This is a genomic window from Paenibacillus sp. FW126-R14 (genome assembly GCF_058789495.1).
The window spans coordinates 115,344-173,014 of sequence record NZ_JBYTBS010000002.1; the positions used below are offsets into that span (position 1 = coordinate 115,344).

Sequence of the window (57,671 nt, forward strand, 5' to 3'; positions counted from 1 at the left end):
TCCCGTTTTTGCCATGCATAGCCGAGGTCGTTCTTGAGCGCCTTTCCGGGTCAATCTGCTTCTCGGATTCAAAGAACGGCGTAAACTTTCGCTCCAATTCGCGCCGGTCAATCCCATACCCGTTATCCGCAATCACGATGCGATCGATACCGCCAAGAACATTCTGGTGAAGCTTCATCTCTACCAACGAGGCGCCTGCATCGAAACCGTTCCAAATATATTCGGAAATCGCCTGCAAATAATCGAATTTACGAAGCGTTTTTTCGATCCCTTTTGAGGATATTTGTATTTTGCCCACAACGATCAGCCCCTTCAACGAGTTTACGCCGACTTCCTCTCTATCATATTCCAAATCTCTCATTTCGTTTGTCGATTTCTGCAATCCCCTCCTTATTGATTTTCGACAAAAAAAGAACACGCTGAACACCCCGCCGGAATGTTGACCGAAACCGCCTTCTCTGTATTAAAAAAGAATTAACATACGGTTAACGTTCCTCGAATAATCGCATGCTAAGCTAAATATATCCAGGAACTACAGGAGGGATTCTTATGCGCCTCGCGTTGTTTACCGATACCTACGTTCCTCAAATGAATGGCGTTGCGCTCACGCTCGGACGGCTCACCGATTACTTGAACCGCCGTGGCGTCGAGCATCTTGTGTTTGCCCCGAAATGTACGGATGAACTGGCTTACTCCGAACTGATCCGTCCGATCCCCTCCATCCCTTTCTTTCTCTATCCCGAATGCCGGATTGCCCTGCCGAACCTGATTTCTCTCCGCGCTGAACTTGACCGCTTCCGTCCTCATTTGCTCCATATGGCAACTCCGTTCAACATCGGCTTGTGCGGCCTTCACTACGCCCGCAAGCGCCGGATCTCACATGTAGCCTCGTACCATACCCATTTCGATCGTTATCTGACCTACTACCGGATGAAAAAAGCCGCTCCTCTCTACTGGACGTATATGAAATGGTTTCACCAATCCTGTGACGCTACCTTCGTCCCCTCCATGGATACGATGCAGCACCTGCATACTCAAGGCTTCGACCGGATGCTCCTGTGGTCAAGAGGCGTCGATTGCAGACTCTACACCCCTGAAAAGTCCAACAGCTCTGTTCGTGAGAGGTATGGCATCACAGCTCCCTTCCTTCTCCTTTATGTAGGACGCATCGCCCCCGAGAAAGACATCGACACGTTGTCCGCCATCATGCGCACTTTGCCGGATACACTCAAAGAACGTGTCCACTGGCTCGTCGTCGGAGACGGCCCGCAGCTCGGAGAACTGCGGGAGCAAGCTCCGGACAATGTCACGTTTGCCGGCTACAAGCAGGGCGAAGAGCTGGCGGAAATTTATGCCTCTTCGGATCTTTTCGTTTTCCCTTCCAGTACCGAAACGTTCGGCAATGTCGTCCAAGAAGCGATGGCATCCGGGCTTCCCGTCATAGCCGCAAATAGCGGAGGAGTTCGAGATATGATCATGCAAGGCCAGACCGGAACGTTATGTGCGCCACGACAGCACGAATCGTTCGTCAGGGCCATTGAAGCTTGGGTAAACGCTCCTGACGAGTGGGCCGGCTTCCGGGAAGCAGCGCGGAAGTTCGCGCTTGGACGGTCGTGGGATGCTATATTCGATAGATTGCTGGATGATTACGAACAAATTATTGATGCGCGAAGAGTTGGACACAAACTGGGATTCTATTCCGCTTAAAGGGGGAACATCCATGCGATTAACATTAGTCGGGACGGGATACGTCGGATTAGTAGCCGCAGTGTGCTTCGCAAAGCTTGGTCATGACGTGATTGCCGTTGACCGCGAGCCTGTCATCCGCGGGCTGCTGGAAAATAAATCAAAGGTATGGGAACCTCATCTGGAGCCGGAGCTGGCTGATGTCATGGCCAAGGGCAGACTGCGCTTCGAGACAAATATTGCCAAAGCCGCTGCGGATGCCGACGCCCTGATGCTCGCCGTGGGCACGCCTACGCGTCCGGACGGAAAGACGGAACTGGGCCCTATTCATGAAGTGCTGGCACAATTGATGCAATCCGGCGCTTGCCCGCCGCTCGTGATCATAAAAAGCACCGTCCCTGTCGGCACCTGCGACGAGCTCGAAGCGAGCCTGCTGGCAGCCGGTCTTCATACGGAAGTGGCGTTTAATCCCGAGTTTTTGCGCCAGGGCAGCGCTTTGCACGACTTTACGGAGCCCGACCGCATCGTACTCGGCTGCAAAACGTCCCAGGCGGAAACGACGCTTCGCGAGCTGTATGAAGGGATCGAGGCTCCCGTTCATGTCTGTGACCGGCGCAGCGCCGAGCTTATTAAATATGCGTCCAATGCCTTCCTGGCGATGAAAATATCATTCGCCAATATGATGTCAGACGTGTGCGAAGGCTATGGCGCCGATATTCGCCATGTGATGAACGGGGTCGGCGCTGACCGGCGCATCGGCCCTGAATTCCTGTCGGCTGGCGTTGGCTACGGAGGCTCGTGCTTCTCCAAGGATTTGCAAGCCCTCTTGACAACCGGGAAGCTGATCGGCAGCAAGCTGCCGCTCCTGGAGGCGACCGCCAAGGTCAATGATCAGCGCATTCCAAGGATGATCGCCAAGCTTATCTCCCTATGGGGCAACCCCTTAGGCAAGCGTCTCTGCGTCTTGGGCATCGCGTTCAAGCCCAACACGAATGACGTTCGCGACGCGCCATTCTTAACGTTACTCTCGCAATGCGAGCGTCATGGCATCGAGGTGCAAGCTTTCGATCCGGTCGTCACGCACGTAGAGGCAAAAGCCGTTAAGGTGATGGACTCCCCTTATACCGCTGCGGCCAAAGCCGATGCCGTCCTGATTATGACGGATTGGCCGCAGTTCGCCGAGCTGGATTGGCCGTACCTGCTTCACCTCATGCGCCAGCCGCTGGTGCTTGACGGCCGCAACCTGCTGCCCGGCAGCATGATTTCACAGATTGTGGCTGTGGATGAGGCGGTCTACGTGCCGGTTGGTAGACCGATGGAGTGCAGCACATCCGTAAGGGAAGAACGTCCGTGATGACACGGGCTTACACGGAGAGGTTGACCCCAAAGTGAAAACAACAAAACAGAAGGCTATCCCCGTCATTTCAATGACTTGTGGGATAGCCTTCTGTGCCGTTATGCTTCTGCGGTCTAACTAAGGGAAAACTACCCTCTAATGGGCCGGCAGAAGCTTGTCGGATTTGGAGTTACGCCGTTCATCTGCTTTCAATCTCTACAAAAGTAACATGCTCAACGGATTTCAGCGAAGCGTAGATGTCCGTTGCCAGCACTTTTTCATAAGTTAACAGCTTCAGCTCCAACTGGTTCGAGCTTCCTTCCACATCTTTCACTTTAACGCGTTCCACATGCATGTTTAAGTCTTTCAACTTTTTGAAAATGCGATTGGGATCCTGACTTTCATGAAAAACGATCCTCACTTCCAAATATCTTTGCTTGAGGGAACGGGGACCGATCAGCTTAATGATGACAGGAAACAAATTGACGGACAAAATGATAAAAATGACGGCTACGAATGCCTGAAAATAGTACCCTGCGCCTGTTGCTATGCCAAGTGCGGAGGCCGACCATACCATCGATGCTGTTGTCAGCCCGGAAATTTCATCATTGTTCCTTCTTAAAATGACGCCTGCGCCTAAGAAACCAACGCCGCTTACGATTTGCGCAGCGAGCCGCATCGGGTCCATGTTGGTATGGCCCGGAACGGAGAACTTGCTTACGGATTCGATGGAGACCATCGTAATTAAGCAGCTTGCAACGGAGATGACCATGTTCGTCTTCATGCCGACAGGCTTATGCTTTAATTGGCGGTCGATGCCGATTAACATACCAAGAAATAGAGCAATACCTAATTTGAGAACAAAGGGAGATATCAACACTGTGTTTCTCCTCTCATCTTGCATCTGTCTTGCACGCGAGGTGTGTTAGACGGAAACGGATAAATCGCTTAATACGGTATCAATCTCAACATAAGGATACCCATGCGCTTCAGCAACAGCTTTATAGGTGACTTTGCCTTCGATCGTGTTGAATCCTTTGGCTAAATCTTTGTGAAGCAGCCCAGCGTCGCGATAGCCTTTGTTCGCAATGTGCAAAGCATAGCCTACTGTGACGTTCGTTAAAGCGACTGTAGACGTCCGTGCGACCGCTCCCGGCATATTGGCAACCGCATAATGGACGACACCGTGTTTTACATAAGTCGGGTCGCTGTGCGTTGTAATCCGGTCGATCGTCTCGATCGAGCCGCCTTGATCAATGGCGACATCCACAATGACGGAACCCGGCTTCATCGTTTTGACGACGGCTTCTGTCACGAGTCGCGGGGCACGGCTGCCCGGAATGAGGACGGCGCCGATCAACAGGTCCGCTTTCTGAACGGCCTCCGCAATATTGCTGCCATGGGACATTAGCGTGCGCAGACGCCCCTGAAATTGATCGTCTAATTGGCGGAGCCGGTCCGGATTCACATCCAGCAGCGTCACGCTTGCGCCCAGACCGACGGCCATTTTGGCCGCTTGCGTCCCCACGACGCCACCGCCGATAATAACGACTTCCGCCGGAGCCACGCCTGGAACGCCGCCAAGAAGAACCCCTTTTCCACCCTTGGATTTCTCCAGAAACTGAGCGCCGATTTGAATGGACATTCGGCCCGCTACTTCACTCATCGGTGTCAGAAGCGGCAAAGATCCGTTGCTCAGTTGAATGGTTTCATAGGCGATGGCGACAACTTTCTTATCCGTTAACGCACGGGTCAGCTCGGGTTCTGCAGCAAGATGCAAGTAAGTGAACAGAATTAACCCTTCCCGAAAATACCCGTACTCCCCGGCAAGCGGCTCTTTCACTTTCAGAACCATTTCAGCCGACCAAGCATCCGCTGCGGCAGGTACGATTTTCGCGCCTGCTGCCAAATAATCCTCATCTGCGAAGCCGCTTCCCGCACCCGCTCCCGCTTCGACCCACACCTCATGCCCGTGATGTTTAAAAGAAGCCACGCCCGCAGGCGTAATGCCAACCCGGTTTTCATTGTTTTTAATTTCTTTCGGTACTCCGATAATCATATGCATTCATCTCCTTTGGCTACGTCCAAAACTTTTCTTGCTGTATCGCATCCACAAGACGAATCATATCGATCGTCTGCACTTCCCCGATATTACCGATCCGGAACGTATTTGCGTTCGTAATTTTGCCCGGATAAATAACGAAGCCTCTGCGCTTCAATTTCTCATACAACGTTTGGAACTGGAAAGCTTCGCATGCCGGATACAAGAACGATGTAATGATCGGCGATTGCAGCTGCTCAGGCAGCAGCGTCTCGAAACCGAGCACTTTCATCCCTTTCACAAGTGTCCGCTGGTTCGTTTTGTAACGATTGTATCTGGCGATCACGCCGCCTTCATCGGCCAATTCTTTCAGCGCTTCATAGAAAGCACGGACAACATGGGTCGGAGATGTAAACCGCCATTTGCCGTTGTAGTTTTCCATTTTGTCCCATTGGTCGAACAAATCGAGGGAATGGGAACGGGCCCATCCGGCGCACTTGGTCATTTCGTCGATCTTCGCGATAATAAAACCGAAACCCGGAACACCCTGGATGCATTTGTTCGCGCTGGAGATCAGAAAATCAATTTGCAGCTCCGCAATATCCATCGGAATTCCGCCAAAGGAGCTCATGGCATCCACAATATAAATTTTGTTATATTTTTTGGCGATGCGGCCAACCGCTTCTATCGGGTTCAGCATGCCTGTCGTCGTTTCGCAATGCACAACGGCTACATGCGTAATGTCCTTATCTTTTTGCAGCATATATTCCAATTCTTCCAAGTCCGGAGGAAGAACTTCTCCGTTATCCAAGAGGAGAAGAGGAATGTTCAGCATGCTTGCCATTTGAGCCATCCGCTTGCCATAAGCGCCGTTGGCCATAACGAGAATTTTGCCATCCTTCGGGATCACGCTTCCGATCACCGATTCTACGCAAAATGACCCGCTGCCTTGCATAAGAACGGAGGTGTAAAGCGAAGTCTCCTTGGTTGCTAATTGGACAAGCCGAGCGCGTATATCCTGGACGATTCGATTATAATCATCATCCCATGTACACCAGTCTTTCAACATGGCCGCTTTCACCCTTTTGCTCGTGGAAAGCGGTCCGGGAGTTAAAAGCAAATAGGGGTTATCTTCGATCAGGTCAATATTCATCGTCGTACTCTCCTTCGTTCTGTTCATCTGCTGCTCACTTCCAACATGCGGGCGTTAATATCGTCAATGACATGGACAAGATCGCCTATCGTCGGGATCACGTAATGAGCTCCCGCTTCAAAGAAACGTTTCTCCACGACAGCCATTCTCGCTTCCAACTCTTCAACAGGCAGCGTATTCACTTCCTCTTGCGTAAGTCCAAGCTCGCTTCCGCCCTTCACGACGCCAACGCTCCATGCGCCTGCATTGACGCCCTCTTGTATATCGCTGACCGTATCGCCGACTTTGACGATCGATTTAAACGGATATACGCCCAAGTTCATCGCATTGACGTAGCACATCCATGGATACGGCCGCCCTGCTTTTACTTCGGAAGGGGTAACCAAGGAGTCCGGCTCATATCCTTTTAATTTGGCTCCCCGGCTTACAATGTCCATCATTTCCGCCGTATAGCCGGTCGTTGAGCCAATTTTCAACCCTCTTTCCCGCAGTTCCTTCACTAAGTCCAGAGCGCCAGGGATCGGGTCCGTATACCCCGGTAAAATTTCAAACAGCATCGGTTCGAAGTCCGCATACAAATCATCCACATCTGCATCCGTCGGCAGAGCGCCGAATTTATCTTTCCATAATTGCGCAATCCGCGGTATGCCGCATAACGTTTTGATATGATCCCATTTCAAGAGCCCCATCGGGCCGCGGGCCTCTTCAGCCGTAATGGCAATGCCGCGCTTCTCAAAAATCCGGAGGAACACGTCCAGTGGCGCGAAGCATCCGTAATCAACCATCGTACCTGCCCAATCGAAAATAACAGCTTTAATTTGACCTTCATAATTTGTCGACACCATAACCAATCCTCTCCCAGTCCGCAAAAATATCGTTATTCAGATACGATCCACTCTACGCGAATTTGCGCTAAGTCATCTTCCCAATCTTCGGGTGCGGGAACGCCGCTGACGATGACATCGATTTCGTGCAAATTCGCCATTTTATAAAATTGCACCATGCCAATTTTGGAATGATCGGTGACCACAATGTTCATTCTGGCATGTTCCATCATCTTCTTGGCCAACTGGCCGCGCTTTTCATCAAACGATGTGATGCCTTTGTCAATCATGATCCCGTCGATGGAAATAAACGCTTTGTCCGCATAAAATTGCTCCACCATTTGCTCGGCCAAAGTGCCGGCAACCCTGGATTGCAGCGAGCTTACTTTGCCGCCGATAAAAAATATTTCCCCGCTGTAAAGCTCTCTGTTCTTATAGTCAATCAGCGCATCCAGCGCGGGAATGGAATTGGTCAAGATCGTGAGATTTTGCTTGTCAAGCAGGTGTTCGATCAGTTGCAGCGTCGTCGAGCCGTCGTCGATGAAAATGACTTCATTATCCCCGGCGAGCGCCGCAGCCGTCTTGCCGATTTTTCGCTTTTCGTCTGCATGCAGCACTTCCCTATTCAAGTGCGAGGGCTCTTCCCGGGAACGATTGATTTTCACCGCTCCACCATAAACCCGCTTCAGCTTGTTAGCCTCTTCAAGTTCCTCCAGATACCTTCGAACGGTCTCCGATGAAACTTGGAGCACTTCCACAAGCTCATTCGTAATGACTTTGCCTTCCGAATGGATTTGATTCAGAATATACTCTTTACGCTCTTCGCCGATGAGTGACAAGAACGGTTACCTCCTTGCGCAATTGCCTCATTGTTGGTTCGTGACGACTACTTACGGATTTGCCAGGCCTCCGTTTTCTTTCTTACTTTGCCGGAAAGCAGCGAGTACAGCAGTCTTACGATAATATTCGTGATGACGATGAGCACCGCCATCGCTGCGGCTGCCGCAACGTCGCCTGCATCCTCCATATTCACGAGTGCAACGGCAGCCAAGTTCAAATCCGCAGACCGCAGAAACACAACGGCAGAAACGGTAACCATCGAGTTGACAAAAAGGTACATGGCGATCTCTATGATTGCCGGCAGGCACATCGGAACCGTTACTTTCAGCAGCGTTTTGTAAAACGGCACGCGCATCGACTCCGAAACGAGCTCGAATTCTTTGTCCAGCTTCTTCAGCGCCGTCGTCGCCGTAATGAAAGGCACGCCATAGAAATGGGTGACATTGGCCAGCACAAGAATAATCATCGTTCCGTAAATCCAGTTAAACGGATTGTTCGGATTATTGAAGAAGAAGATGTAGGCCAAACCAATTACCATACCTGGCAGCGCAAGCGGCAGTACGGACAGAAAATAGCCAATCTGCCTAAGTCCGCTCAAATGACGCGATTTCTCGATCAGATAAGCGAATAGAAACGTAATGAACGTTCCGGCAATCGCTGTGAACAGCGACACCTGCAAGCTAGTCCAGAACGGGTCGAGTCCGGAGCCTGCTACATGGGAAAAATCGTAATGCTTGAAACTGAAGCTTAAATTATAAGGCCAAACTTTAATCAATGATGCACACGCAATCGTAATCAATGGAATGAGAATTGCGGTAGAAATGATGATGCCAAATAGTTGATATAGCCTGTCGCGCGTCTTTCCGGCAGCAATCCGGTAAGGCGTCGATTTGGAGGAAAGCATGGAACGCTGCTTGCGTTCGACCATTCGGTCAACAGCAAAGGCGATAATGGCGGGAATCGTTAACAAAATGCCTACTGTAGCTCCCATCGACATATTTTGCTGTCCGATGACTTGCTTATAAATATCCGTCGCCAAGACGTTGAATTTGCCGCCGATCGCCTGCGGCGCCCCGAAATCCGTAAAACAGGCCGTAAAACAAACGAAGATTGCACTGATGAGTCCATACTTGACCGATGGCAGTGTAACGGTCAGAAACGTTCTGGCCTTGCTTGCTCCCAATGTTTCTGCAGCTTCATACAAGCGCTGATCCGTGATGGATAGGGCGGTAATGAATATGAGAAACGCTTGCGGGAATAAATAGATGACTTCGGAAATGACGATGCCCACAGGGCCGTAGATCTGGATATTGATACCGCTTGGGAGCAGTCCGAACAACCCCGATGTCAGAATCCCTTGGTTCCCAAACAGATACGTTAAGGCAATACCGTGCATCATGGTCGGCTCAAAAAGCGGCAGCATGGCGACATAATGCAAATAGGCTTTGCCTCGAATGGCTGTCCGGCTAATCCCATACGCATACAGGAAGGCCAGCGTGACGGCAATCCCGGTAGAAAGCAGCGAAACCCATACCGTATTCCATAACGATTGCGCCAAGGAAGGCGTCGTAAAATATTTGATGAAGTTCTGAATGCCGATGAATTCCGCTTTGGCATTGAAGAAAGCTTTACTGAATAATAAGCAGAGGGGCACTAACGTCGTTAATGACAACGTAATGACTAGGGCGACGATAAGGAAATTTTGCAAATTGAGGAGTTCTCCCCAGTTGCGGCGTACTGGCGTTGTCCAAACAGGCTGCTTCTCCATCACGCGGTCACCACGGCATCCGGCGTAAACGTAATGAGATTCTCCCCCGGAAACTCAACGGAAACTTCGGCAAACTTCATCAAGTTCAGTTTGTGGGCATGCCCGGAGGATACGTCCACCGAAAGCAGCTGATTGCCGAGCAATTCTTTCAGCTCGCGAATCGGCTGCAAAAGCAATCTATAAAACGGACCTCTAAACTCCATATGCTTGATGACAGCCTGGAAGCCTGAACCCGGAGAAGAAATACGAATATGTTCGGGCCTGACAGCAAAATTGGAAAGCGGCAAGCTGCTTTTGTGTGGCCCGTAGGCCAAGAAATTAATTGATCCTATAAAATCAGCTACAAAAGGCGATTCCGGTTGATCATATACTTGCTGCGGAGTTCCGACTTGCATAATTTCAGCATTATTCATAACGACAATCCGATCGGCCATAGTCAAGGCCTCTTCCTGATCATGGGTGACCATAATCGTTGTGATGCCAAGCTTCTCTTGCAGATTGCAAATTTCCTCTCGCAGTTTGTTCCGAACTTTGGCGTCTAAAGCCGATAACGGTTCATCCAGGAGGAGAAAATCAGGCGACAGGACGAAAGCTCTGGCGAGTGCAATACGCTGCTGCTGACCTCCCGAAAGCTGGGCGGGATAACGGTCTTTCAAGTGCAGCAAATCTACCAGCGACAGCGCCTCTCTTACTTTGTCAACGATTTCCTTCTGCGAAAGTTTTCTGCTTTGCAAGCCGTAAGCCACATTCTGACCGGCCGTTAAATTCGGAAATAAAGCGTAGGATTGAAAGACCATGCCGAAGTTCCGTTTGGATGGCGGCAGGGATGTAATGTCCTTGCCGCCGACCTTGATTCGCCCGCGAGTCGGCTTCTCAAGACCGGCGATAATGCGCAGCAATGTGGTCTTGCCACAGCCGCTTGGACCGAGCAAGCAAATGAATTCACTCTTTTTAATATCGATGTTGATTTCCCTAAGCGCTGTAAAGGAGTCAAATGTTTTGTTCACGCCTTGAATGGATAAATATGCTTCTGGCATAAGATGCCTCCTTCTACGTAGATTGTGAACGGAGCGGCTGCTCGCTGCAACGGGTCCAAATAGCAGCCGCTCCTACTCGCTTCACTTTTTCGGTTCGCTCTTCGTGTTGTAACGTTTGTCCCATTCAGCCAAAATGCTTTCACGATTTTTCGCAGCTTCATTCAAATCGTTCTTGATTAATTGCTTGATCGGGTCCACTTTGTAACCTTCAGGAAGTTTGGAAGCATCTGTTTTGATGGCCAAGATCGCATAGTTTTTGTTGTACTCTTGCATAGCTTCGTCCGTAATGGCCCAATCCAGGAACTGCTTGGATACTTGCTTAATCGTATTCTTCTTGACGAGCGCATTCGCTTCTACGTCCCACCCGGAGCCCTCTTTCGGGAACACGACTTCGACCGGAGATCCGTTCTTCTTCTCTTGCAGCCCGCGGTATCCGAATGAAATACCGATGGGGTATTCGCCCGTGCCGGCCAATTTAGCGGGCTTCGATCCGGAATGAACGTACATGGCGATATTGTCGTGCAGCTTGTTCATATAGTCCCAAGCTTTGTCTTTGCCTTCCAATTGGACCAATCCGGATACGGTCAGGAAGCCGGTTCCCGAGGAAGACGGGTTCGGCATCGTAATGAGGCCTTTGTATTCCGGTTTAATTAAGTCAGCATACGATTCAGGAATCGGAAGTTTACGCTTTTCCATCTCCGTTCTGTTGACGATAAACGCCGTTTCCCAAGCATCGATGCCAACCCAATGCGCCGGTACATTTTTATCTTTAAATTCAGGAAGCACGCGTTCGATCCCCTGCGGTGCGTATGGCTCCAATTGTTTGTTCTGATCAAGCACGAGCAAGCTTGTTGCCGCTAAACCCCAAACAACGTCTGCTTGCGGATTGTCTTTCTCGGCCAGCAGCTTGGCCGTAATCACCCCTGTTGAATCTCGGACAATGTTAATTTTGATCTCCGGGTATTTCTTTTTGTAACTAGCCAGATAGTTCTTGATCGCATCATCTTCCAGTGCGGTATATACCGTCAATTCCTTGCTGGTTGAATCCGTTCCCGTGGAACCAGCCGCAGCTCCTGGCGATGACTCCGTGGTAGTTGCCGATTTGCCACATGCGGCTAATACAAATACCAAAGTACCCATGACGACTAAACTTCTCGTTAATTTTCTCATTGTTCCGATTCCTCTCCTGGTTAGATTGGGTTCCTTCCGATACTACACACGCTTCTCTCTACTTTAATTTTGTCGTGTCTGGGTGCAAATGTTGTTTTCGCCGATCGACCTGCGATCAAAAACCCCCTTCACATCGCTTTTCATTCAATAATAAACATAAAAACAACCTTATTAAATTGATTTTAATTGCTTTTAGTTGTTTTTATAATGTGATTATATGCTTTCCCTCTCTTGCGTGTCAACCGTTTTATGTCATTTTAGGTGACATCAACATGTTTTTTTTATTGAATAGCTCTATAAATATATAAAAAAAGAAATAAACTGATTTATATGTCATGAAACATAACATGGTAATGGCTCAAAATCCAAAAAAAAGACAACCTCCCGCATGAGCAGGAAATTGTCTTTCTCCGGGCATGATTATTGCAGCAGAATCTCCCTCGCTACTTGGGACAGATCCTCGATGTCTACTTTGCCATCACCGTTGATATCCGCAATTTTGTACAGATCCCAATCCGGGCTGGAAGATGTTTGACCGTAAGCCGCTGCAACAATAGCCAAATCTCCGATGCTGACCTTGCCATCCCCGTTGGTATCGCCCGGAGCACGGGAGATTACGGAGGCATTAAAGGCTTGAATAGCCGCATTCAATCCGCTTACAGCTTGATCGACATCCGCCTGCGTTGCTGCTGTGTTCGTGAACACGCTGTTCGCCTTATCGATAGCTGCCTGGAAGATCGCTTTGGAACCCGCTTGGTATTGGCCAGGCTTGCTTCCCTCGACGGCAGCGTCATGCGTGCCTTGCGCACTGGCAATTAAAGCGCCCAGCGCCGCTTTATCGATGACGCCTATTTGTACGCTATGCGAAGCGCCATTTAGGCTCGTTTCAACCCCGTGTTCATCTGCAACGAGCACATTCGAAAGTTGAATCGTAGTGCTGCCCGGCGAATTCGCTAACGCTTTAAAGGTCAATTTCAGCCAATCGTTTTGGGCGGCATGATCTTTTCCCAAATTAGCCGTAATCAGACGAACTTGTCCGCTTGCCGCCACTTTATCGACAATGACAAAACCGTCTCGAAGGGAACTGGCCCCAACGAATTCAACTTGTGCCGGGTCATATTTCACCGTAATATCTTGCGCATACACGTTCTGGTCCACATGCTCGATTCCATAGGTTAAGTCAAAATTTCCTCCGGCTGTCACCTTATTCGCACCCCGCAGAACCGTTGTCGTCTCCTCAACAACGGATACTTTGGCCGTTACATTGCCATAAGCCGTTTTGCCTGTGACGGTAAACCCGCCGACACCCAAATAATCGTTCGGGTTCACCGCGTTCCAAGTCACAGGAACAGGCACAATACTGCCATCGCTCATCGTCAGCATGTTCACCTTGGCGGGCAGGACAGGCGCTTTGGTCTTATTGGTGGTCGCATAGACATTTCCTTCGAGCACGTTCTTCGCAAAGGTCTTATTATAGACATCAATGGAAGCATACGGCTCGTAATAGTTGCTCATGCCGGACACAGCCGCAAACATCGGCCGGTAATTCTGAGGCTCCCATACCAACACGCCCCTCGACTTGTTGTTAATGACATCGTTGGAGGCTGTAATAACCGCTTTCATAAAATCGGCTTGCCCTTGAACCGTACAAGGAATAGTAGAGTCCCCCAAGCCGTTCGGGCAGCCCGAAGTCGGATAAGCCGTCTCCGAAATGTTCACATCATATTGCGGATACGTCGTCGTATACGTGTGAAGGTCTTCCTCCAAATTCGCGATCGTACCATGCCAGTCGGAATAATAAGACATAGCCAATGTATTCACATCGGCGCCTTTGGCCTTAATGCGCGTGAGCAATTGATCCCAGAATTCCATCGTCTTAGGCAGCATATTCATCGGATCCGGATCTTTGTTCACCGTCGTGTGCAGCTCCACCTTAATCGCCGGTGAAACTTCACGCACCGCTTTGACACCGGCCGCAACCAACGAGCTGAGTCGATCCCATGAGTCATTGTACTTTTGCTGCTCAACAGGGTCTGTGGATCTCCAGTATTTCCACAGAATACCGCCTCCTGGCTGGGACCAATAGGTCAGCTTGCCTGTAGCGCTGGCCGCATAGGCAGGCGTCGTCGGCACAGGAGTCATCTCCGCCTGCTCGCTGCCCCACAGAAAGCCGTTAATAATTTCGTTGCCAATCGCCACGACATCAGGAGTCGTGCCTTGATCCACTAGCTGCTTGGTGTAGGTATAGGTAAAATCATGAACGGCTGTTACCAATTCATTGAAAGGCAACGTGGCCCATGCTTTTGGCTTCGGCTGATGCTGAGGATCCGCCCACGAATCGGCATAATGAAAGTCAATTCCGAGCTCAAGATTGCGAGATTTGATTTGCTTGGCAACGGCCGCAGAACGGGTGGGGCTTATATAGTCCGGGCTGGACAAATTGCCGGTGCTCTCACTTCTCGGTTCATTCCAAATGCGCAGGCGAACGAATTTCATGCCACGATCCTTGACCAGATCGAAGACATTCGGACCAGGGCCTTTGTCAGCATCCTTAGGATTCAAATAATAATTCCTGCTGCTGTATTGATCCGCATAGGACATATCTGCACCTAGGATGGTGTCGTCGCGCAGATAGTTAAACGCTTTCATTTCTTTGATGCCCATACGAGCGCCATTGCTTGCCCCCGTCAGGGTAATGCGCAGATAGCGTGTGCCTTTTTGATTAAACAGATCGGTAAAGCCTTCAGATATGGTGCTATTGTTAGTCCGATCCGCAAGGACGTACCAGTTCGATCCATCGGCCGATCCTTCAATTTTATACTGATATACCGCATTATTGTCGGCAAAGACCACTTCTGTCTTGCGCACATTATCATAAGCGCCGCCAAGGTCCAACTTCAGCCAATGACCCGCTTCATTGTCGTCTGCCACCCATGCCGTATTCATATTCTCATCGGTAGCGAGTTTAGATGTAGCATTGCCGCTGTCGGACGATGGCGTCACCCAGAATTTTTTAGCGATATTGCTTTCAATTGGTGTAATCTCAGCTGTCCCGTTCATCGCAGAGGCTCCCGCCGGCAGCATCCCCGCAATCGTACTTAGAATCATTCCCGCACACAGTAATTTACGCATCTTTTTCACTTGCTTACCTCCCACGAATACTATTGAAATTAACGTATCATCTCGGGGTGTGATTGCAATGATTGCGATTCTCATCTGTAGATTCTTCGGGGTTTCAGGGATGGGAGCCGATTGAACGTTTGCCTTGCGGATTCACCTCTTTCTGACGGGATATTCAATGCCGCTTCCAACATCTCCCTTGTTCATTATCGTAACAATAGAGTTAAATAACAATTGAATATCCTCATCAATTCTATGAATTTTCACTAGTCTTTCTGCCCCACTAGGGACGCTTATCCAATATTGGAAAAAGCAGCTTTTGATTTGTTTTCGTATAGATGTTCGTTTTCCAAATTACTTCCGAGCCGGTGTCGATCCTTCCCTCGACCTTCTGGCCATTGCTCAATTGAACGGCCGTCTTTAAGGACATATAGCCCATATTAAAAGGCTTCTGAACGACAATTGCCTGCATGATCTCTTCTTCCAGGAATCCGATTTCCTCCATAGAACTGTCGAAGCCAATAAGCTTAATTTCGCCTGGCTTTTTCAAGTCGCGCACCGCCCTTGCTGCGCCGAGAGCCGAGGGCTCATTTAATCCGACAATGCCTTTCAAATCCGGATGATCCGCCAGGAGCTGCTTCGTAATGTCATACGCTCTATCCGGAGAACCTTCGCTATAGTAAGTGTCCAGCAGGCGGAAGCCGTTATCCTTTTGCAGCGCTTCGCGCAGGCCGTTTTCTCTTTCAATCGATGTGGAGGATCCTTTAATAAAGTTAATAATGGCCACTAGGCCTTTATCCGGCAGCGACTGGATCAGCGCTTCTCCCGCTTTCTTCCCCGCTCCCACATTATCCGTGGCGATAAAGGACTTGGAAATGCCTCCTTTAAGACCGGAGTCCACCGTAATTAACGGGATTCCCGCTTTTACAATTTCGTTCGCAATTGGCACGGTGCGCTCATAATCCAACGCCGCCAGCACAATCGCCTTCGGCTTGCGCGCGATCACTTCACGCAAGAGCCGGATTTGGCCATCGACATCTTTTTCCGTATCCGTGCCGACGACTTTGACCTCCGCCCCCATTTCAGCGGCAGCGGCATTAACCCCTTGCTCGACGACCTGCCAAAACTCGATCCGCTTATCCGTCGTCTTGGGGACAAACACGATGGACGGGTCATTTTTACCCGAAACTTTCAAGTCATAGATACAAACAAAAATTAACAGGATGACAATAACGGCAAAAAATAACCAGCGCTTCATTCCTCCTCCACCTCCAAAACCGAGCTTGGAATCCGCAATGTTACCGTCGTTCCTTCTTCCGGTTCGCTTTCGAAAGATAAGCCGTACGCTGCGCCATAGAACAATTGAATGCGGTGATGCACATTCCAGACGCCAAGCCCATGATCCTTGGAAGGCCCCAACAGCGCTTGCACCTTGTCCCTTGTCATCCCAAGACCGTTATCGCTCACCGTAATTTCAATGACTCCGTCAACCATCCGACCGCGAATGCGGATATGACCGTGTTCCTCCATTCGTCTTATCCCATGGTAAATCGCATTCTCGACCAGCGGCTGCAAAACGATTCTTAGAATCCGGCAGCCATGCAGTTCCGGCTCAACCTCGATCTCATACGAAAATTTATTCGTATAGCGCATTGACTGAACCGTGAGATAGTTGGATAAATGCTCCATTTCCATGGATATGGGAACTTCTTGTTCCCCTTTTCCGATGCTGTAGCGCAGCATTTTGGAAAGCGCCATCGTCATATTGACGACTTCTCTCATTTTGTTCGTTTCCGCCATCCAAATAATGGATTCCAGCGTGTTGTACAAAAAATGAGGATTGATTTGCGATTGCAGCGCTTTGATTTCACTCGTCCGAAGCAGCACCTCTTCCTGCACGATTTGCTTCATCAAATCTTTTATTTTCACAATCATGACATTAAAAGTTCGTGCTAATTTGCCGATTTCATCGGCTTGCGTAATATCGGCACGGATGTCAAAATCGCCTTGCTCCACCTGCTTCATATGCGCTTCCAGCTTTTTTATCGGCCTGCTGAGCGTAAAAGACAGCACAATGGAAATGCCCAGCGCGATAATCAAACAAATGCTGCCCCATAAAACCGTCGACAGCTGTATTTTCTTCTTGTTGCCGACGAGCTCTTCCGGATAGGTGACACCGACAATTTTCCAACCGAAATTCGTCGTTCGGATCGATAAGATTTTCTTATGTTGATTTTCCTCCAAAGAGAGCTGTCCGTCTTCCGAGGCTAAAATGGCTTCGATGGGTTCACTTTTCAAATTCGTGTGTATGATCTGCTGCTGAGGGTGGTAGACGAGGTCTCCTTCGGAATTGACAATGAACACATAGCCTCTCTTGCCCAATTGAATATGGCTGCAGAGATCATTAATGATGTTGTAGTTGAGATCGACGAGCAATACGCCGGTCTTGTCCCAACGATCATTGCTCCGAAATTGTTGACTCATGGATATGACCCATGGATATTCGTTGCGATACACATGTTCAACTTCAGATGAGGAGATATGGATGGAGCCGTTCTTCGCTTTCGAATACCAATCTTGAGCAATTAACTCATAGTAGCTTTTCACCGCGGTTTGCTCCCTGTCGGAGATTACGGCACCGTTGGAGCCTACGAAGAGAATGGCGCTGATGTCATTTCTGGACTGAACGATGACGCGCAAGGAGCTTTCAATCGCTTCAACCAGCTTTTGGCCCACGGGAGAATGAGGGTCCGACATTGTCAAATACTGCTCAATTTGTCCGTTGTTATAGAGTAGGGAGGAAATGCTTTTCATATTGTCGATATACGTCTCGATGGTCGTGCCAACCTGATTGATAAGTTCATTCGTGTACTGCACGGAGTTTTCCGTGACAGAATCCGACGACTGCCGGTACGTGTTATAACTCAAAATTAGCGTAGTGCCGATGATCAAGCAGGAAAATGCGACGGCGATGCTCGTATGAATGCTTTTAAATCTGAAAAAACGTCCTTTAATCAAGAGAGATCCCCTCTCTGCTTAAGGCTCTGTATTCTTTGGGCGTCATCCCGTGATGGCGCTTGAAAATAACGCTGAAATATTGCGGATCGCCGTATCCCACTTTCGCGGCAATTTCGTAAGCTTTCAAATTCGTCTCCGACAGCAGCTCCTTCGCTTTCGCAAGCCGGATCCGGGTGACAAACTCGATAAAGGACTGGCCTTTCTTCTGTTTGAACAGTCCGCTGAAATAATTCATACTCATATAGACATGCTGGGCAACGTCGCCAAGCGATAAGTTTTCATTGGCATAGTTTTCTAAAATGTACACTTCGGACCGTGTCAACAAGGAGTCTACATCCTGCTCCATTTTCTGAATCACCTGTTCAAACAGCTGCAGACACAACGATTCCAACCACACCTTCACTTCATCCAGTGTTGTATAGGCACGAACCTCACCCAAAATATCCGCCGCTTCCATGGCATCATGACCCGAATCCTCGAATAGTTGAATGATCGAAACGAGGAACCTTTGCACATAAATATAGCAGCGATCCACAGACGATTGCGAAGCGCGCAGCTCATTGATCCAGTCGCCGAGCAGTTTGGCGAAAAGCTCTTTGTTCCCCGTTTTCAGCGAGGCGATCAGCTTGCGTTCCCATTCTGCATGATGCACCTGCAGCTGGCCTTTGCCATGTACGATATCCTCGATGGAGATAATCTTATTTTTGCCGACCAAAAACCGGTAGTCGAGCGCGGACACCGCCTCGGAATACGACTTCGTCAACTCCCCCACCGTCGGGTAGGGCCTGCCAATGCCAATCGACACGCGTACCTTCACATACTTTTCTATGCATTGAGCGGCTTGCTCCGCATATTTCTGGACGGCTAACGAAAGTGATGACAGCTCTCCGGCAAAAATAATGCCGATCTTCTCGTCTCTTGTGCGAAAAACAATGCCACCTTGCTCAAGCTCAAAAATTTCATGAACGATATTATAAACGGCAAACCGCAGCAATTCGGTTTCCGAGCTGATTTTCGCTTCGAAATGATACAAAAACTCTTCCACATCCAGCGTTAACGCCACATAATACGGTCCGGCGAGCGATAAATGAAACAGAGCGAATTTATTCCGGATCTCCTCTTTCTTCACTTCACTTGAAACCAGCCGTTCCAAAAATTGCTCCCGCAGCAAAGGCAAGCTCATATTCAATTGGCTCTGCAAGCGGGATACGTCTTCATTTCTTAAACGCTTTTCATCCAATTCTTTTTTCAAATGATGCAAAATGCCTGTAAATTCTTGATGGCTAACCGGTTTCATCACATAATCGTAAACCTTGAGCTTGACGGCCTGCTTGGCGTACTCGAACTCACCGAACCCGGTCATAATGATGACCGTAATGTCCCGGTAATGATCGGCAACGGCGGCGGCAAGCGCAAGCCCATCCATATGGGGCATCGAAATATCCGTAATAATGACATCAGGCAGCCTAGTCTCGAGGGAATCCCACGCTTCCCGGCCATCGCCGTAAGAGCCGATCAGCTCAAAACCGTGGCTCTCCCAATTCATTTTATTGCGAATGCTTTCGCGTACCGCTTCTTCGTCGTCAACAATGATAAGGGTATACATCCTACCACCTCTGAATCAACAAATTCATTTTGAACATCACACTGTTATTCGAGAATAACGCTTACATTTCCTGTACGTCCCCCTTAACTACTTTTCGACAAAAAGGGCTGCCCGCAGGAGCAGCCTTTCCAATCCTCCAGGGCAGCCTCATCGCCTTAGTTATACAGCAGTGCCTTGATCTCAGCCGAATCGATATTATTTTTATCATACCAGTGGAAGCCGGTATCAATCGTTTTCTCTACTTTCTCGCCTTTGCTTGCCATGACTGCCGCTTTGACGGACCAGTAGCCGATGCCGATCGGATCCTGTGTAATGGCTCCGGCCATTTTACCGTTCTTAATCGCATCGATTTGCGCCTTGCCGGAGTCATAGCCGATGATGACCAATTTATCTTTTTTGAGCTCCGTTACCGCGTTGACAACACCGATTGCCGAGCCTTCGTTGGCCCCAAAAATACCTTTCAGGTTCGGATGCCCTTGAATAATCGCCTTAGCCAAATCGGTTGATTTCAACTGGTCGCCGCCGCCGTATTGAATGTCAACGATTTTGATGTTGGGATGCTTCGCTTTCATCTGTTCCACGAAGCCGTCTCTGCGGTCAACGCCTGTGCGGCTCGTTTGGTCGTGTACGACAAGGGCAACTTCGCCGGCATCGCCGATTTTTTCTGCCATTTTGTCAGCGGCGAGCGCTGCGGCTTTCTTATTATCCGTAGCTGCCGTGGTGACCGGAATGTCGCTGTCGACGCCGGAATCGAAGCCGATAACCGGAATATTCGACGACTTGGCTTTCTGCAGGAGCGAGACGGACGCTTTGCTGTCCAGCGCTGCGAAAGCGATGGCCGTAGGCTTTTTATCTAAAGCGGCTTGCAGCATTTCAATCTGTTTGTCGACTTGCGCTTCGGTTTCCGGCCCCTCGAACGTAATGGTGACGTCAAACTCTTTCGCCGCCTTTTCCGCTCCTTGCTTCACCGCTTGCCAGAACTGATGCTGGAAGCCTTTGGAGATCACAGGAATGTAAGGCTTGCCACTGTTTGAAGAAGCTGTTTTTGCCGTTGATGACGGCGTGCCGGATGTTGAACTTGAGCCGCAAGCAGCCAGTAGAGATGCAGAAAGCGTAAGCGCAGCGGTGACCATCACCAGTTTACCCATTTTGTTTTTCATTTTGTCGTCTCCCTTTTACATGAATTTGGTATATTAATTCTTATAAAGAATGAATACCGAATGCCATTATCCCGCTTTGCGCCGGCGCAAAATGTCTGCATACACCGCGAGTAAAACCACGATACCTACGATAACCGTTTGCCATTCTTGGGGAACGGACAAGATCCTTAACCCATTCGTCATCACACTCATAATCAGAGCCCCGATCACCGTTCCCAAAATAGACCCCTGTCCACCGCTTAACGATGTGCCTCCAATGACGACCGCCGCGATGGCTTCTAATTCATATCCCATGCCAAGTGCCGGCTGAGCCGAGTCTAATCTTGAAGCAATCATGACGCCCGCAATCCCGCTGAATAAGCCTGTCAACACATAAATGGCGATTTTCCAAAAATGAATATGAACACCGGATAACCGGGTTGCTTCTTCATTGCTGCCTAATGCGAAATTGTAGCGTCCAATGACCGTCTTGGTCAGCACCAAGCTCGAAATAATGGCCAGTCCGAAGAAAATGAGGATGGCATTCGGCACTGCGAATCCCGGAATCACCTTCTCCAGCACCGACCCCATCGCAATTTGGCGAAAAGCCGGCGTTTCATTGAAGTAAATCGGTTTGGCATGGGAAATGACAAGTGACAGCCCTTTGGTCATCATCATAACGGCAAGCGTCGCAATAAACGGCGGAATGCCCATTTTGGCAACTGCAAAACCGCTGAACAATCCGCAGAGCACACCTGTTAAAATCCCCGCCACAATGCCGATGGGAATCGGCAAATGCCACTCGGTGATGAATACGCCCGTCATTACAGCGGAGAAGGTCATCACCGTACCGACACTTAGATCGATGCCTCCTGCGATAATGACGAATGTCGAACCCAGTGCCAGTACGCCGATAACAGCCGTAGATAAGAGAATCCCGACGATATTGGTAAATTGCAGGAAATTGCTGGAGGATACGGAGAAAATGACAACTAAAAGCGCCAAACTCGCGAAAGCTAACAGTTTCTGTGTGGCGGCTGTCTTTCGCAGGGGTGGCCGCGAAATTTTCAAAGAGCTTAATTGCATAGATGACCTTCCTTTCTTAATTGCGGCTCGTCGCCAGTCTCATAATCTCTTCTTGATTGGCTAGTTCCCCCGGAAGCTCGCCGGTAATTCGGCCCTCGCACATCACCAGAACGCGGTGGCTTAAACGCAAAATTTCCGGCAGCTCCGAGGAAATCATGAGAATGGCCTTCCCTTGCTTGGCCAAATCCTCAAGCAGCGCGTAAATCTCCGATTTCGCCCCTACGTCGATACCTCTTGTCGGCTCATCGAAGATGAGCACCTGGCAATCCCGGTGCAGCCATTTTCCAATGACGACCTTTTGCTGATTGCCGCCTGACAGAAACTTGGCTTTCTGCTGCACGCTCGGCGTTTTTATTTTCAATGCTTCCACATATTGTCCCGATATCCGTTCGATCGAGCTATCTCTCATCCATCCGAGGCTGTTGCGGAATTTCTTGAGGGAAGGCAGCGCGATATTGGCTCCGAGCTCCATATCCACGACCAGCCCATAGCGCTTGCGGTCCTCCGATAAGTAACCAATTCCGTGTTTCACCGCATCGTGGGTGCCACGAATACTTACTTTCTTACCGTTCATGTAGACCTCGCCGGTGTCCATGCGATCTGCGCCGAAGATTGCTCTAGCCACCTCGGTTCGCCCCGCTCCCATCAAACCGGCAACCCCGACAATCTCACCGGCATGCACCTTAAAGCTAATCTCCTTAAAGGCATTCCCTCTGCCGAGGTTTCGGACTTCCAGGACATTTTGCTTCGATCCGGCTTGCAAGCGCGGGCTCTTCTCTACCTGGATTTCTCTGCCTACCATCATCGAGATGATCGTGTCCATGTTGGTTTCCTTCGTTGGGACAGTGGCAATATAACGGCCATCCCGCATGACCGTGATGCGGTCACTAATCTTTCTAAGCTCCTCCATGCGATGGGAAATGTAAACAATTCCCACACCGTTTCGGCGCAGCTTCTCAATCATCCGGAACAATTCGTTGATTTCCGTTTCCGTCAAAGCCGCCGTGGGCTCATCCATGATGAGCACCTCGGCATTGAACGACAATGCTTTGGCGATCTCGATCATCTGCTGCTTCGCGACGCTGAGCTCCGATATTTTCATGCGCGGATCCAAGTTCAAATTCAGCTGTTTCAGGAGCTCCGCCGTATCGTCGTTCATCTTCTTCTCATGCAGTAAAAATCGCAGTGATTTGCGCGGCTCCCGGCCAATGAACATATTTTGCGCAATCGTCAAATCGGGGATTAAATTAAGCTCTTGATGAATGATGGAGATGCCGAGCAATTGGGCCGATTTCGTATCCGGGATATGAACTTCTTGTCCTTTCAACAGGAGGCGTCCTCCGTCTTTCTGGTAAATGCCGGTTAAAATTTTCATCATCGTCGACTTGCCGGCCCCGTTTTCACCGACTAAGGCGTGGACTTCACCCGGATTCAGCTCAAATTGGCAGTTTGAGAGCGCTTGAACGCCGGGGAAATGTTTGTCGATCCCTTCCATTTGCACGAGTGGTTGTATCACTGCTTGTGTTCACCTCGATATCGTTTACTGTTATCATCTTAGCTGTAAACGGTTCATTTGAGAGTGGAGTATTTTCTTGAAAAAGTCGAATAATTTCCGATATAAGGTAAAAATGCCTGCAACTACCCCGTGTGCTTAGGCGGAGTGAATTTCGCCTTATTGAGGGGAACTGTAGGCCCTTATTTAGGCAAAAAGGCGTAAATTCGGGGATTGGGGGAACTACAAGGCCTTATGTCACCTCGATCCTCCAAAAATATATTGGGATTGACGAAATAACTGCCCCTAGTTCCCCCTTGCTCGCCCAAAGGGCTATTTTGGGCAAAATAACGCCCTGTGGTTCCCCTGCCAGCGGGCATCTGTAAGTTCCCATACCTGACAGCGGGTAGCGTTTGACAATAAGAAAAACCCAGCCTGCAGCGGCTAGGTCCTTGTCTAAACCCATGGAGTGGGGAGGAATTGGCTATTGGGATTTCGCTTTTTCACCTCTTATCTATTCCTTCCTCTTACCCGATTCGGTTGAAGGAGTCCTGTGTCTCTTCACGCTTCGGACACACCGGCCGTTATCTTCACGGAAAGCTTCGTGTCTCTCTGCGGACGGACACCGGAGCCCTTATTTTCCAATCTCAGGGTGGAATCAGCCCCCAAGTGAGCAAATAACAGCGCTGGTGTCCGTTTCATGTTCGAAAAGGCTTTTTTCCATCGAATAAGGGCCACTCAGTCCCTTAGCAAGGAATATATAAAAAAGAACCCGAGGAGCTCATCTCCTCAGGTTCTTATCCATTATCTTTTATTCCGCTTGAAGCCATGTAATATCTTTGTGTTCCAATTGCTCTTTCCATTCCTTCGGAGCACCCACATTGCTGACGATAATATCGATCTTGTTCAAATCCGCAATTTTGTAGAATTGAACTTGTCCGAATTTCGAGTGGTCCGTTACGACAATACTGATCTTCGATTGTTCAATCAGTTTTTTCGCAAATTGCCCCCGGTCTTCGTCGAATGCGGTTATCCCTTTATCCAACATAATCCCGTCTATCGAAATAAAAGCTTTATCCACATAAAAGTTCTCGATCATTTTTTCAGCCATTGAACCAACGACGCGCGATTGCAGAGGACTAACTTTACCCCCGATAAAGAAAATATCTCCCGTAAGCAGTTCCTTGTTTTTATAATCGATTAGCAGGTAAAGGGCCGGAACGGAATTCGTGAGCACGGTGATGTTCTTCTTATTCAGCAAATAATCAATAATATGCAGTGTCGTTGAACCGTCATCGATGAAAATGACCTCATTGTCTTCCACTAACGTAGCCGCTTTCCGGCCAATCATTTTCTTTTCATCGGCATGCAAAATTTCCCGCTTTAAATGGGACGGCTCCTCGCGCGAAATATTGATTTTCACAGCTCCGCCGTAAACCCGCTTCAATTTGTTCTCTTCTTCCAATTCCTCGAGATATCTGCGGACCGATTCTGACGAGACATTCAGACTTTCAACTAACTCTGTCGTCTTTACTTTGCCCTCAAGATTAAGAAGGTTTAATATGTAGTCTTTGCGCTCTTCTCCGATTAATGACATGCTACCTTCCTCCTGGTCAATTCACTAACTCATATGGTAGCAATATTAAGCAAGCGGTGTCAACATTTTCAATCGTTCCTACCGTTTTTCATGGCGGTCGATGGCCAGCTTCTGTATTTGCAGCGCCTGGTCTATTTTGGAAGATTTCATTTTGCTCACATAGCTGTCAAACGTATCCACGGATTCCACGCCAAGAATAATTTTTAAAGACATCTCGTCAACGAGTGTCGTGACATCGTTCATAATGGAGGACAACTCCGCGTTCTCGAGCTCCGTTCTCGGAATTTGCGGCATCGTGTGCTGATCCACATTCGTGTTCGACCACTCCAGAACCGCCTTCCGCTGCTGGGGCAACGTGTAATATTGCTCCATATACCGGACATCCTGGACGAAAGGGCCAAAATAGCTCGCCCGCGAATACATCGCAAGCGCTTGAGCCGGCGCCAGTTTCTCGCGGTTGCGCAAAATGAAATCGGTATACGTCGGATACCCGTCAACCATCGTATAGCTGGTTCCCTCGATGCCGAAGTTGAACAGCATGTGCCCTTCCTCGCTGTAGCCGAAATCGAGCAGCTTGGCGGCCGCTTCCGCATGTTTGCTTTTGCTCGAAATCGCTACGCCGCCCGTTCCCACATAGGCATAGCTGCGTTGGCCGAACTCCGGCTTGTCGCCTTTCTTCAGAACCGGATAAGGAGCCGCTGCGAACATGACGCCTTTGTCCTTCTCTTCCACGATGGGCTGCCATTTTCCGAGCCCTGCGCCGGCGTTCCAGATTGTGGCCCCGCTTCGTCCTGTTATCATGTTGGAATCCATCGTTTTGGTGTCTACGGTGGCGATATTTCTATCCAACAGCCCCTCGGCGTACCATTTATGAAAGGTCGCCAGAAATTGTTTATAGCCTTGCTCCATCGGACCGAATTTCACTTGTCCTTGATCCAGGTAGAACCCTTTTTTGATCCCGAAAGCGCCGACAAAAGCACCGCCTTCAATACCGAATAACGGATTTGGAACGCCCAGAAACGTTAAAGGAGCCTCGATGCCTTTCTTTTCCTTAAAAGCCTTTAGTACGGTGTACCACTCATCCATGGTCGTCGGTATTGGAAGCCCCAGCTCATCCAGCCAATCCTTCCGGATAATGGGACCTTGATACGTGCGCAGCAAATCGTCGCCCCGAATGAACGGAAAGACATAATAGCTGCCGTTGTCGGTTTTGACCTGTTTGTCTACGTCCGGATGCTCCGCTAAGTACTTCTTAAGATTAGGCGCGTAGTTATCGATAAGCTCGTTCAATCTCAAAATATACCCGTCGCCGATCGCCTTCTCCGGGCCTCCCGGATAACTGTCCCATTCATATTCCATCATATCCGGCAAATCCCCGGATGCGAGCAGCACATTCATCGCTTCTTTGGCTTGATTCGCCGGAGGCTGGATGAATTTGAGGCGGACCCCCGTTCTTTTTTGCCATTCTTGAAAAAAGGGCACATCCGGCGTATTCGGCTTTACACTTGCCGCATTGCCGTTAAGCTCCGCCCAATATGTCATCGTGTACTTGGCTGTATCCGGCTGCTCCAGTCCTTGTCCCGCTTCGTTGGGCAGGGCGGTTCCCGCCGGCGAGGCTGAGGGAGCGGCAGCGCTGCAAGCTGTTATCGCGAGGACGCCGGCTGCCAAGATAGGGAATATTAAAGGTTTGCGTAATATCATAGGGTGAACCTCCATAAGCTGGGATCTCGCAGCAAAAATCAGGGAAAAATCAGGTCGCATCAGGGCATTTCCTTGTATTTCCCGGGCGTAATCCCCTCATATTTTTTGAAAACGCGAATGAACGTAGCCGCTTCGTTATAGCCAACGGACTTGGCGATTTCCGAGATGGAGCCCTGCTTGTGAACGATCATCCGCTTGGCCTGCCCAATTCGGAACTTCGTAATATAGTCCAGCAATCCTTCGCCGGTACCATCCTTAAACAGCTTTGAAACATAGCTGCCCTTGAGCTCGAAGCGCTCACCGATCGTATTGACGTTGAGATTGGCATCCTGATAATGTTCCTCAATATAACGGATCACATTCGCGATAAGCTCGCGCAGCGTCTCGGCGCGTTCCTTCGTTACATTCGTTTCCATTTTGGCGGCTGCGTGCGCACAAACTTCTTTGAGCAAGCTCAGGAGCTCCTGCTGCATTTCGAGGATCGTATCGCATGCGATAATGGAATCCATCCATCGCGGATTGTCTCCCAGCAACCGGCTTTCCCCATCCCCAAGCTCATTAATCGCCTTCACCATCGTACCGACCAGATTAAAAATCAAACATCTGGCCAACGTCAGCGAGACCAGCGGCTTATTGAAATTTCGTTCCATAATCTCGTTCATACTGGCAGACGCCTGCTCATAATCGCCAATTTTAATCATATTAATAATTTGCTGCTCCACTTGAAGCGGATAATAGTAGCCAAGCGACAGCTTATCTGCGGAATCAATCCGAATTTCATCGTACGTAATAATTTCTCTTTTTCCCCGAACCATTTTATACTCCATCGCGTCCAAGGCCTCGCTATAGGCATTGGCCACGCCAAACAGCGAGGAGTGAATGCCGCCGATCGAGATCGTGAGATCCATGTGAAAACGCATCAGGAACCGCTGGGCTTCGGCTGCAATCCAGTTCAGATCTTCCTTTCGCTCGGCCGCTTCGTCTGCGGCAAAATTGACCAAACAAACCATCATGTCGTCAACTTCCGCAACGTAACCGGCATGATGGCGGTGTCCGACAAGCTCTTCCACCACATTGGTGATAATGAATTGAATCAGCTTCCGCCTTTCGTTCATATCCATGCCCGGCAAATTAGCGGAAAGGTTCTCATTATTTTCAACGGCAAATAAAATGACCGCAAACTCATTGGAAATGAGTTCCATATGAAACGATTTGAACGCCTCTTCATACGAAATGAGCGTATCGCTCTTGCCTTTCAGGAGCCGGTTCAGCATATTCGAACGCAGCACATATTGATGAGACTGCAATTGCAGCGCAATTTGATCCTTCTCGCTTCGGGTATCCGAGATCGCCCGCTGAATAAAACTCAGCTCGTTCCCGTCTGCCCGTTCCTCTGCCGAATGCTTGTCCGAAACCGACTGAACAAGCCGCTGAATCGGCGAATAGTTGCGGCGCATGAAAAACCATGTTAATACGCCTGCTCCAATGAGCGAGATGAGGATGCTGACATAAGTGAATTTACGGACATATTCCGCTTTCTCCCAATATATCCGGCTGGGGATGACCAGCACGTACTTCAAGTCCGACACGGCCGATTGCATATAAAAGAGTTCTGAATCCCCGTTTTTTGCCGGCGAATACGCCACACGATCCCGATCTAGCGCTTGCTCCAGATTGAGATTTGTATAGACCGACACAGGAAGATTGGAAAGCAGAACTTGATTGTCATGGTTAAGAATTAACAGCTGCCCGCCGCTAAATCCGGAAATTGTTTCCATCGCCTTCTGGAATCGCGCCAAGTCCGCCATCACGACGACAGTCCCCGTTTGTTTCCCATTCAAATCTTTGGGCAGATGCGCAATATACGCAATGGAAGTTTGGGGGCTGCCGGCATCTGAACGAGGCAGCAACAGAAACTGGTTATTATCCGCGTTGTTGATCGTGTCGAGCCACTGCTCATAACGAAGCGTGCCCGTGTTGTGAATCGTATCGAAAGCCGTTTTCATATCTCTGACATTGCCGGGCCGCAGAATCGAAGAGGATTGGTTCCAAGTTACGTAGAACTCGTCGATCGCCGCATACGAGGTTTGGTACATTCTAAACTCTTTGACCAGCTGATATGCAAGGAATTGATCGTCGCTCTGCCGGATGTTGGAGTACATCAAGGATTGCAGCTTCGTATTCCATGTGATTTCCATATTTAATCGTTTCATCAAATCGATTTGGGTGTCAATCGTGTACCGCACTTGCTTGAGCAAAGAATCGTTCGCCCGGTGAATCTCACTTTTTAACGCGTCGCTGGATTGTGAATAAATAATTAAGCTCATCATCATGGGGATGAACAAAACGGCGCTGTACGATAGTAACCAAGTAAAAATAATGCTTTTTCTTTTACGCCATAGAAATCCGATGTTCAATATGGATCTCCTCCCATTGGATGTTCAATATAGGTCTGAAGGGATTGTCTCCACTTCCCTCTATTATAACGCGATATGCAAGGGGAGGAATGTCCAAAATGACAAATTCGATTGACAAAAGCTCGATTCCGGCCGGATTCGGAGCCCTTTATCCTTTTAAAGAGCCGACCATGACTCCTTTGACAAAGAATCGTTGAACGAACGGATAAATGCAAAGCACCGGCAATGTGGCCACAACAATCGTGGCATATTTAATCGTTTCACCGATCTGAAAGCGGTCGCCCGCATCCGCCCCGACGGACATGCCATCCGTTGAATTGGCGATCAGAATTTCCCGGAGGACGAGCTGCAGCGGGAACAGATCCCTATTCTTGATAAACACGGAGGCATAGAACCAGCCATTCCATTTATCCACCGCATAATACAGAATCATTACGGCAATGACCGGCATGGAAAGCGGGATAATGATCCGGAACAGAATCGTGAAATGGTTGGCGCCGTCGATTTTGGCCGACTCCTCCAAGCTGTCCGGGATCGACATAAACGCGGTGCGCATAATGATCAGATTGAATGTGCCGATGGAGAAAGGGATGATCGTCGCCCAGAGAGAATCGAGCAGTCCGACATTTTTGACAACCAAATATAAAGGAATCAAGCCCCCGTGGAAAAACATCGTGAACACGATAATGAGCATGAACGCCTTGTTCCAGATGACATTTTTGCGGGAAAGCACATACGCGCCCAGCGCTGTCATCAGCAGATTCACCGCTACGCCGGCGATCACGATAAACAGCGTATTCCGGTAACCGATGAGAATGCCCGGATTTTTCATGACGCCTTTGTAAGCTTCCAAACTAAAGCCAAGCGGTTTCAGCAAAATCCCTTTGTGCCCAACTAATCGGCCCGCATCGCTTAACGAAGCAAAAAGCACATATAACAAGGGATATAACGTGACGATGACGAGTGCGATCAGGATCAAATAGATCGAGGCATCGAACCATTTTTCAAGTATGCCGGTATGTTTTTTCATAGAATTCACCTCACCATAGACTGCTTTCGTTAACTTTACGGCTTATATAGTTCGCTGTAATCAGGAGTATCAGGTTGATGACCGAGTTAAACAAGCCAACAGCCGAGCTGTAGCTCCATCCGAACTCCAACAGCCCTTTGCGGTAGACGAAGGACGAGATCACGTCTGCGGTTTCATAAGTAACAGGATTATACAGCAGAATAATTTTCTCAAAGCCCACATTCAGCAAATTCCCCATTCGCAAAATAAACATAATCGCAATCGTCGGCATGATCCCCGGCAAAGTAATGTAGACAATCTGCTTCCATCTGCTCGCCCCGTCCATGCGTGCCGCCTCATACTGCTCCTGATCGATGCCCATTAAAGCGGCGATATAGATGATGGACTCCCAGCCGATCCGCTGCCATATTTCGGAGAGGATGTAGATCGGACGAAACAATTCCGGCTTCTGCAGCATCGCTTGCCCGTCGTAGCCAAAGGCCATCACGATTTTATTAATGACGCCGTCCGCGTTCGTAAAATCAGTAATAATCCCGCAAATCACGACCATCGAAATAAAATAGGGCATGTAAGTGATCGTTTGCGCTACACGCTTAAACATCTTGCTACGTACTTCATTGATGAGGAGGGCCAAAATAATCGGTGCCGGGAACTCAAAAACCAAGGAATACAACGAGATGACAATCGTATTTTTCAAAATCCGCCAAAAGTAATAGCTGCCGAAAAAGTCCTGAAAATGCTTAAAACCGATCCAAGGACTGCCCAAAATCCCTTTCATTGGCGAATATTCTTTGAACGCGATCAAAGCGCCGTACATCGGTGCATAGTGAAAAATAAAATAATAAGCAAGTACGGGAACCATCATCAGGTACAAATATTTGTTTAAAATAAAATCGCGGACATAGCGGTTTGTATCCGCCTTTTTCGCAGCGAGCTGAGCTTTCTCAAGCGGTCTGACATTCTCCATCTTCATCCTCACCCCAATTCAAATTAGGAGAGAGGGCTTCGGGAGCCCTCTTCTGTATGTTCTTCCTAACGCTTGTTGTAGCGGTCAAGCGCCGCTTTTTGAATCGCGATGGCGCGATCCAGGTTGAGCGATTTCATTTTCGCTATATAGCTCTCAAATTGACTGACGGGCTCGTTGCCCAGAATGATTTTGAGCGTCATTTCATCGACCAGCGTATTGATGTCGTTCATAATTTTCGCATATTCGGAGCTCTCTTCCGGCGTTGGCGTAAGCGGCGGCAAACTGTATTTGTCCGTATCCGTTTTCTTCCAAATATTAACGGCGTCGCGCTGCGATGCCATCGTAAAGAACTGCTCCGCATAGCGCTTATCCTGGATAAACGGACCGTTGTAGCTTCCGCGAACGTACATCGACATCGCCTGTGCAGGAGCTAATTTATCCGGATTCTTCATTAAAAGATCCGTATATTTCGGGTAACCGTTCTCCATCTTGTAGCTAACGCCTTCGGTTCCGAAGTTGAAGAACATGCGGCCTTCCTCGCTGTAACCGTAATCCAGCAATCTGACAGCTAATTCCGGATCTTTGGCTTTGGAAGTAACCGCTACGATACCGCCGGAGGAGTAGGGCTTATCCTTTTGGCCGAACTTCGGCATGTCGCCTTTTTTCAGCACAGGGTACGGAGCTGCGACCAATTGCGCTTTCGGGTCCTTGGCTTGGACCAGCGGCTGCCATTTGCCGATCCCGCCTCCGGCGTTGCCGATACTGGCGCCGGTGCCGCCGGAGGCAAAGCTGCCGTCAAGCGCTTTGTTATCTACCGTAGCAATATTTTTATCTAACAGACCGTCTTTGTACCAACTGTTGAACAAGCTTAAATACTCTTTGAACCCTTTTTCCGCAGGACCGAATTTAATGTCTCCATTCTCCAGGTAGAAGCCGCGATTGACGCCGAACGCCCCTAAGAACGCGCCGTTATAGGATTCATTGAAGAACCGGGGCTTGGAAATAAAGGAAAGAGGTGCGGCTGCGCCTTTCTTCTCTTTGAACGCTGTGAGCACTGCCGTCCACTCATCGATCGTTTCCGGCACAGAGAGTCCCAGCTCGTCCAACCAGTCCTTGCGAATAATCGGGCCTTGGAAAACTTGCAGATACTCATCCCCTCTTATGAAAGGGAACGCATAGTAGCTGCCGTTATCCGTTTTGACCATCTTGTCGATTTCCGGGTGTTCCTTTAAATATTTCTTTAAATTGGGCGCGTATTTATCGATCAAATCATTCAATTTTAGAATGTAGCCATCCTTAATCGCCTTCTCAGGTCCCCCTGGGAAATCGCTCAGGAAGTTGTATTCGATCATATCCGGCAAATCTCCAGAAGCAAGCATGACGTTAAGAGCTTCTTTCGTTTGCCCTGTCGGAGGCGCCGTGAATTTGAGGGGCACGCCCGTTTTCTTTTGCCAATCTTGGAAGAACGGAACATCGCTATGGGTTGTTTTGACACCTGTTAAGTTACCGTTCAACTCACCCCAGTAGGTAAGTGTTTTATCCGTTTTGATCGGATAAGTCGTGGCTGTGGCTGTTCCCGCCGCAGGCGATTGCGCATCCTTAGCAGCAGGCTTCGTTTCCGTCTGAGAGGAGCAGGCGATCATAGTGCCTGTCAACATGACGGTCATCGTTAAGGCTAACATTTTCTTCATTACAGGACCCTCCATTATGGTTATGGTGAGATGCATCTCTTCCTTCAGCCTAATGGAATAAGCAGGTGGATCCTATGCGTAAAATGAAAAATGGCATAGCGAATTTCTTCGCAGAAATCGATGATTTCTCTAAAACCATCGCCAATTTCGCAAACAGATGCAGAAACAGACGCCTGCGCATAAAAAAAAGGAGCCCTGTTGGCTCCTGAAGGTTCACCTTTTTAAAAGGTGTTAAAAATGTTTTGGCACTCTGTCGTTGTCGGTTGATAGAAGCAGTGCTTCTTCCAGCGTCCGACAAGCGGTTGATTGTACCAAGTGGATGGGCAATCTCCCGCCGGTCTGAAATACCACAAACTGAATTCGGAAGGCCACAGCCGCTCGCCATTCACGGATCTTCTAGCCAGCCGTTTATCCCGGTCTCTTGCTTTTTGATAAAAATAGCTATGTTGAACAGCCTCAAACGCATGCTCTTGATAGACCATTTGCGGAATCGTGCGGAGATTCTTGAAATCGGAGCAGTTCGCTCTGATCCGGTTGATTCCCACGTTTCCGACCATCAACATCCCTTGCTCGCCCTCGCCCTCGGCTTCCGCACGAAGCAACCTTGCCAAAAGGTCGATATCCTGATCTCTGGCTTTAACAACTGCCATGTTTTCACCTCAAATCGTTTCCATGATCAATGAATCTAGTCATTGGATACTGTATTTGTATGTGAAGTGGGCTTTAATGGTTCCTTGGGCTTGGATATGCTGGCGGGTGTAAGGCTGCGGGCGGTGCGTTGGCGGGGCGCTGAAGTGCCTGGCGGGGCGCAGTGCTGACGAGCCTGGCGGGGCGCAGTGCTGACGAGCCAGGGGCTCCCCCCTGAGACTTCCTTTTTGGCCGTCTCAGTGAAAAAATTGGCCTTCCCGATTTCCGAGAAGGCCTTTTTGGTTCTCTCGCGCCGTGTTGCCCGGCTTTACAGCCGCTGTTATTTCAACGCTGTAATCAGACGATCCACCTCGCCCGCAGGCGTATTCAGCACTTCATATACGTTAACCAACACATTATTTTGAATTTGATCGGTTGTTAAATTGCTGAACGTTAACGTTTGTTTGCCATTCACCAAGCGGTCAGTGCCAGTGAACGGGAAGTTTTGGGAGCCTAGTATGCTTCCAGAAGAATCAACCAGCTCAAATTTTAATTTGGTGAAATTTTTGTCGACTAACACTTGAGGATCACGGATGAGATCCATATACAGCTGAAGTTTATAGGTGTAATTGATCGCTATTGTTTGCCCGGGAGAAACGATTCCCGTTAAGGTATAGTCTTTTATATTGATTTTGTACGGATACAAGGAAATTTGGTGCCTGTCTCCACTCTCCTGTGCGGTTACCTGGTAAGAGGCGATCGTTGATTTGAAAGCCGGTTTCGTTTCTGCGCCCGCTTGCCCGCGAATTTCGTTCTGCACTTTCATTGTGAACGTATCGCTCGTCTCAGCGACAGGCAGTACAAAGGCGTAACTGACAACCGTCGAAGTTCCAGGAGCGATGGACATCTTCACGTCATTTTGTCTGGACCCTGTGTAATCAAAGCCTGTCGGACTGGACAACAGCGTTTGAAAAACGGGAACAGGAATGTCGCTCAATCCCTTGTTCGTCAGCGTAAACTTTGCAACAGCGACTTTGCTTCCTTGATCTTTGTTGTCTGCAACATGCAGCTCTGCGAGCGCCACATCCAGATCCTTGTTAATGACATCGTTCCATTTTTCAAAGGCAATCGGCGTGGAATAGGTATAGCTGCTAGCGGCTCCCGCAGCTTTTGGCATTTCCAGCTTCAGCTTTCCGATCGTGAATGCAGAAGTTTTCAAAGTGCCTGCTGCATCCGCTTGGGTAAAGGTTTCTGATGTCAGAACATTCATGCTGTCCAGCACGGTATCCATATCGGCATGAATCGCATAATGCACATATTTGCTCTCTCCGGCATCCAGCACGACAGGATTTGCTTCAACCTGTTTGCCTGTGTATAAGGTCGTTTTGGACTTGCCAGCCAATTCAATGGAAGGCAGCGTTTCGGATTGATCGCTCGGGTTCGTTACCAAAAGCTTCACCACATAAACAGCGCCTTCGTTGCTGTTGCTTTTCGTGATATCTACCGTCTTATATTGCAAAGGCGATTCCACAGCAGGGATACGGAATGCTTCTCCCCACTTCACTGGCAGCTGAGCTTCTTTAAACTCTCCGCGGTTTCCGTTCCATACCATCCCCGCGATTGGGGCCGTAAACAACGTTGTTTCCACTTTCGGATACACCTTATAGTTCACATCAATAAGCGAGAGATCGCTTATTTCTACTTCCGTTTGCCGGTTAACGACCTTCAAATAGGTCAATTCAACTTCTGACTGCGGCTGAACCCCGTGTGCATTGCTGCTGCTTGAACGCAGGGCGTACACGACACCATCCGTCGTTGTAACTCGAAGCTCATAGTCAGGAATGCGAAGCGTTTGATTGCTTGTGTTCTTTATTCTTATAACAGAGCCAAGGCGCACGCCACTGGCTGTTTTCTCGCTGGAGACACCTTCGATCGTAACTTGGAGGTTGTCGCTTATCGCATAGACCGGAGCTGCACTTGCCTGGGTAGGGGTCGCCTCTATGCCATCTGCCAGCGCCGGGAGGCCCGACATTAGCAATGAGGATGACAGAACGAGCGTCATTGCAGCTTGTTTGAATTGAATTCTCATCGTTTATTTCCTCCTAAGTCTACATTTCAATCATGACATGGTGCTGAGCGTCAGAAGAATTGGCATTCTGCTCGACGGCTTGATTTTTCTTTTTCTGGCGCATGAAGAAGACTAAGATAATCGCTATAAAAGCCGGAATCGCAGATATCATCAGTGTGTCTGCAATCGCTCTTGTCAAAGCCTCTTTTTGCACGAGTCCGTATAGAACGCCTGTAACACCGCCGCTTGCTGAAGACGCGTCCGTTCCGAGCTCCAAGTAACGGTTGACGACATTCGTTTGGAAATCGGCAAATGCCGGCGTATTGGTAGAAATAGCTTCATTGAATCTTGCTCCGAACTGCGTCGATTTGTTATTCATAAGGCTGGTCAACAGTGCAATTCCAAGCGATGCCATGACATTTCGGATGACATTGGATACGGAGGAAGCTCTGCCAATCAGATGGTTGGGCAGCGTATTCATCCCCGCTGAAGATAACGGCATCATGCATAAACCAATGCCAATCCCTCGGATAACGAGCAATCCGCTTATCCAGTGAGTCGTCGTTTGTTGAGAAAGCACATGCATCTCTAAGGTCGTACAGCCAATAATGGCCAAACCCGCGATACCAAGAGGCACGACCCCGTATTTAGATACAAGCTTGCCGGCAATGGGCATCATGAAAGCCATGGCGATCGATTGCGGCATCATGACCAATCCGGTTTGCATGGGCGTCAATCCCGTTACGTTTTGCATAAAAATCGGCATCATGTAAATGCCGCCCTGCATGGAAATCATAACAAAGCTTGATGCTGCCAAACTGAGCGTAAACACCGGATTTTTGAACAACCGGAAATCCATAATCGGATTATCTTTGCCCAGCTCGAACCAAATTAAGAGAACAAAACAAGAAATGGAGATGAAAAACAAACTTACAATATAGAAAGAAGTCCAGCCGTCGGATTGACCGTCCGTTAAAGCCAGAAGCAGTGTGCTGAAAACAATCATACACAATATACTGCCGACATAATCGAACTTCAGCCCTGTGTGTCTAGGCGTCTCTTTCAAAATAATCAATCCAAGACCTACGGCAATAATCCCGATCGGAACGTTGATATAAAATAAATACCGCCAGCTAAAATTATCGATTAAATATCCGCTTAACGTCGGCCCCATGGCAGGCGCAGCCATAGCCGCAATCCCCCAGATTCCCATAGCGACTTGGATTTTGCTCCGTGGCATGATTTGATAAAGCATAGCCATACCGACAGGCATAATAAAACCGCCGCCAAGCCCTTGAATGATCCGGAAAATGATGAGACTTGTATCGCTCCAAGCGATTCCGCATAATACCGAACCGACAATAAATGCGCTCACCGTTGTCAGAAACGTTGTTTTGTATCCGAAGCGGTCAGCTAGAAATCCGCCCATAGGGACAACAACCGCGGAAGCGAGCATATACCCCGTAACAACCCATTCAATTTCGGTCGACGTAGAGCCGAATACGGCCATCAGCTTCGGTATCGCAACGTTCATTAAGCTATTATCGAGAATTGCCAAAAAAGTGCCTAAGATGAGTACTAGCAGCGCCAACCATTGGTAGACTGTAATTTTCTCCTCTTGCGGCTCAGCCGAGGGAGCAGCTGTTTCTGCCGTTGCTGTTGACATTGTTGCAGCCTCCTTTACTCGGCATGAACCTTGGCTCCGTCCGTCAGCTTGTCGCCGGGGTTCAAGACGATTTTATCACCCGGTTTCAAAGCGGAGTCTCCCTTGAGATATACCCAGTCTTGGTTTTTATCTTCGGTCTGGAGCACGACAGATTGGACCGTATCGCCGCTGAGCTTGAATGCGACCGATTTGCCGTCTTTTTGGATCAGCGCGACTTTCGGCACTTCCACGCGACTTTCGCCGCCGCCATCTCCGAATGCTACACTGGCGATAGCGCCCGCATGCAAGGTGCCATCCGGATTGTTTACCGTCAGCTTCACCGGGAACGTATTATTATTCGTATCGGAAACCGGACTTACGAAAGTGATCGTTCCTTCGAACGTTTTGCCTGGAATACTAGGGACCACAACGGTTCCTTTGGCTCCTTGCTTAATCGAATTAATCATTCCTTCAGGCACGCTGACTTCAACTTTCACTTTATCCACGTTGACAACAGTCAACAATGCCCCTCCTGCTTGAGCCATTTCTCCTGCATTTGCGTTCTTTTTCACAATCACACCGTCTATCGGCGACACGATACCGGCATTTTTGATAGCGATTTGAACGAGGTTCAAAGCGGCTTGCTTCGCTGATACATCGGCTTTTAATTGTTCCAGCGTATTAGCGGTTGCGCCTTCTTTAGCCAAGCTCAGCTTAGCTTCAGCCGCAGTTAATTGCGCATTCGCTGCCTGCTGCGCCGAAAGAGCGGAATCATTAGCTCCTTTGGCTTTTTCGTAGTCGAGCGTTGCTTTATCCAGATCATCCGAGCTTACATCGCCTTGATCATAAAAATTCTTCGCATGATTGTACCCTTTAGTCACAAGATCATATGCCGCCTGCGCTTGCGACACCCCCGCTTTGGCCTGGTTAACAGCCGCTTTAGCTTGCTCGACTGCGGCCATTGCCGCCTGCAAATCCTGCGAACGGGCACCTGCTGCTGTATCGGCCAATTTGGCTTGCGATGCCGTCAGTCCCGCTTGCGCTTGATCCAGTTGCTGGACTAAATCTTCGGTGTCTAGCTGTACAAGCAGATCACCCTTTTTCACTTTTGCTCCTTCTTCTACAGCAACAGAGGCAATTTTGCCGCCTATTTTGGACACGACTTGAACGGTTTGATCACTTGCTAACTTACCGCTTGCATTGGCGGCATTTGCACTGTTAATCGTAATCACCTTGACCGAAGGTACAGTTGCTTGGGCAGCGCTGGTCGGCGAAGAACTGCAGCCGCTCGCAAGCAGCATGGAGCCGGCCAGAACACTTAAAGATATCACTACGTTAAGATGTTTTTTCATGGGCAATCGTTACTCCCCTTTGATGTGGATTTTGATTGACGCATTCATTCCCGGCGCCAGATCCAATCCCTTATAGTCTTCTATAGATACCTTAACATTCATGCGTTGCGTAACTTTGGTGAAGTTCCCGCTGGAGCTTGTTGTCGGAAGCAATGAGAACGTGGAAGCTGTCGCTTGACCGATCTCCGCTACTTTCCCTCGGAACTCGGTTCCGCCGTATGTATCGATATCGAATGTTACCAATTGCCCCACATGTATTTTTTTGATCTTCGTTTCATCAATGTCTGCCGATACGAATAAGGCGTTCTTATCTACAATCATCGCAACGGACTGCCCGGGAGCGACGACTTCGCCAACCTTAGCCGAGGTTTGAATCACGGTTCCGCTGATCGGCGAGCGTAAGGACGCTTGATCTAATAAACTATTCGACAAATTCGTAATATCCTGCTGTCCAACAATTTGATCCGCCACAACCGTATCGCCGATTTTAATGCCGAGCGTATTGATTTTGCCGGAAATACGGGGCATGACCCGATAAATATCTCCCGAGATACGGGCATTGTCTGTCGCAACGTAGTTAGCGCCCTGATACCAGTAATAACCGCCGATATAGGCTCCGCTAATGACAATGACAGCCAGAATAACAATTAGAATTAATTTACGTTTCATTCCGTTCCCTCCAGCTTTTTCTCCAAATGTTTAATAAGTATTCCTACCACTTCTTTGCACGTCTGAATCTGCTCAGGCGTAAAGACGTTTTCTAAACCTGCGTAAAACTCGTTATTCATCGTCTCAATCTTCGTTTTCTTCATCTGCTGGCAGAAATCAGTCGTACCAATCCAGACCACCCTGCGATCTTGCTCATCTCTCTTGCGTTCCACCATCCCATCTCGTTCCAGCCGGTCAACAATACCGGAAACAGTACTGTTGCTAAGATTCACTGACTGAGCCAAATCCCCAAGCTTTCTAGGTTGCTTCTGAAACAATTCCCGTAAAATAAACAACTGAGGTCCCGTCAGCTCCTCTCGCTGAAGTTCCCTATACAATAAAGATCCCCTTACTTTATGCAGCCTCGTTAATTCAGCCACAAGATCTCTAACCTCTTCCAATATGCGCCCCCCTCATCCAAACATAAAAGCATAAATCTTTCGCATACGAAATATTTACGACATCACCCATCATACCACGCTTTTATGCAACTGGATATATGTAGAATTGTGAGTTGCCGCACTCAAAAAAAGGGCTGAACCCTGCTATTTTCGGCCTTCGGAAGCAGCAGGAAAGCTGGAGGTTTGAAGTATTCCTTTTGGCAGCTTTAAAAAGCAAAAAAACTGAGCTGGCCAAGAGGCTTCTGCTCTTGAGACGGCCTTCGCGGTTGTCTGCAGCGCAAAGTTAGGCCTTCGCGGCTTCCGAGACGGCCTTTTGGGGTCTCTCGAGCTGTGCTGCACAGCTCTGCGGCTGATTCTTCCTCTTGAGGCGGCCATCGCGGCCGTCTCAGCGCAAATCTAGGCCTTCGCGGCTTCCGAGACGGCCTTTTGGGGTCTCTCGAGCTGTGCTGCACAGCTCTGCGGCTGATTTGGTCATTGCCACTAACAAAAACGCATAAGCATATATTTCGCATTCCGTTCAAGGGGAACTGTGATCCTCTATTTACTCCAAAAACAGCCAATTAAAAAAGTAGAGGAAACAATGATCCGCTATTCTGGCGATTCCGAGTGAAATACACCCATCCGGGCACAAATAAGACCCTGTAGTTCCGTTTGCTTACTGAAATCTGCTGTTTTGCTGAAATAGCGCTCTCTAGTTCCCTTTCGCAATAGGTTGCAGTGGTACTGCCAGAAGTTTGCGCGTCATGAAGACAAAAGACAAAGCAGCCAACAAAGCAGAATGATCTATGGTACATAAAACTAATTTGTCGTTCACTCACAGAGGGATTCCACGTTAATCATGGAGTTACAAGATGGCTTTTCCAGCACTCTCCCGCAACAGAGTCTCGCAGCACCACACTCACTCACTACTCACTACTCACACTTCTCTCTTCCCCATTACTCACCAATCACACGCTACTCACTACTCACTACCCACCACTCACATCACTACTTACCACTTACCACTCTCCACGAACCACTCCCCACCCACAAATACGAAAAAAAGCCAGCCACACAAAGTGGCCGACTTTCCCCTCGCATCCGCTCATCACCGGATTACGGTATATGCTTCTCGCATCGCTGCGAATCCAGCTCTTTCTCATAAAGAGCAAACAACGCCAATTTGGCGTAAAAATCCTCCAAAATAAATCGGGCGTCCACGCTTCGATACACGCGGATTTTACGGTTCCCCGGCTTAGCGGTGTAGCGCATAGCTTCATCGACATTCGGCGCCTCGATCAGCTCATAATCGAACCTTTGCTCTTCCAGCAGCAGGGAAACGGCCGGCGAATCGCCAAGCACCCAAGTTTCCCCTTTCGGCCACTGAGGACGATGTCCGTTGTTCATGTTGTGGCCCACAAGGTAGTCGTACAAATAGCCGCCGATGCGGCCATGAGGACGAACTTTTACCGCAAGCTCGGCAATCCCCACGCGAACCATTTCGTACACATTTTTAGGTACCTGCCACAACGGGATTGGAGAATTGAAAACGACATTGACCGCATCGATATCATTGGATAAATTAAATTCATCATGCCCCTCAGGATACGTACCTCCACCGATCCAAACAGCGGTAAGACGATCCGCAATTCCCGGCTCCTGCAAATAAGCGGAAGCCAAATCGGTTAACGGTCCTTGAAAGGTGACAAACAACGGCCTTGAATCGTCCTTCATCGCCTCGTCGATGATTAGCTGACTGCCTTCGGACGGCACAGGTGTGCGGATATCCGGAATTTTGTGCGGCGCTCCCCGATAGACGTCATACTGCTCTCTCATCCCCATTAGCCCGAGCACATGCTCGACTTCCTCATAGGATTCTTCCATCCCCGCAGCGCTTCTAGTACCGAAATGTGCGCCTATGATCCCTTTAATTTGCAAACGTTGCGATAAAATCGCATGTACGATCGCGTATTGATCGTCCGCCTCATTTTTGGCATCTGTATTTATAATGACGCGTATCTGCTTTTGCGCTGGAACCTCATAGGGCATAAAATCATGTGGCACCATCATCTCTCCCCTTCTTGCATTTTCCGTGTCAACACAGAGTTTACCGCCTTTTCCCAGCCTGAACAACGTTCTTCACGTGCTTCCGGTTTCATTGTGGACGGATAAGCGACATATCCCTCTTGTTCGGAACGAACCGCTTCGAGCGACGGCCAGAAGCCGATTCCGACGCCTCCCAAATAAACGGAGCCCAAAGCGGACAATTCCGCAACTTCGGACTTCACGACAGTTTTCCCCAGCAAATCGGCCTGGAATTGCATCAGGCTTACATTATCGGAAGCCCCGCCGTCTGCCCGCAGCTCTTGAAGCCCGATCCCCGTTTCCGTCTCCATGAGTTTAACCGCGTCGTATACTTGGAAGGCAATGCTTTCAAGGGCTGCCCGGATAATATGCGCTTTGGTCGTCCCCCGATTCATTCCGGTAATGGACGCTCTGGCATAGGAATCCCAGTATGGCGCGCCCAGCCCGACGAACGCAGGCACCAAATAAACGCCCTCGCTATCCGGCGTATGTTCGAGCATCTGCTCCATTTCCTCAAAAGTCCGGAACAAGCCCAAGTTATCCCGCACCCATACCAAGCTGTCGCCGGTAGTGCGGATTACGGCTTCTACGGCATACGTCACTTTGCCGCCCCTTCCCCAAGCGATGGCGCTTACAAGCCCGTTGCCGGATGGAATAGGCCGATCGCCTACATTCATCAGCACGGAAGTGCCTGTGCCGTAGGTGGCTTTGGCCATCCCCGCATCGACGCACAAATTGCCGAATAAAGCTCCTTGCGAGTCGCCGATCACCCCAGTTATGGGAACCCGGCATTCGCCGAATAAAGCTTCATCTTCCGTGTATCCGAAAATCTCATCCGAGGATTTGACCTCCGGCAGCAGCTCTGACGGCACACCGAACAAGCCGCACAGCTCCTCATCCCACTCTAAAGTGTGGATGTTGAAAAGCGAGGTGCGGCTGGCGTTCGTGTAATCCGTCGCGTGCGCCTTCCCGCCGGTCAGCTTCCACAGCAGCCAGCTGTCGATCGTGCCGGCAAGAAGCTTGCCTTCAGCAAGCTTCTCGCGCACGCCTTCGGCATGCTGCAAAATCCAGCCCCATTTCGCCGCCGAGAAATACGGGTCGAGCATCAGCCCCGTTTTCGCTCGCACCGTTTCCTCGTGCCCTGCCCGTTGATAGGCGGCGCACTGGTCGGCTGTTCGCTGACATTGCCATACAATCGCGGCATGCACCGGAAGCCCTGTCGTTCGATCCCAGAGAACAGCCGTCTCCCGTTGGTTCGTAATCGTTAATGCGGCCAGCGATTCCGGGCCGACTCCGGCAGTGGCCAGCGCATCTTGAGCGGATCGAATCACATTACCGTAAATTTCCAGCGGATCGTGCTCAACCCAACCCGGGCGCGGGTAAGATGGCCGATGCGCGATTGCGCTTCGGGCAATAATCTGACCTGAGCGGTCGATAACGAGCGCTTTCGTACTTGATGTGCTTTGATCGATCGCAAGCAAATAGGACTTCTCCATCGCGGCTACTCCTGTCTGCCGAGCATGCCAAGCGCCACACGCTTTAGATTGCCGGCGCTGATGCCATAATGCCCGAAAACCTCGGCGGTTTTCCCGGCAATGGCCGGTTCGTCCGGAATGCCGATAATACGCATCGGTACCGGGCAATGCTGAACGACCACTTCCGAGACGGCTGCGCCGAGTCCGCCATGAACGCTGTGCTCTTCCACAGTAATTAAATGGCCTGTTTCTTGCGCTGCTTGAATGATGGCCGCTTCATCCAAAGGCTTGATCGTATGCATATTGATGACCCGGCAAGATACGCCCGCTTCTTTCAAAGCCTCATGAGCATCCAGTGCGACACGAACGGTTTCCCCTGCTGCGATGATCGTCACATCACTGCCCTCGCGCATCCTAACTGCTTTACCTATAATGAACTCATAATTATCCGATTCGTATACGTCTTCCACTGCGTTGCGGCCAATCCGGACATAGGCGCCGCCATCGTGGTTAATCAGCGCTTCCGTCATCCGCTTCGTTTCATGACGGTCAGCCGGCATCATCACGGCAATGCCCGGTATGGCCCGCATAACAGCTACATCCTGCACCGAATGATGCGACATGCCCAGTGCGCCGTAACTGACGCCACCGCTGATGCCCACCAGCTTGACGTTCGTCGCCGAATAAGCGACGTCCACTTTAATTTGCTCGATGCTGCGCATGCTAAGAAAACAGGCCGGCGAAGTAACGAACGGCTTTTTGCCGCTGTGGGCAAGACCTGCGGAAATGCCGACGATATTTTGCTCAGCGATGCCGACCTCAACGAATTGCTCCGGAAATGCTTTGGCGAACGGGCCCATGGCCGCCGAACCCCGCGAATCGCTGGCAAGCACCATGATGGAACGGTCATGCTGGGCTTTTTCCAATAGTGTCTCGCAAATGACTTGCCTGTTTGGAATCGTATTCATATTACTCCGCCTGCCCTTCCTGCTCGTAGTTCTCGAATGCGGCAGCGAGCTCTGCCAGAGCTTTCTCCAGTTCAGCTTGGTTAGGCACGTGATGATGCCAATGCGGTACATTTTCTGCAAATGAAACGCCTTTCCCCTTTACCGTATTCGCCATAACAAGTGTCGGTTTGCCTTGGTGTGCGGGGATAGCCTCGAACGTTTCAACCAAAGCTTGCATATCGTTGCCATCGATCGAAACAACATGCCAGCCAAAAGCAGTCCACTTATCCTCAAGCGGGTCTAAGCCCATCACATCTTCCGTAGTACCGCTGATTTGCAGTCGATTGCGGTCGATAATCCCGACAAGGTTATCCAGTTTATAATGAGCGCCAGCCATCGCGGCTTCCCATACGGAGCCTTCCGCTTGCTCGCCGTCCCCCATGAGACAATAGGTTCGATAGGCGGCTCCGTCCTTCTTGGCGGCAAGCGCCATCCCGACTGCAACCGCCAGTCCATGGCCGAGCGCGCCTGTGTTCATCTCGACGCCCGGCACCTTATTGTTCGGATGTCCGATGAGCTTCGTGCCGAACTTGCTAAAGGTCGCCAGCTCTTCCTTCGGGAAAAACCCGCGGTCCGCAAGGATCGACCATAGCGATTCCACCGAATGCCCCTTGCTCAAAATAAAGCGGTCCCGGTCTTGCGCCTTCGGCTTCGCAGGATCAATATTCATCACGCGATAGTAGAGTGCCGTTAAAATATCCGTATTGCTGAGCGAACCGCCGGTATGGCCGGTTTGGGCCCGGGCAATCATTTGCAATAAATCCATCCTAATTTGCGTTGCTTTTGCTTGAAGCGCTCTGATTTCCATACGTCCTCCTCGTTTACAGACCTTTGCCTCGCAGCCAAGCCTGAATTTCACTTTCCGTCGGATCAACCGGGTCAGGGGTTAGCCCGGGAATATAGGAACATGCTTCATACAAAGCAGGAATGACATTGGCATGAATGCCTACCGAATGATGCACATAAGGCCCCTTCACAAGCTTCTCTTCCCATAGCGGCCAATCGTTCACTTCAACCCACACATACGATCCGCGCGTATATGGCCCTTGGATGCCTTGAGCTTTGCCCAGGAATAACTGGTAATCGCCATGATCCCCGTCAAAACGCGCCAGCGTCATGCCGCCGCCCTTAATCTCGCCCTCATGTGTTCCGGGCGCATGATCGTCGAACAAGAAATGCTTGCGCAGCTTAGGTTTATTCTCGACAGAAAGGGAAACTGGAAAATTCCCGCAGTGGAACAACAATTCTCCGTTGGCATTCTCCGGATGGCGGACGGTTAAATCGGCAAAAAACGTCGGCGCTTCATTCATGGCCGCAGCCTGAACCATAACGGAGGTAATGGCTCCGTGAATGTCGGTTTCACACGTAACCGGAATTTGCTCGTCTGTCAAAATAGCGTTCGCCAAGCAAGGCATAATCCCCATCGCTTCCTGCAAGGAAGACCAGCACTGGATGGCAATCGCCGTACTGCCTGTTTGCTGCGCGTACTGTTTCATTGCCACTTTCAGTGACGCGATGCGCCTTACGTCCGCTTCCGTCACTTCGGACCAATCCAGCTTCGCTTTAATATGATCTATCGCTTGCGCCAACTCCGAGGACTGGCCGTTCTCGATGCGCTTCGTAGCGCGCTGAATATCAACGAGCGTGATCGGGTGCAGTTCGATGCCGAACCGCTCCAGCAGCTCGCCTTCATTGCACATCATCGTCCAGAACGAAGGCGGTCTTGGGCCGATTTGCAAAATACGCAGCGAACGGAATTGGCGGACGACATTGGCAGCGGAAATGAAATTCGAGAAGCCTCTTTCAAAAACAGGATCATTCACTCGCGTATTCGTCACATAAGAGAAAGGAACATTGAAGCGCCGAAGCACCTTGCCTGTTGCGAAAAGTCCGCATTGTGTGTCCCGAAGGCGCATGCCATCCTCAAGCGGAGCCTCGTCGCGCGGACCCCAGAGCAGCACCGGCTTGCCGAGCGCTTTTCCTACCCGTGCTACCGTATCCTCCGTTCCAAAGTTGCAGTGCGGGAAGAAAACCGCATCAACTTCCTCTTCCTTAAAACGTTTGATGATAAGGTCCGCGTTGATGTTATCGTCATAAAGCAGCCCTTCCGAATTAATTCCTTCAAGATCGACAATATCGATGTCCAGCCCGAAACTTTGGATTTTCTCTCTAATGAGCACTTTGTACTTAAAAGCATCTTCAGCGCTAAAAACGAATCTGCGGGTGGGCGCGTAACCCAGCTTTAATTTTTTCATGGAAGAGCCTCCTGATAAATTTAGCTAAACAATTGAAATGTGAACCTAAATTTAAACTAAACTAAATTTGTGTTTTCGCGAGATTGTTTAGCTTATTTTATGAATAAACTTATGCTAACATGACAATAATAGGACGTCAATGCGGTTTTAAAAGAAATTTAGTTCTATTTTATCTAAAAAGTTTAGTTTAACACAAACGATTTATTGCGTTTTATCTCGATTGAGTATAAACTAAACTCACTCAACTAATTTAGCGAATGGGGATTGTTCGATTTGAAAATGGAAGATATCGCGAAACTGGCCGGTGTATCCAAATCTGCCGTATCGCTTGCTCTAAACGGTAAGTCGGGGATTAGCTCCGAAACTCGCGACCGCGTGCTTGAAATTGCCAGGGAAAGCGGATATTCCCCGAAGCCCCGGGCTGCTGCTGCCGAAAGTTCCGTGCGGTCGCTCTCTTTTTTGGTTTTTACCAACTCGGGGATCGTGCTTGAGGCGTATTATCAGCAGCCCTTTTTCAGAGAGCTGATTCATTATATTGAGGATCGCTGCCGCTCCAAAGGCTATTCCTTGCTGTTCTCATCTGTCGATATGGAGCATTTTGAACGTGAGATCCGGACGCTCGCGGATGATAACCAAAGCGACGGCATTATTTTGCTTGGCAACAACCTCAGTCCGGAGGAAATTATGGACATTTCGAATCGGCTGGGGCCGCACTTAGTTGTCCTCGACAATTGCTTCGACAAGCTGCCGGTTCATTTTGTCAGCATCAATAATTTTATGGGAGCTTATCAAGCCGGAACTCATTTATGCAGCATCGGTCACAAGGAAATTGGCTATATTGCCTCTAATGTTCGGATTCAAAACTTCGAGGAGCGTAAAGTGGGCTTTTACGAGGCTTTGCAAGAGCAGGGGCTGGAGATTCATCCTGACCACATCTTTGCTGTGGCGCCGACGATGCTCTCCTCCCAGGAAGATCTCAAGGGCCAGCTGAAAGCATATATGGACACGGGCCGCCGGCTGCCGACAGCGATCTTTTGCGAATGTGACTACATCGCCATCTCTGCAATGAAAACATTAACTGAACTTGGCGTCCGGGTGCCTGAACAAGTCTCTGTCGTTGGCTTTGACAATATTTCGGAGTCCCGCATCATTTCACCGGAGCTTACCACCGTCCACGTCGAGAAAAAACGCATGGCCCAATTGGCCGTCGATTTGTTAATCGAATCCATCGAGCACGGCGTAGAGGCCACCTCCAAAATCAGGGTGGATACCCGGTTTGTCGAGCGGCACTCTTCTCATCCTCCGGTTATCGGATAAGCACTACGTTCGTCTCGCAAAAAAGCTGCACCTTTTCGGCTCTACGGCCGTTAGGGTGCAGCTTTTTCGATATGTTCAGGCTCCGGTTATCAACTTCAGTCAGAGCACACGCTCTTATCCGATCGCTATTTTACGATCAACACCGGACAGTTCGCATGCTTGATAACGCCATGGCTTACACTGCCTAACAAAATTTCCGACATGAGACCTACTCCCCGGCTGCCCATCACGATCAAGTCGTGACCGTCCGCATCGGCTATAGAGCAAATAACGGTTGAAGGATCTCCTGTCAACGTCACACCATCGAATAGGAGACCGCTCCCTGATAATTTGGCTGACGCTGACTCAAGCAGGCTGCGCGCTTCCTCGGCCAGCGTGTCACTAAGCGGAACGCTGATTGGGGGCTCATTCAGGATCAAGTGCTGATTCACATGAAGTACGGTAACTTGCGCGTTCGGGGAAACATGCTTGGCTAACTTTATCGCATGGTCCAGCGCTCTGTCGGATTGCCCGGAGCCGTCAATGGGAACAAGAATATGGTTGTACATATGTGATTTCCTCCTTTGATCTCTCGTCCTAAACATAAATACCCCAATCTGCGTCCGTTCAAACCAAAACCCGCCCATTTGGAACACGTCGTCAAATTTACGGCGCTCATGGCGCGCATACCTCAGGAAAGATAAGGAAATGATATTATCACGACACCTAGAGCTTGGAGATCATACCCTATGTTCGCTCATTGGCTGAGTAGCAGAAAGAAAAAGACGCTTTCCCAACAAAGCACCATCGTTGAACCCGTGGCATTCATGCCTTTATTCGCAACCATTGTGGAAAATACGAATTATGTCAGGCAAAGTCTCGGAAACAGCACGGACATCGTCATTCGAGAGTTTACTTATAACTCGATTGCCGAAGACGTCGCTATTCTATATACCGATGGCCTTGTGGACGGGAACGTCATTAATGATTTCATCATGCGATCTATGATGACAGACGCCTTGGACATTATTCCTGAGCAAAATCCTTTCGACGTATTGGAGCTGCATACGCTGACAATCGGCGAAATCCAACATGTCTCCGATATGAAAAAATTGTTCCATCATCTCTTATCGGGCGACTCGATCATCTTGATGAACGGCTGCACGACCGGGCTTGCCGCAAGTACGAAGGGCTGGAAAGACCGCGGCGTGACGGAAACGAATGTAGAGACCGTCGTGCGCGGACCGCGGGAATCTTTCTCGGAATCGATTCGAACGAATACGGCCCTCATCCGAAGAAAAATCAAAGATCCGAATTTGTGGATGGAAACCTTTCAGGTCGGCAAGGTGACCCAAACGGACGTTGTGCTGATGTACGTACACGGCATCGCGCATGATGCGCTCATTAACGAGGCCCGTAATCGTTTGACCCAGATTCAAATCGACGGCATTTTCGAAAGCAGCAATATTGAAGAACTTATTCAGGATGAAGTGATTACGCCTTTTCCAACCGTGTATAACTCAGAGCGCCCGGACGTTGTCGCCCTTGAATTGATTCAAGGCAAAGTGGCCATTCTTGTCGACGGCACCCCGTTCGTACTGATTGCCCCCGCGCTGTTCGAGACATTTCTCAAAGCTTCCGAGGACTACTACCATCGCGTGGATATCAGCACATTAGTCCGAATACTCCGTTATGCCGGATTTCTCATTGCTTTGCTAGCGCCATCTTTCTATGTAGCCATCACCACCTTTCATCAGGAAATGCTGCCGACTCAGCTGCTCATCTCCCTTGCCGCCCAGCGGGAAGGCATTCCCTTCCCGGCGTTCATCGAAGCTCTCTTGATGGAAATTACGTTCGAGGTGCTGCGGGAAGCGGCGCTTCGCATGCCGCGGAGCATCGGTTCCGCGCTTTCCTTCGTCGGAACGTTGGTCATCGGACAAGCAGCCGTCGAAGCCGGCATTGTTTCCGCCGCGATGGTCATCGTGGTTTCCATTACAGCCATATCCAGCTTTGTCTTCCCGTCTTACGACTTATCGAACGCCATACGCATTCTGCGGTTCCCGCTGATGGCCTTGGCGGCTTCCTTCGGGTTTTTCGGGATACTGGCGGGTTTGCTTGGGCTAATTTTGCATTTGAACAGCTTGCAATCGTTTGGCGTGCCTTACCTCAGCCCTTTTGCCCCGTTGGAGTTGGACAAGCAAAAGGACGCCTTGTTCCGGCTGCCCTTTCAATCTTTATTTTCACGAGTGCGTACCGTTCATACGAATAATGTCGTCAAGAAAGCGAGTAGAAAGCCCTTCAAACCTTAAAGGGAGGCACGAGGCACATTTGATATCCTGGATGCGATTAACAGCTTGCTTACTTTCTATCGTCATTGTATTAAGCGGCTGCTGGAGCCGCAGAGAGTTGAATGACATTGCCATAGCCGAAGGTGTGGGCATTGATGTTACGGATGGTCAATTTGAGTTAACCGTTCAGATTGTGAATCCGGGGAGTGTGACCAAAGCCAAAGCGGAGCATGAAATGCCCATAATCGTGTATTCCTCCAAAGGTGTGACCTTGAATGAAGCTGTCAGAAGATTGACATCGTCCATCTCAAGAAACATCTATTTCGCCCATATTCGTATTCTTGTCATTTCGGAGGAATTAGCTTCCAAAGGCATTGTCAAAGCAATGGATTATCTCATGAGAGGGAGCGAATTCCGAACCGATTTCGACGTTGTCATCGCAAGGGAGAGCACAGCCAAGGACTTATTAAGCGTCATGACGCCGCTTGAGAAAGTGCCGGCAAACTATATGTTCAACTCCCTTGAAGCAGCCAAAAAAGAGTGGACTTCAGCAGTCACGATTAAACTCGATCAATTATCGAGCGGGCTCGTTACGCCTGGGAAAAGCTCGGTCATATCGGGCATCCAAATTATTGGCGACCCTGCTTCCGGCACGAACAACAGCAATATCAATTACACGACTCCCCGTGTGCGGCTGCAATATTCCGGCAATGCGGTCATTAAGAAAGATAAACTCGTCGGTTGGCTTAATGAAAAAGAGTCCCGCGCTTATTCGGTCATCACCAATCAATCCAAGCGTTCCTCCATCCACCTCGTCTGTCCCGAAGGAGGGAACATTGGCATTGATATCGCCCGTGTAAAAAGCAAAATATACGCCGTCGTCAAAAACGACAAACCCGAGATTTTCATTGAAACCCGTACGGAGGGAAACGTCTCCGATGTAGAGTGTCAAATCAACCTTTTCAAAACAGACACGTTCGCCTATTTGGATAAACAATACGTTGATTTTTTAAAATCCAATATGGAGAATACCATTAAAAAAACACAGCAGCTCGGAGCGGATATTTATGGATTCGGCGAAGCCGTTCATCGTGCCGATCCGAAATATTGGAACAAAGTCAAACATAATTGGGAGCCGATTTTCAAACAAGTGACGCCCCATCTGAACGTCATTGCCAAAGTAAGAGGAGCAGGAACCATGGGGGATTCGGTTGTAAACGATGTGAAGGAGTAACCGTTATGTTAGTTGGCATCAGTATATTTGCGCTATCCCTGCTTATCGCGTGGTATGAACTTCCGCGCTTGTGGAAGCAAGGATGTAAAAAAGAGGTCTGGCTGTACGTCTCAATCATGCTGATTGGCAATATCCTGGCCACGCTCAAAGGAATGGGTAAAACGCTGCCGAACCCGGCTGATTGGATTACCCTGCTCATGGCGCCTCTAACCAAACTCTTATTGCAAATCGGGTTAATTAACAGGTAAAGTCGGGCTCGGCATAGGAGGCGGGGCATGAATAATGAAAGTACATTAACAGCTCGGCAGCTCATGATATTTATTTTTTTGATTTCGGTGGGGACTACCATTCTTGTCGTCCCCTCCATTTTGGCGGCGGAAGCGAAACAGGATGCCTGGATGGCGGGCGCAGCCGCAGTAGGCAGCGGTTTGCTTTTTATTTGGATGTATGTGAAGTTAGTCAACATGTTCCCTGACATGACCCTTTTTGATATGAACGAGCGGCTGCTGGGGAAATGGCTGGGCAAAGCGGTCAATGTCTTATACTGCTTTGTCATGTTCGTACTGAGCGCGCAGGTCCTTTTCTATATCGGCACCTTTATGACGACTCAGATCATGCCGACGACACCGATCCAGTCCATTCATATCCTGATGATTACGTTTGTCGTCATAGGCGCAAAGCTGGGCGTGGTGATCTTGGGGAGGACCGCTGAAATCTTTTTCCCGTGGATTATTTTACTGTTTGTCCTCTTGATCATCTTTGTAGCGCCACAGTCCACAATGAAAAATCTTCTTCCCATGGGCGAAGCAAGTTTCATATCCATAGCCCGTTCGGCTTTGTTCATGGTCGTGTTTTCCTATTTTCCGATCGTGTTCACGATCTGCTTAATTTCGAAGGAAACTAAATTTCCCACAAAATTTTCCAAGTCCTTCTTCTATGGGGGCATAACGAGCGGGATCGTGATGATCACAATCACATTAGTCAGCATCCTGGTGATGGGGGCGGACCAATCGTCACGACATGTTTATGCAACCTATTCGCTCGCCAAAAAAATAAGCGTCGGGAATTTCCTGCAGCGCATCGAGGTGACGGTTGCTTTCTTATGGTTTATTTCCATTTATTTTAAGCTGACGCTTTATTTTCACGTTACGCTGAAAGCCCTTGCCTCTCTTTTTCAACTCCAAAACGATAAAGCTCTCGCAACGCCCGCGGGCCTCCTCGTGACCGTTCTTTCGCTAATGGTGTACCCCAATGTGGCTTATATCCATGAATGGGATGAATTCACCTGGGTACCGCTGGCGGTGAGCTTCGGCTGCTTGCATCCTGCTTTGTTACTCGCTATCGGCTGCTTGCGCAGAAAGAAAGTTAAAAACAGCTAAACAAGGACGTGCTTGCATGGGCAATGAGTTCATTACCCCCCGCCAACTCATGATTATCGTCATCCTTTATTCCATTGGCACAGCCATATTAGTCATCCCGGCGTCGGTAGCGGCAGATGCCAAACAGGATGCCTGGATCCCCATCTTACTGAGCACTGTTGTGGGCGCTGTTCTCACAATTCTCTACACGTCGATCGCTAAAAAGTTTCCGGATACCTCGCTGTTTGAAATCAATGACCTTGTTTTTGGCAAATGGCTGGGCAGGCTCATTACACTGAGCCTTTCTTTATTGACGCTTATTTTCAGCGCTCAGGACGTTTTTTACGTGGGGCATTTTATGGTCACTCAAATCATGCCAACAACGCCTGTGCAAGCGATTAATATCTTATTCATATTGGTCGTTATTATGGGAGCAAAGCTGGGGATGGTCGTTTTTCTAAGAACGGCTGAAATTTTCTTTCCTTGGCTCATCCTGTTGTTTATCATGTTCATGACGATGAATATTCCTAATATGGATATGAACAATCTACTTCCGATCGGGGAAGCGACAGCTGTCCCTATTCTTCGATCTGTCATTAGAATCACCTGCTTCACTTTCATCACCTTGTTTATTGCCATCAATCCCATTCTTCACCAAGTATCCAATATGCAAAAAGTGAGGAAAGGTTATCTCGCGGGTGTGATTATTAGCGGCTTGACGCTATTTCTCCTCGTCATATCCAGTGTTTTAGTGCTGGGGGCCGATACTACGGCTATGCAGTCTTTTCCCAGTTACGCCTTGGCGCAAAGAATAAATATTGGCAATTTCTTGCAGAGGATTGAAGTGGTCGTAGCCTTCCTTTGGCTCGTTTCCATTTATTTCAAAGCTTCGATGTACTTTCATACAACGATTAGAGGTTTAGCACATGTATTTCGGGTGCGCGACTCCAAAACGCTCTGTTTGCCAATTGGACTTCTTGTTACGGTCCTATCTCTTGTCGTTTATCCCAATGAAGCCTACGAGCAGGAATGGGATTACCTCACGTACATTCCACTTTCGCTTATCTTGGGTATTCTATATCCGCTTGCTATTGCGCTGATCGGTTGGGTGAAGGGGAGGCGATTGCATGGTGCCAAGTAATCTTCTAAAATCAACACTTCATCCCCCTAAAATCAAAAAAAGCCACTCCATTACGGAGGTGACTTAAGCAATTTTTAATATTTTAGTAATGCCCAAATAGCCAGTAGCGATAGATTTACTTGTGAAATCGCCGTCCAGAGTAGCAAAATAATCGTACTCTGAAGTTAATGCCAGATGGAATGCATCAAAAATCCCCAACTGATATTCACACATGTATTCTAAAGCAGTTCTTTGAGCAAAGATATCTGAAACTGGAGTGTCAATAACTTCAATATTCAGGATTTCTTTTAAATTTTCAACAAAATCATTGAAAGCATCAGCTGAGTCTGAGTAGTATCGGGAAAGATTTGGAATAAATCCGGGAAATTTAATCTTAAAATCTTTCAATAACGTCTCAAAGTTACAACTTAATTCACCATGTTTATGTAATCTTTCCAAAACTTTTTCACTAAGCAAGCTTGTTAACTTTGCAGCAGTTTCCGTGTCTCCAACTATGGATTGCTCTTTAGCAGAAAAAAAATACTCTTTTTTAGTACCCTTCGATTTTTTCTTCTTGTATGAAAGATAAATAATTTCTCTTATTCTATTTTTAAAGATATTATGCACTACTTCAGCTGCAACGTGATTACTAATTGCAATGCAGCTGATACCATCATTGCTCCATTTATCCATAATATCCGCCACTTTATTTCCTCTTAAATCGTCGGAATCTAAGTATGCAAGAATAAAACAAGTGTCCAAATTGATAGTTTTTCGAGAAAAATCATTGATCATACAATCTTCGAAAAATAAGATATTACTTGACATTGATAATGTCTATTTCCCTTCTTTATAAAGGTCAACTAGCCTCTTACCCGAACTTGTTTTGATTCCTATTTGTTTTCTCGCATCATGAGCACTTAATTTCTTACCTTGTTTTGAATCAGTAGAGACGCTAGTCAAATGGCTTGGGCTCATTTTTTTCACTCTCCTTTTGCTCATAAAACACCTCCTAGGTTTTATTACCCTAGTAACAGGTTTATGAGGCAATATTAAAAAATATGAGAATATGAATTCCGTTATTTGGAAATAATAGATTTGTTAATTAAAGATACCATAAATATTTTGTAGAATTCAATCGTTTCCCGAGTCAATTAAGCTGTTTTTTTGTCGAATTCAATTAAATTACAATAAAACTCACTCACTCCAATGCAGCCACTTACTTCAGCTCCGGAACAAGGTTCGGAGGAACTTCCCCCTGGACGCCTTTCACCAGATTATGCGCAGCAAGCATCGCCATGTCGAAACGTGTTTGATGCGTAGCCGATCCGATATGCGGCAGGGCTACAACGTTAGGCATTTGCAACAGCTTATTAGCCGGATCTACCGGCTCTTGTTGGAAGACATCCAGCCCCGCTCCACGGATGGTTCCTTTTTCCAACGCTTCAATCAGCGCCTCTTCATCCACGGTTTGCCCGCGGGACGCGTTGATAAAGATGGCTGTCTTCTTCATAAGCGCCAATTCTTCACGGCCGATGAATCGGTTTGTTTCAGGCGTTAACGGCGTCATGACCACTACAAAATCAGACTCCTGCAGCAATTCCTGCAAGGAGCGGTATTCGACCCCCAGCTTCTGCTCGGCTTCACTTTTTCTGCTGCGGTTGTAGTACACCACGTCCATAGCGAATCCAAACTTCGCTCGTCTAGCAATCGCCTCTCCGATGCGCCCCATGCCAATGATCCCGAGTTTCGCATGATGAACGTCAATACCGAAATTAGGCTCATCGCTTCCTTTTTTCCACTTGCCGGCCTTCACGTATGCATCGAGCTCCGGTATTCTTCTGGCAGCAGCCAAGATCAGTCCGAATACCGTATCCGCCACGGTTTCATCCAATACACCCGGAGTATGCGTCCCCATTACGTCCCTTGCTTTCATAGCCGCCGTATCCAAATTATTGTAACCAACGGAGACATTGCTAACTATTTTGAGCTTCGGTGCATGATCCAGCAGTTCCTGGTCAATGCTTCCGCCAGAGATTAAAAGTCCATCCATATCGGACAGCTCCTCCAAAAGCTGATGACGGGGAATTTCTTCTTCCCTGTCCCACTTCCGGTAATCGCAGAACTGCGCAATGTACGCTTCCACTTCACTTGGAACTTGCTTTGCAAGAAATACTTTTGGTCTCATTCCAAAAACTCCCTTCCAGACTATGCCTGCATCGTACCATAAATATCGATTTTCATAGAAGCTCTTTTTGCTAGAAGTCGCCAATCGCGTACGCGAAAACCGTTTCAATCGGTTTAAAATATAAATATCCGTCTTCTTCCCACGGCTGAAAATGCAAATCCATCCGCGAATCGTTCCAATTCTCCGGAGTCCCCTTCGTGCTCAAACGCCCGGGCACAACCGGCTCTTCGATGACTTTGGGAAATTCCTGATAACCGAACAGGAGATTCTCATGCATCGCAATAATTTCGTATTTGTCACCTGCGAAAGCCCGTTCCTCCTGAAGCTGGTAATGATAGTAAATATAACTGCTGATCATCTCCGGCTTCAAATGCGCCACCCTCCCGACACGCTTCTCGACCGTTTGCTTTCGCAACCAATGTTCGTTGCTGGCCGGCTCGTTAAAGTGGAACACGTCGATCATCCGTATCCACTTGCGCGGTTCGGAATGGCCTGGCCAATCCTTCAAGAACGGAACCGCGGCACCCGCGATTTCGCCCGGAGTCACTTCACAGTCTATGCATTCATAATAGAGAAATAAATTGTTTCTCCACGTATAAGCTGCAGCCGTCATAATCTTTCCCTGTTCCACCAATTTAGGGGCTTGCCCGCTTCGTTCCAATGCTTCCCTGCCAAGCGCTTCTTGCCCCTGCTTCCATTCCGCCCGAAAAATCATTCGTAGAATCATCTGTCATCGGCCTCAGCTTTCACTAGATTAGTTCCACCTGCATCATACAGAGAAATGGCATTCTTTCCGCTCCTTTTCACCGTATACATGGCCTCATCCGCCTTTCGCAGCAAATCCGTGAGATCCGATGCATGACTGGCGTGAAGACTCACCCCGGCGCTAAAAGAAACAGGAATCAACATCTCCTTATAACAAAAAGGTGCGGCTGTAAGAGGAAATAAGCGCTCATGCGCTTCCTCATATACTTGTTTTGCATCAAAGGAATGCAAAGGCATTAACAGGACAAATTCGTCCCCGCCGATTCTGCCAATCGTATCTCCCGCTCCGGCATGCAATTCCAATAAAGCGGCAATATGCTTCAAATAATCATCGCCAATCAAGTGACCATGCGTATCATTGACGGACTTGAAGTTATCCAAATCGACTAGAATGAGTGCGAATTGTTCGCCATTCGCTATTTTACGATCGGCATGCTCATGTACCGCGGCCCTGTTAAAGAGACCGGTGAGGGGGTCATGATACGCCAGGTGCCGGTACTTCCTTTCGGATTCAACCAACTGTCGTTCCGTAGCTTTAAGGGATGTGATATCGGTCAGATGAAGGATGATCAGCCCCTCCTCCGCTCCTTCGATATTTTCCATGCTTACGATCATGTCTAGCTCCTCTTGGCCTGGGACCTTCAGTTTCATTTCCCAATTGATCGCGTTGGTCATCTTCGCCGGAAGGGCCGACCATCTGTCTTTGAGACTCGTACCCTCTTCATCATACAGGCTTGCAGCGATTTGCAGCCGGTCTATCCCATTCGCCGGAGAGCCGAATAATCTTTCGGCCCGGGGATTCATCTCTTTGACACTCCCCATCATATCCAATAGAAAAATAGCGGTAGGAGCGGATTTAAACAACGTATGAAACAAATCGCGATAACTGGGCAAAAAGTCGTATTTGCTAATTAAAGCTCGAAGCGATATGACCCATAAAAGAGTGCCGGAAAAATAGAGCGCTATAGAGGTCGAGCTCGTAATATAAGCCAGTGTTAACAAGAGCGTCACCACAAGAATCCAAACAAAAAGCAGAAATAAACTGAATAAAAGTCTCGCCAGCATTTGCTTTCGTTTCCGGTGCCGGGTAGTCGTCCAAGC

49 protein-coding genes (2 of these 49 cut by a window edge) are annotated in these 57,671 nt (G+C 48.9%); 9 read left to right on the plus strand and 40 right to left on the minus strand.

The window, feature by feature from the left end; all coding sequences use genetic code 11:
• On the minus strand, window positions 1–361 hold the 5' end (the start) of the coding sequence (locus AC3WRW_RS01925) for an ATP-binding protein (RefSeq protein WP_492544461.1). The gene continues 902 nt to the left of window position 1, outside the view; 361 of the gene's 1,263 nt are visible here — the first part of the coding sequence; its start codon is at window positions 359–361; the stop codon falls past the left edge of the window.
• Window positions 362–549: 188 nt separating this feature from the next.
• Here AC3WRW_RS01925 and AC3WRW_RS01930 point away from each other — a divergent pair, with 188 nt between their 5' ends.
• Together AC3WRW_RS01930 and AC3WRW_RS01935 are read left to right on the plus strand one after the other, a co-directional pair.
• Window positions 550–1,707: a glycosyltransferase family 4 protein gene (locus AC3WRW_RS01930; RefSeq protein WP_492544463.1), complete on the plus strand. Its 1,158-nt coding sequence runs from the start codon at window positions 550–552 to the stop codon at window positions 1,705–1,707.
• A gap of 13 nt (window positions 1,708–1,720) precedes the next feature.
• On the plus strand, window positions 1,721–3,040 hold the full coding sequence (locus tag AC3WRW_RS01935; protein ID WP_492544465.1) for a UDP-glucose dehydrogenase family protein: 1,320 nt from the start codon (window positions 1,721–1,723) through the stop codon (window positions 3,038–3,040).
• Window positions 3,041–3,221: 181 nt separating this feature from the next.
• On the opposite strand, the gene AC3WRW_RS01940 is transcribed toward AC3WRW_RS01935, so the two are convergent.
• The 23 genes from AC3WRW_RS01940 to AC3WRW_RS02050 all read right to left on the minus strand — a co-directional run bounded on the left by AC3WRW_RS01940 (window position 3,222) and on the right by AC3WRW_RS02050 (window position 33,369).
• The gene (locus AC3WRW_RS01940) at window positions 3,222–3,899 is read right to left on the minus strand and encodes an MgtC/SapB family protein (RefSeq protein WP_492544690.1); all 678 of its coding nucleotides are present in this window, start codon (window positions 3,897–3,899) and stop codon (window positions 3,222–3,224) included.
• A gap of 48 nt (window positions 3,900–3,947) precedes the next feature.
• On the minus strand, window positions 3,948–5,081 hold the full coding sequence (gene ald, locus AC3WRW_RS01945; RefSeq protein WP_492544467.1) for an alanine dehydrogenase: 1,134 nt from the start codon (window positions 5,079–5,081) through the stop codon (window positions 3,948–3,950).
• 19 nt (window positions 5,082–5,100) lie between these two features.
• Complete coding sequence (gene phnW, locus AC3WRW_RS01950) at window positions 5,101–6,201, minus strand: 2-aminoethylphosphonate--pyruvate transaminase (RefSeq protein ID WP_492544692.1); 1,101 nt, start codon at window positions 6,199–6,201, stop codon at window positions 5,101–5,103.
• Window positions 6,202–6,239: 38 nt separating this feature from the next.
• The gene (gene phnX / locus AC3WRW_RS01955) at window positions 6,240–7,061 is read right to left on the minus strand and encodes a phosphonoacetaldehyde hydrolase (protein WP_492544469.1); all 822 of its coding nucleotides are present in this window, start codon (window positions 7,059–7,061) and stop codon (window positions 6,240–6,242) included.
• 32 nt (window positions 7,062–7,093) lie between these two features.
• Complete coding sequence (locus AC3WRW_RS01960; RefSeq protein ID WP_492544471.1) at window positions 7,094–7,879, minus strand: DeoR/GlpR family DNA-binding transcription regulator; 786 nt, start codon at window positions 7,877–7,879, stop codon at window positions 7,094–7,096.
• A gap of 47 nt (window positions 7,880–7,926) precedes the next feature.
• Window positions 7,927–9,648 (minus strand): putative 2-aminoethylphosphonate ABC transporter permease subunit, encoded by a 1,722-nt coding sequence (locus AC3WRW_RS01965; protein WP_492544473.1) that lies wholly within the window; start codon window positions 9,646–9,648, stop codon window positions 7,927–7,929.
• Window positions 9,648–10,685, minus strand: coding sequence for an ATP-binding cassette domain-containing protein (locus AC3WRW_RS01970; protein ID WP_492544475.1), 1,038 nt, complete (start codon window positions 10,683–10,685; stop codon window positions 9,648–9,650). The genes AC3WRW_RS01965 and AC3WRW_RS01970 overlap by 1 nt, the downstream gene beginning before the upstream one ends.
• A gap of 81 nt (window positions 10,686–10,766) precedes the next feature.
• Window positions 10,767–11,855 (minus strand): putative 2-aminoethylphosphonate ABC transporter substrate-binding protein, encoded by a 1,089-nt coding sequence (locus tag AC3WRW_RS01975; protein WP_492544477.1) that lies wholly within the window; start codon window positions 11,853–11,855, stop codon window positions 10,767–10,769.
• Between the two features lie 420 nt (window positions 11,856–12,275).
• Window positions 12,276–14,987, minus strand: a complete 2,712-nt coding sequence (locus AC3WRW_RS01980; protein ID WP_492544694.1) for a glycosyl hydrolase 53 family protein — start codon at window positions 14,985–14,987, stop codon at window positions 12,276–12,278.
• A 271-nt stretch (window positions 14,988–15,258) separates the two neighbouring features.
• Window positions 15,259–16,233, minus strand: coding sequence for a substrate-binding domain-containing protein (locus AC3WRW_RS01985; RefSeq protein WP_492544479.1), 975 nt, complete (start codon window positions 16,231–16,233; stop codon window positions 15,259–15,261).
• A complete protein-coding gene (locus AC3WRW_RS01990) occupies window positions 16,230–17,993 on the minus strand; it encodes a sensor histidine kinase (protein ID WP_492544481.1) in 1,764 nt (587 codons plus the stop codon). Before AC3WRW_RS01990 ends, AC3WRW_RS01985 begins: the two co-directional genes overlap by 4 nt.
• Window positions 17,986–19,599, minus strand: a complete 1,614-nt coding sequence (locus AC3WRW_RS01995) for a response regulator (protein WP_492544483.1) — start codon at window positions 19,597–19,599, stop codon at window positions 17,986–17,988. Before AC3WRW_RS01995 ends, AC3WRW_RS01990 begins: the two co-directional genes overlap by 8 nt.
• Window positions 19,600–19,754: 155 nt before the next feature.
• Entirely contained in the window at window positions 19,755–20,759 is a 1,005-nt protein-coding gene (locus tag AC3WRW_RS02000; RefSeq protein WP_492544485.1) for an ABC transporter substrate-binding protein, read from the minus strand.
• A gap of 66 nt (window positions 20,760–20,825) precedes the next feature.
• Window positions 20,826–21,824 (minus strand): ABC transporter permease, encoded by a 999-nt coding sequence (locus AC3WRW_RS02005; protein WP_171683919.1) that lies wholly within the window; start codon window positions 21,822–21,824, stop codon window positions 20,826–20,828.
• A 16-nt stretch (window positions 21,825–21,840) separates the two neighbouring features.
• Window positions 21,841–23,340, minus strand: a complete 1,500-nt coding sequence (locus AC3WRW_RS02010; protein WP_492544487.1) for a sugar ABC transporter ATP-binding protein — start codon at window positions 23,338–23,340, stop codon at window positions 21,841–21,843.
• 537 nt (window positions 23,341–23,877) lie between these two features.
• Window positions 23,878–24,018: a hypothetical protein gene (locus AC3WRW_RS02015; RefSeq protein ID WP_492544489.1), complete on the minus strand. Its 141-nt coding sequence runs from the start codon at window positions 24,016–24,018 to the stop codon at window positions 23,878–23,880.
• A 109-nt stretch (window positions 24,019–24,127) separates the two neighbouring features.
• Window positions 24,128–24,913, minus strand: a complete 786-nt coding sequence (locus tag AC3WRW_RS02020; protein WP_492544491.1) for a DeoR/GlpR family DNA-binding transcription regulator — start codon at window positions 24,911–24,913, stop codon at window positions 24,128–24,130.
• A gap of 78 nt (window positions 24,914–24,991) precedes the next feature.
• Complete coding sequence (locus AC3WRW_RS02025; RefSeq protein ID WP_492544492.1) at window positions 24,992–26,614, minus strand: extracellular solute-binding protein; 1,623 nt, start codon at window positions 26,612–26,614, stop codon at window positions 24,992–24,994.
• A gap of 59 nt (window positions 26,615–26,673) precedes the next feature.
• Window positions 26,674–29,031 carry a helix-turn-helix domain-containing protein gene (locus tag AC3WRW_RS02030; protein WP_492544494.1) on the minus strand — a complete coding sequence of 786 codons (2,358 nt, stop codon included), beginning with the start codon at window positions 29,029–29,031 and terminating at the stop codon, window positions 26,674–26,676.
• A gap of 148 nt (window positions 29,032–29,179) precedes the next feature.
• Entirely contained in the window at window positions 29,180–30,061 is an 882-nt protein-coding gene (locus AC3WRW_RS02035) for a carbohydrate ABC transporter permease (RefSeq protein WP_492544496.1), read from the minus strand.
• A 10-nt stretch (window positions 30,062–30,071) separates the two neighbouring features.
• Window positions 30,072–31,028 carry an ABC transporter permease gene (locus AC3WRW_RS02040; protein WP_492544498.1) on the minus strand — a complete coding sequence of 319 codons (957 nt, stop codon included), beginning with the start codon at window positions 31,026–31,028 and terminating at the stop codon, window positions 30,072–30,074.
• 65 nt (window positions 31,029–31,093) lie between these two features.
• Window positions 31,094–32,719 (minus strand): extracellular solute-binding protein, encoded by a 1,626-nt coding sequence (locus AC3WRW_RS02045; protein ID WP_492544500.1) that lies wholly within the window; start codon window positions 32,717–32,719, stop codon window positions 31,094–31,096.
• Window positions 32,720–32,940: 221 nt separating this feature from the next.
• Window positions 32,941–33,369: a cell wall hydrolase gene (locus AC3WRW_RS02050; protein ID WP_492544501.1), complete on the minus strand. Its 429-nt coding sequence runs from the start codon at window positions 33,367–33,369 to the stop codon at window positions 32,941–32,943.
• Between the two features lie 42 nt (window positions 33,370–33,411).
• Here AC3WRW_RS02050 and AC3WRW_RS02055 point away from each other — a divergent pair, with 42 nt between their 5' ends.
• Window positions 33,412–33,537: a hypothetical protein gene (locus AC3WRW_RS02055; RefSeq protein ID WP_492544503.1), complete on the plus strand. Its 126-nt coding sequence runs from the start codon at window positions 33,412–33,414 to the stop codon at window positions 33,535–33,537.
• Between the two features lie 149 nt (window positions 33,538–33,686).
• Here AC3WRW_RS02055 and AC3WRW_RS02060 read toward each other — a convergent pair whose 3' ends face one another.
• The 10 genes from AC3WRW_RS02060 to AC3WRW_RS02105 form a co-directional block, all read right to left on the minus strand.
• Window positions 33,687–35,435, minus strand: a complete 1,749-nt coding sequence (locus AC3WRW_RS02060; protein ID WP_492544505.1) for a DUF4352 domain-containing protein — start codon at window positions 35,433–35,435, stop codon at window positions 33,687–33,689.
• Window positions 35,436–35,454: 19 nt separating this feature from the next.
• Window positions 35,455–37,080: a DHA2 family efflux MFS transporter permease subunit gene (locus tag AC3WRW_RS02065; protein ID WP_492544507.1), complete on the minus strand. Its 1,626-nt coding sequence runs from the start codon at window positions 37,078–37,080 to the stop codon at window positions 35,455–35,457.
• Between the two features lie 14 nt (window positions 37,081–37,094).
• Window positions 37,095–38,411, minus strand: coding sequence for an efflux RND transporter periplasmic adaptor subunit (locus tag AC3WRW_RS02070; RefSeq protein ID WP_492544509.1), 1,317 nt, complete (start codon window positions 38,409–38,411; stop codon window positions 37,095–37,097).
• Between the two features lie 9 nt (window positions 38,412–38,420).
• On the minus strand, window positions 38,421–39,080 hold the full coding sequence (locus AC3WRW_RS02075; RefSeq protein ID WP_492544511.1) for an HlyD family secretion protein: 660 nt from the start codon (window positions 39,078–39,080) through the stop codon (window positions 38,421–38,423).
• Window positions 39,077–39,520, minus strand: a complete 444-nt coding sequence (locus AC3WRW_RS02080; protein WP_492544513.1) for a MarR family winged helix-turn-helix transcriptional regulator — start codon at window positions 39,518–39,520, stop codon at window positions 39,077–39,079. The genes AC3WRW_RS02075 and AC3WRW_RS02080 overlap by 4 nt, the downstream gene beginning before the upstream one ends.
• Window positions 39,521–40,615: 1,095 nt before the next feature.
• On the minus strand, window positions 40,616–41,563 hold the full coding sequence (locus AC3WRW_RS02085; protein ID WP_492544515.1) for a nucleoside hydrolase: 948 nt from the start codon (window positions 41,561–41,563) through the stop codon (window positions 40,616–40,618).
• Window positions 41,564–41,565: 2 nt separating this feature from the next.
• Complete coding sequence (gene glpK / locus AC3WRW_RS02090) at window positions 41,566–43,080, minus strand: glycerol kinase GlpK (RefSeq protein WP_492544517.1); 1,515 nt, start codon at window positions 43,078–43,080, stop codon at window positions 41,566–41,568.
• A 5-nt stretch (window positions 43,081–43,085) separates the two neighbouring features.
• Entirely contained in the window at window positions 43,086–44,027 is a 942-nt protein-coding gene (locus tag AC3WRW_RS02095) for a transketolase family protein (RefSeq protein WP_492544519.1), read from the minus strand.
• A 1-nt stretch (window position 44,028) separates the two neighbouring features.
• The gene (locus AC3WRW_RS02100; protein WP_492544521.1) at window positions 44,029–44,874 is read right to left on the minus strand and encodes a transketolase; all 846 of its coding nucleotides are present in this window, start codon (window positions 44,872–44,874) and stop codon (window positions 44,029–44,031) included.
• A 13-nt stretch (window positions 44,875–44,887) separates the two neighbouring features.
• Entirely contained in the window at window positions 44,888–46,321 is a 1,434-nt protein-coding gene (locus AC3WRW_RS02105) for an L-fucose/L-arabinose isomerase family protein (RefSeq protein ID WP_492544523.1), read from the minus strand.
• A 273-nt stretch (window positions 46,322–46,594) separates the two neighbouring features.
• Between AC3WRW_RS02105 and AC3WRW_RS02110 the strand changes: the two genes are divergently transcribed.
• Window positions 46,595–47,638, plus strand: coding sequence for a LacI family DNA-binding transcriptional regulator (locus tag AC3WRW_RS02110; RefSeq protein ID WP_492544525.1), 1,044 nt, complete (start codon window positions 46,595–46,597; stop codon window positions 47,636–47,638).
• 125 nt (window positions 47,639–47,763) lie between these two features.
• Here the strand turns inward: AC3WRW_RS02110 and AC3WRW_RS02115 are convergent, their stop codons facing one another.
• Window positions 47,764–48,186: a universal stress protein gene (locus AC3WRW_RS02115; RefSeq protein ID WP_492544527.1), complete on the minus strand. Its 423-nt coding sequence runs from the start codon at window positions 48,184–48,186 to the stop codon at window positions 47,764–47,766.
• 180 nt (window positions 48,187–48,366) lie between these two features.
• Here AC3WRW_RS02115 and AC3WRW_RS02120 point away from each other — a divergent pair, with 180 nt between their 5' ends.
• The 5 genes from AC3WRW_RS02120 to AC3WRW_RS02140 are packed head-to-tail and all read left to right on the plus strand — an operon-like array spanning window position 48,367 to window position 53,638.
• Window positions 48,367–49,926, plus strand: a complete 1,560-nt coding sequence (locus AC3WRW_RS02120; protein ID WP_492544529.1) for a spore germination protein — start codon at window positions 48,367–48,369, stop codon at window positions 49,924–49,926.
• Window positions 49,927–49,945: 19 nt separating this feature from the next.
• Window positions 49,946–51,139, plus strand: coding sequence for a Ger(x)C family spore germination protein (locus tag AC3WRW_RS02125; RefSeq protein ID WP_492544531.1), 1,194 nt, complete (start codon window positions 49,946–49,948; stop codon window positions 51,137–51,139).
• Between the two features lie 5 nt (window positions 51,140–51,144).
• Window positions 51,145–51,387 carry a hypothetical protein gene (locus AC3WRW_RS02130; protein WP_492544533.1) on the plus strand — a complete coding sequence of 81 codons (243 nt, stop codon included), beginning with the start codon at window positions 51,145–51,147 and terminating at the stop codon, window positions 51,385–51,387.
• A 27-nt stretch (window positions 51,388–51,414) separates the two neighbouring features.
• The gene (locus AC3WRW_RS02135; protein ID WP_492544535.1) at window positions 51,415–52,518 is read left to right on the plus strand and encodes a GerAB/ArcD/ProY family transporter; all 1,104 of its coding nucleotides are present in this window, start codon (window positions 51,415–51,417) and stop codon (window positions 52,516–52,518) included.
• 16 nt (window positions 52,519–52,534) lie between these two features.
• Window positions 52,535–53,638, plus strand: coding sequence for a GerAB/ArcD/ProY family transporter (locus AC3WRW_RS02140; RefSeq protein WP_492544537.1), 1,104 nt, complete (start codon window positions 52,535–52,537; stop codon window positions 53,636–53,638).
• A 63-nt stretch (window positions 53,639–53,701) separates the two neighbouring features.
• Here AC3WRW_RS02140 and AC3WRW_RS02145 read toward each other — a convergent pair whose 3' ends face one another.
• From AC3WRW_RS02145 to AC3WRW_RS02165, 5 genes are all read right to left on the minus strand, one after another.
• Entirely contained in the window at window positions 53,702–54,445 is a 744-nt protein-coding gene (locus AC3WRW_RS02145) for a hypothetical protein (protein WP_492544538.1), read from the minus strand.
• A 9-nt stretch (window positions 54,446–54,454) separates the two neighbouring features.
• The gene (locus AC3WRW_RS02150) at window positions 54,455–54,619 is read right to left on the minus strand and encodes a hypothetical protein (RefSeq protein WP_492544540.1); all 165 of its coding nucleotides are present in this window, start codon (window positions 54,617–54,619) and stop codon (window positions 54,455–54,457) included.
• Between the two features lie 217 nt (window positions 54,620–54,836).
• Window positions 54,837–55,805: a 2-hydroxyacid dehydrogenase gene (locus AC3WRW_RS02155; RefSeq protein WP_492544542.1), complete on the minus strand. Its 969-nt coding sequence runs from the start codon at window positions 55,803–55,805 to the stop codon at window positions 54,837–54,839.
• 70 nt (window positions 55,806–55,875) lie between these two features.
• Entirely contained in the window at window positions 55,876–56,532 is a 657-nt protein-coding gene (locus tag AC3WRW_RS02160; protein WP_492544544.1) for a hypothetical protein, read from the minus strand.
• A protein-coding gene (locus AC3WRW_RS02165) for a sensor domain-containing diguanylate cyclase (protein ID WP_492544546.1) crosses the window boundary here: on the minus strand, window positions 56,529–57,671 show its 3' portion. It continues 480 nt past the right edge of the window; 1,143 of the gene's 1,623 nt are visible here — the last part of the coding sequence; its start codon lies off the right edge, out of view; it ends in the stop codon at window positions 56,529–56,531. Before AC3WRW_RS02165 ends, AC3WRW_RS02160 begins: the two co-directional genes overlap by 4 nt.

What these genes read in the sequence shown, in the direction of transcription:
- AC3WRW_RS02035 (WP_492544496.1), bottom strand. Translation starts at nt 30,061, where the DNA reads ATGAAAAAACATACCGGCATACTTGAAAAATGGTTCGATGCCTCGATC.
- AC3WRW_RS02050 (WP_492544501.1), bottom strand. Translation starts at nt 33,369, where the DNA reads ATGGCAGTTGTTAAAGCCAGAGATCAGGATATCGACCTTTTGGCAAGG.
- AC3WRW_RS02105 (WP_492544523.1), bottom strand. Translation starts at nt 46,321, where the DNA reads ATGAAAAAATTAAAGCTGGGTTACGCGCCCACCCGCAGATTCGTTTTT.
- ald (WP_492544467.1), bottom strand. Translation starts at nt 5,081, where the DNA reads ATGATTATCGGAGTACCGAAAGAAATTAAAAACAATGAAAACCGGGTT.
- AC3WRW_RS02060 (WP_492544505.1), bottom strand. Translation starts at nt 35,435, where the DNA reads ATGAGAATTCAATTCAAACAAGCTGCAATGACGCTCGTTCTGTCATCC.
- AC3WRW_RS02040 (WP_492544498.1), bottom strand. Translation starts at nt 31,028, where the DNA reads ATGGAGAATGTCAGACCGCTTGAGAAAGCTCAGCTCGCTGCGAAAAAG.
- AC3WRW_RS02075 (WP_492544511.1), bottom strand. Translation starts at nt 39,080, where the DNA reads ATGAAACGTAAATTAATTCTAATTGTTATTCTGGCTGTCATTGTCATT.
- AC3WRW_RS02005 (WP_171683919.1), bottom strand. Translation starts at nt 21,824, where the DNA reads ATGCAATTAAGCTCTTTGAAAATTTCGCGGCCACCCCTGCGAAAGACA.
- AC3WRW_RS02135 (WP_492544535.1), top strand. Translation starts at nt 51,415, where the DNA reads ATGAATAATGAAAGTACATTAACAGCTCGGCAGCTCATGATATTTATT.
- AC3WRW_RS02145 (WP_492544538.1), bottom strand. Translation starts at nt 54,445, where the DNA reads ATGTCAAGTAATATCTTATTTTTCGAAGATTGTATGATCAATGATTTT.
- AC3WRW_RS02160 (WP_492544544.1), bottom strand. Translation starts at nt 56,532, where the DNA reads ATGATTCTACGAATGATTTTTCGGGCGGAATGGAAGCAGGGGCAAGAA.
- AC3WRW_RS02140 (WP_492544537.1), top strand. Translation starts at nt 52,535, where the DNA reads ATGGGCAATGAGTTCATTACCCCCCGCCAACTCATGATTATCGTCATC.
- AC3WRW_RS02155 (WP_492544542.1), bottom strand. Translation starts at nt 55,805, where the DNA reads ATGAGACCAAAAGTATTTCTTGCAAAGCAAGTTCCAAGTGAAGTGGAA.
- AC3WRW_RS02150 (WP_492544540.1), bottom strand. Translation starts at nt 54,619, where the DNA reads ATGAGCAAAAGGAGAGTGAAAAAAATGAGCCCAAGCCATTTGACTAGC.
- glpK (WP_492544517.1), bottom strand. Translation starts at nt 43,080, where the DNA reads ATGGAGAAGTCCTATTTGCTTGCGATCGATCAAAGCACATCAAGTACG.
- AC3WRW_RS02025 (WP_492544492.1), bottom strand. Translation starts at nt 26,614, where the DNA reads ATGATATTACGCAAACCTTTAATATTCCCTATCTTGGCAGCCGGCGTC.
- AC3WRW_RS02020 (WP_492544491.1), bottom strand. Translation starts at nt 24,913, where the DNA reads ATGTCATTAATCGGAGAAGAGCGCAAAGACTACATATTAAACCTTCTT.
- AC3WRW_RS02095 (WP_492544519.1), bottom strand. Translation starts at nt 44,027, where the DNA reads ATGAATACGATTCCAAACAGGCAAGTCATTTGCGAGACACTATTGGAA.
- AC3WRW_RS01975 (WP_492544477.1), bottom strand. Translation starts at nt 11,855, where the DNA reads ATGAGAAAATTAACGAGAAGTTTAGTCGTCATGGGTACTTTGGTATTT.
- AC3WRW_RS02120 (WP_492544529.1), top strand. Translation starts at nt 48,367, where the DNA reads ATGTTCGCTCATTGGCTGAGTAGCAGAAAGAAAAAGACGCTTTCCCAA.
- AC3WRW_RS02100 (WP_492544521.1), bottom strand. Translation starts at nt 44,874, where the DNA reads ATGGAAATCAGAGCGCTTCAAGCAAAAGCAACGCAAATTAGGATGGAT.
- AC3WRW_RS02065 (WP_492544507.1), bottom strand. Translation starts at nt 37,080, where the DNA reads ATGTCAACAGCAACGGCAGAAACAGCTGCTCCCTCGGCTGAGCCGCAA.
- AC3WRW_RS01995 (WP_492544483.1), bottom strand. Translation starts at nt 19,599, where the DNA reads ATGTATACCCTTATCATTGTTGACGACGAAGAAGCGGTACGCGAAAGC.
- AC3WRW_RS02045 (WP_492544500.1), bottom strand. Translation starts at nt 32,719, where the DNA reads ATGAAGAAAATGTTAGCCTTAACGATGACCGTCATGTTGACAGGCACT.
- phnX (WP_492544469.1), bottom strand. Translation starts at nt 7,061, where the DNA reads ATGGTGTCGACAAATTATGAAGGTCAAATTAAAGCTGTTATTTTCGAT.
- AC3WRW_RS01965 (WP_492544473.1), bottom strand. Translation starts at nt 9,648, where the DNA reads ATGGAGAAGCAGCCTGTTTGGACAACGCCAGTACGCCGCAACTGGGGA.
- AC3WRW_RS02070 (WP_492544509.1), bottom strand. Translation starts at nt 38,411, where the DNA reads ATGAAAAAACATCTTAACGTAGTGATATCTTTAAGTGTTCTGGCCGGC.
- AC3WRW_RS01930 (WP_492544463.1), top strand. Translation starts at nt 550, where the DNA reads ATGCGCCTCGCGTTGTTTACCGATACCTACGTTCCTCAAATGAATGGC.
- AC3WRW_RS01970 (WP_492544475.1), bottom strand. Translation starts at nt 10,685, where the DNA reads ATGCCAGAAGCATATTTATCCATTCAAGGCGTGAACAAAACATTTGAC.
- AC3WRW_RS02130 (WP_492544533.1), top strand. Translation starts at nt 51,145, where the DNA reads ATGTTAGTTGGCATCAGTATATTTGCGCTATCCCTGCTTATCGCGTGG.
- AC3WRW_RS01980 (WP_492544694.1), bottom strand. Translation starts at nt 14,987, where the DNA reads ATGCGTAAATTACTGTGTGCGGGAATGATTCTAAGTACGATTGCGGGG.
- AC3WRW_RS02015 (WP_492544489.1), bottom strand. Translation starts at nt 24,018, where the DNA reads ATGAAACGGACACCAGCGCTGTTATTTGCTCACTTGGGGGCTGATTCC.
- AC3WRW_RS02115 (WP_492544527.1), bottom strand. Translation starts at nt 48,186, where the DNA reads ATGTACAACCATATTCTTGTTCCCATTGACGGCTCCGGGCAATCCGAC.
- AC3WRW_RS02000 (WP_492544485.1), bottom strand. Translation starts at nt 20,759, where the DNA reads ATGAAAAACAAAATGGGTAAACTGGTGATGGTCACCGCTGCGCTTACG.
- AC3WRW_RS01935 (WP_492544465.1), top strand. Translation starts at nt 1,721, where the DNA reads ATGCGATTAACATTAGTCGGGACGGGATACGTCGGATTAGTAGCCGCA.
- AC3WRW_RS01985 (WP_492544479.1), bottom strand. Translation starts at nt 16,233, where the DNA reads ATGAAGCGCTGGTTATTTTTTGCCGTTATTGTCATCCTGTTAATTTTT.